The sequence below is a fragment of the Collinsella sp. genome, from assembly GCF_052346665.1.
Lineage (GTDB): Bacteria > Actinomycetota > Coriobacteriia > Coriobacteriales > Coriobacteriaceae > Collinsella.
In genome coordinates, this window is the sequence record NZ_DAWDUX010000003.1 from 1 (window position 1) to 57,671 (window position 57,671).

Here is a 57,671-nt window from a genome sequence, read left to right on the forward strand (position 1 = left end):
GCGGCGCAGGCGCGCACGCGCGGCGTCCGTGGCGCGCGCTTCGCTCCGGCATCGGTTCGCATCGAGCCCACCTCCCGGCGCACGCGTTTGTGTCGTACCATAGGGGAACGTGAACCAAGGAGGCCCCATGCCCATTCGCATTCCTGACGCTCTGCCCGCCACCGCGGCATTGGAGAGCGAGAACATCTTCGTCATGACCGAGTTCCGTGCCCTCCACCAGGACATTCGTCCGCTTCGTGTGTTGATCTTGAACCTCATGCCCACCAAGATCGCCACCGAGACGCAAATCATGCGCAAGCTCTCCAATACGCCTCTGCAGATCGAAGTCGAGCTGCTGCGCACGCGTAGTCACGAGGCGAAAAACGTCTCCCCCGAGCACCTGGAGACCTTCTACCGCACGTTCGACGAGGTGCGCCATGAGCACTTCGACGGCCTCATCATCACAGGAGCGCCGGTTGAGAAGCTTGACTTCGCGGATGTCGACTACTGGGACGAGCTGGTAGACATTATGGATTGGTCTACCACAAATGTGCACTCCACGTTGCACATCTGTTGGGGCGCGCAGGCGGGGCTCTTTCATCATTACGGCATCGACAAACACGCGCTGCCCGCCAAGCTCTCTGGCGTGTACGAGCATCGTATTGAGAAGCCGAGTTCGCCTTTGGTGCGTGGCTTGGACGACCGCTTTTTCGCGGTGCATTCGCGCTACACCGGGGTCGATGAGGCCGCGGTGCGCGCGCATCCGGAGCTCGAGGTCATCGCGAGTTCGTCCGAGGCAGGGCTCTACCTGGTAAAAAGCGTGGATAGTCGGCGGTTCTTCGTGTTTGGGCATCCCGAGTACGACGCCGATACGTTGCAGCTCGAGTACGAGCGCGACGTGCGTGCAGGCATTAATCCAGACGTGCCGGTGAACTACTTCCCCGGCGACGATCCGGCGCGCGAGCCCTTATGTACATGGCGCGCCCAGGCGCAGCTCATCTACACGAACTGGCTCAATTATTATGTGTACCAGACCACGCCTTACGATGTGACTCGCGTTGGTGTCGGGAAATAACTCATAGCTCTGAGCGCCGCCCTCCCTCCGGGAGGGCTCCTTTATGTAGCGAAGTGACCTCGGGCCTTGGTGCACCTTCGCTACTTGGAAGCGTCTTCAACCTGCCCCATTCGTCGGTGTTGCACAGCTTTCGGTTACGCAAATTCGCAAATGCGGGGATAAAAATGAGGAGCGTCGCATAGAGGGGATGAGGGCATCGTTCTGACCTGCGGGTTTATTAAGTGGGATGGCGTGTCTATCGAAGGGTTGGGAAATTAACCCCGCATTTGCGTATTTATGCGTTCATGACGCCCTTTTTGTCGGCCGAGATTCCACCGTGGCTGTTTTGGATCACGCCGGGGCAGCACTGGATCACACCGGGGCCGTTTTGGATTCCCCCGAGGCTGTTTTGCCCCGGTTGCGCGCTTCCGAGTGTGGGGGCTTTGCGGTTGGCTCGGTTTGTCTGGGCGTCTCGTTATACTGGATAGGCTCAAAAGACGACGGCCCGCAGCCTCGTCGACGATGTGTTTTGGAGAGATGGCATGACCAATCAGCCTAATTTGTGGGATGCACAGCCCTCTGCGCCCGACCCCGACGTTGTCCCGCTTGATGCGTATGGGGCAGAGCCCGAGCATGCCGAGGCCCCCGCAGACTATGTTCCCGCGGATTATGAGCCTTCTGCGGTGGATGTCGCTCCAGTGCATGTTTCGGTTCCCGGGGTCTCGACCTATGTTGCTCCGACGGTGGCGCTCGCGCCCGCCCGCCCGCTTGTAGATATCGACTCGCTCAATCCCGCCCAGCGCGAGGCGGTCCTCACCACCGAGGGCCCGCTGCTCGTGCTCGCGGGTGCCGGCTCCGGCAAGACACGTGTCCTGACCTTCCGCATCGCCCGCATGATTGGCGACCTCGGCATCCGTCCGTGGCAGATCCTCGCCATTACCTTTACCAACAAGGCGGCTGCCGAGATGCGCGAGCGTCTCTCCGCCATGCTGCCCGATGGCGGCATGCGCGGCATGTGGGTGTGCACCTTCCACGCCATGTGCGTGCGCATCCTGCGGGAGGATGCCGACCTGCTGGGCTACACCGGCCAGTTCACCATCTATGACGACGATGACTCCCGCCGTATGGTGCGCGAGATCATGACGCAGATCGGTATCGAGCAAAAGCAATACCCCGTCAACATGATCCGCTCCAAGATCTCCACGGCCAAAAACGCCATGATCGGCCCGGAGGAGTTCATCGAGAAGGCGAGCTCCCCGCAGGAGCAGAAGGCGGGTCAGGTGTATCTGGAGCTCGAGCGCCGTCTGCGCGCCGCGAACGCCATGGACTTCGACGACCTGCTCGTCCGCACGCTCGAACTGCTGCGTACGCGCCCCGAGGTGCTGGAGAAGTACCAGGAGCGCTTCCGTTACATCAGCGTCGACGAGTACCAGGACACCAACCACGTCCAGTACGAGATCGCCAACCTGCTCGCCGCCAAGTACCAGAACCTCATGGTCGTGGGCGACGACGATCAGTCCATCTATTCCTGGCGCGGCGCCGACATCTCGAACATCCTCGACTTCGAGAAGGACTTCAAGCAGGCTAAGGTTGTCAAGCTCGAGCAGAACTACCGTTCGACCGGCCATATCCTCGCCGCCGCCAACGCCGTGGTGCGCAACAACTCGCAGCGCAAGGACAAGCGCCTGTTCACCGATTTGGGCGACGGCGAGAAGATCCAGTCTTACCAGGCGAGCGACGAGCGCGATGAGGGCCGTTGGATCGCCTCGGAGATCGAGAAGCTGCACGTTGGTGGCATGAGCTACGACGACATGGCGGTCTTTTACCGCACCAACGCGCAGTCCCGCATCTTGGAAGATATGTTCCTGCGCGCGGGCGTGCCGTACAAGATCGTGGGAGGCACGCGATTCTTCGATCGCGCCGAGATCCGCGACGTCATGGCGTACCTCAAGATGATCGTGAACCCCGCCGACGAGATGAGCGTCAAGCGCGTTATCAACACCCCGCGCCGCGGCATCGGATCCACCTCCATTTCCAAGATCGAGGACCTTGCACGCACCAACCGCTGCTCGTTCTTCCAGGCGTGCGAGATCGCCACGGCGGAGACGGGCATGTTCTCCGCCAAGGTCCGTAATGCCCTGGGCGACTTCGTCTCGCTTGTGCGCGAGGGGCGCCGCGTGGACGGCGAGCTCAAGGATGTCGTCGAGATGATCGTCGACAAGAGCGGCCTGATTCAAGCGTTCCGTGCCGAGGCGACGATGGAGGCGGAGAGCCGCGCCGAGAACATCCAGGAATTCCTGGGCGTCGCCGCCGAATTCGAGGAGACGCACGAGGACATCGAGGGCACGCTCGAGAGCCTCGAGGAGCTGCGCGCCGCTGGCGTCGCGGGAGTGCCGGAGGCGGGCTCTGCCACGCCAGGTGCCGCCGGCACCGATGCGATGGTGGCCAAGGGAGCCGACATGCGCGATGCCTCGGCGCTTGGCAATCCGCTCGATGCGCTTGCGGCAGCCGTTACCTCGCCTCAGGGCGCGTTGGCGTCGATGGTTGCTGCGCCCGCCCCCGCTCTGAACGCCGCCGCCATCGCCGCGGCGGAGGTCGAGCGCACGTACGGACAGCTCGCCTGCAAGGCCCTGCCCGCCCTCCTCGAGTGGCTCGCCCTGCGCAGCGACCTCGATGCGCTGGCGGGGGAGACCCACGCCATCACGATGATGACCGTCCATTCCGCGAAGGGCTTGGAGTTCCCGGCGGTGTTCGTCGCCGGTATGGAGGAGGGCATCTTCCCGCATGTCGCCGGCTGGACCGATGACGACCCGGCCAAGCTCGAGGAGGAGCGCCGTCTCGCGTACGTGGCCATCACGCGCGCCCGCAAGCGCCTGTTCCTCACCTACGCTGCCACGCGCCGTACCTACGGCTCCACCCAGGCAAATCCCCGTTCTCGCTTCGTGAACGAGATCCCGTCGGAGCACATCGAATTCTCTGGCATCGGATCGTCCGGTTTCGAGGGGACGGGCTGGGAGAAGCGCGGCGACCGTCGCGGCACGTTCGGTTCCGGCAAGGGCTCCGATATGTACGGCGGTCGCGTGTTCGGCTCTTACACCCGCTCGACGCCCGGCACGCAACGTCGCACCGCGATCAGCCCCGACGCCGGGCGCGTGGGTGCTGTGGGTGCAGGCGCGGGAGCGAGCTCGGCGCCCCGCAAGCCGTCGACCTTCGGCTCCGGTGCGCCCCGACCCAAGAAGGCCAGCGTGTCCGCCACGGTCGAGCGCGAGCGCGACGCAACTGCTGCTGCCACGAGTTTCGCGGCGGGCGATCGCGTGAGCCACAAGACGTTCGGCCCGGGCACGGTTATCTCCGCCGCTGGCGATATGATCGAAGTCCAGTTCGAGCGCTCCGGTCAGACCAAGAAGCTCATGAAGGGCTTCGCTCCCATCGTCAAGCTGAGTTGACGCTTTCCGCGGCGCCCGACCTACCGTTCAAACGTCGGCTGCCGTGCACAACGCGTTCGGCTCGCCTTCAATCGTCGGGCGCCACGAACAAACGCGCGCTCTTCGTTCGCGCTAACCTCGGGCTCTACGGATTCCATTTTAGGGCGGGGCGCTCCCCAAGTGAATTGCGCCCCGCCCTCTGCTTTGCATAGATAATTGGATGTGTTGCATCGCGCAACGTACCGCTTGCCGAGAAAAAGCGACCGTTGCTGGGGTGCGAATTGCCCATTGAATCTATATGTTTATGTGCATGCGACAATCATGCGGCTATGCATGCAGAGTGATTGAGCAGGATAACGAGGGGAGGCGGATCGGCGCAGGCCGGCCAATGGGACTCCTGTGGGTTCTGTCACTCGGCATGCCGGAGGCTCGCAGAAAGGAGCATGTATGGTTCGAATGCATCTCAATATGTATAAGGGAGGTGTAAGCCGGAGACTTGCTGCCATCGCGCTGCTTGCATGGGCGCTTTGTTGCGCTTTGGGACCCATGCGTGCGTTTGCTGTTGACGGTGTGGTCGATACTGTGAACGTCAACCACCTGCTTGGTGGGACGGCGACCGCGAGTGCCTACGAGGACAACAACGATAAGCTCAAACCCGACCATGCCATCGACGGCAAGACCGATACGCGTTGGTCGAGCAGCTCGGCAAAGCCCAACAAGGACGATACAACCTGGCTTGCCGTCGACCTCAAGCAAGACGCCAAGCTGCAGTTCTTCGACATCCAGTTCGAGGAGCGCAAGGTTGCGGTCAAGCCCAGCAACGTAAAGGGCTTTGATATTCAGTATCAGACCCCAGGCAGCGACGAGTGGAAACTGGCCAAGACCGTCGAGAGCGTCAAGAGTGGCGATGGTTACGAGACTCACGTTCGCGTGATGCTTGACGAGCCCATCGTGGCCTCCAAGATCCGCCTGACCAACTTCGACATCGTTGCGGGCGACACGCAGTGGAACGGCGCATCCGTGGTTGAGCTCGCCGCCTATACGAACGAGCAGGCTGTGACCCAGTCGCTCAGCAGCGTGGTGAAGAGTCTTGAGCAGATGGGGGAGCAGACTGTCGCGCTCGACGCCGCGTCCATCTCCCTTCCCGAGGTCCCCGAGGGCTTCACCGTCCAGTTGAATGGAGCGGACTTCGAGCAGGTCATCGGTGATGACCTGAGCGTGGTTCACCCTCTGGTCGATAAGGTCGTGCAGGTATCGTGGAAGGTGACCAAGGACGGTAGCGATGAGACCGCCGAGACCAAGGACATCCCCTATGTGGTGAAGGGCGCCAAAACGCAGGAGCAGGGCAAAAACGCCAAGCCCTCCGTTGTGCCCGAAATCCAGGAGTGGTTCTCCGACTCGACGGCCAAGCTCTCCCTCGACACCGTGACCGCGATTACCTATTCCGATGCCTCGCTCAAGGCAATTGCCGAGGAATTCGCAGACGACTACAAGACCTTTACCGGTCGCGATCTGACGATCGAGCAGGTCGGCGCAAAGGCCGGCGCGTTCAACTTCACGCTGGCGTCCCCCGAGGGCGATGCGCTTCTTGGGGATGAGGGCTATGCCATGACCATCGATGCCGACAGCATCGACGTGGTGGCACCCGCCGTGACCGGCAACATGTACGCTATGCAGACCATCCTGCAGATGTACAAGCTCGACACGGACGGGTTCCCCATTGGCCAGATGCGCGACTATCCGCGCTTCGAAGTGCGCGGCTTCATGTGGGACGTGGCGCGTAAGCCCGTGTCCCTCGACATGATGAAGAACGTGGCGCGCACCATGCGTTACTACAAGATGAACGACTTCCAGGTCCATCTTTCCGACAACCTGATCTTCCTCGAGGATTACGGCGCGGAGGAAAACCAGTGGCAGGCCTATAGTGCCTTCCGTTTGCAGACGGATGTGGCCAATGCCGAGGGCGAGACCCCCACGGCAAAGGACTACTCCATTACCAAGGACCAGATGCGTGACTTCATTCAGTCCGAACGCGCCCTTGGCATGAACATCGTCCCCGAGATCGACATGCCCGCGCATGCTGTGGCCTTTACCAAGGTGTGGCCTGAGCTCGGCGTGCACAACACCAGGGTCACGACGGCTGGGAACACGACGCGTTCCGCTATCGACCATCTCGATGTGACCAAGCCCGAGACCATGGAACTCATCAAGGATATCTTCGATGATTACACTACGGGCGAAAACGAGGTTTTCGACGACGAGACCGTCGTGCACATCGGCGCAGACGAGTTCATCATCCCCAACGGTCGCCCGGCATATTGCAACTTCTATAACGACCTCGTGCCGCACCTCAAGGCAAACGGCAATACCGTACGCGTATGGGGCAGCTTTGACAGCAGCTACCTGCAGGGTGGTGGCACCGAGCCCGGTCCTGAGGGCATCGAGAACGTTCAGATGAACATCTGGTCTCTTGGTTGGGCGAACCCTCGGCGCATGCACGATAAGGGCTTCGATCTTATCAACATCCTCGATTCCTATGGCTACATGGTCCCCAATGGTGGCGGCAATCGCGGTGCATACGGCGACTACCTCAACTCCGAGGGGCTGTACAACTCGTTCGATCCCAACAACTTTGGCGGTACCGTGCTGCCATCTGGCGATAAGCAGGTGCTGGGATCCGCATTCGCCATCTGGAACGACAATATCGACACACGCGCATCCGGTCTATCTGAGGCCGACGAGTTCACGCGCTTCTTCGATGCGATGCCTGTGTACGCAGAGAACAACTGGGCTGCTACCGGCAAGGAAAAGGGCGAGGGAAGCAAGGGGTATCAGAACCTTCGCTCTCTCGTGGAGACGGCCGGCTACGGTCCGGGCGTGAATCCGTACGGCGAGGCTTCCCTCAAGGGCGATTCCTACGAGGAGTTCGACTTCGAGCAGGGCCTCGACGATGTGAGTGAGAACGGCCGCGACCTTACGGAGGGCAAGAACGCGGAGGTGGAGAACGGCAAGCTCACATTGAGCGGTGGCGAGTCCTATGTTGACGGTGCGATCGACAAGATTTCGACCGGCACCTCGCTCTCCTTTGACATCGAGCTCACCGAGCCTGCCTGTCCCGGCGATATCCTCTTTGAGGCCGATGCGCCGTACGGCACGTTGGATATTCGCGTGATGGACGACGGACGGCTTGGCTTTACGCGCGAGCTGTACAACTACTACTTCGACTATAAGCTGCCAGTGGGCAAGTCGGTTCACGTTGAGATTGTCACCAGCGTGCAGGAGGCAACGCTCAAGATCGACGGCGAGGCCATCGGGACGGCACGTGGCAGCTTTTACAACGCCGATGCGGGCAAGGTGACCAAGGAGGGCATTACCAATGCCACCTTTACCCTGCCTCTGCAGCGCATAGGGTCCAAGACGCAGGCGATCGCCGCGACTATGGACAACGTGGTGGTCAAACCTGCCGTCGAGGAACCCGAGATCGATGAGTTCAACAAGAAGGCCTGGACGGCAACGACCAATAGCCAGACCCTTCAAGGCGAAACCGCCGGCGGCCACATCGAGCAGGCCTGTGACAACGACGATGCCACCATCTGGCATTCCAATTGGAAGGACGTAACGGAAGGTAACGCCGACGGGCACCTGTCCGTGACGAACCCCATATACGCCGAGATCGATTTCGGTAAGGGCTATGCCATCAATCAGTTCTCCTTTACGCCGCGTAAGGGGCAGAACAGCGGCCAGGTGACCGAGGCGAACCTGTTCATTCGCACGGAGAAGGATGGAGAATGGAAGCAGGTCGCCAAAGGTGCCACGTTCAAGGCGGATGATTCCAAGAAGATCATCTCGTTCGACGAGCAGACAGTGTACGGCGTGCGCTTTGAGGCGACCAAGTCCAATGACGAGTGGGTTGCCGTTTCCGAGTTCGACATCGCCAACAAGCCCGCACCCGCAAGCACGGTGTTCGCGCGCGGCATGAGCTATGTCGCCGCGCAGGACGGGTCGCTCGACATGTCCACGGGTGAGTTGGGTGGTATCGTGACGGGATCGGTCGAGGACGCGGATGCCTCCGACGCCGTGTTCCGTGCGGACGTCAAGCCCGGCTCCAAGGTGACTCTCACGGCAACGGCCAGTGACGACATGGAGTTCGTGGGCTGGTTTGCCCCCTGGTCAAGTGAGCCTCTGAGCGAAGAGACTTCCTATGAGGTTGCAGCCGACTACAGCGTTGCGCTTGAGGCGCGCTTTAAGCGCTCCAATGAGACGCCTGCTCCCCCTGTGCCTACGACTCATACGGTGACCTTCATGGTTGACGGCGAGCAGTATCACAAGGCTGAGGTGGCCGATGGCGAGACGGCCGCGGCGCCGCAGAATGATCCGGTTAAGGACGGCTACACCTTCAAGGGCTGGTATCTCAACGGCGAGCTGTATTCGTTTGAGGCGCCCGTGACGAGCGACTTGACGCTCGTTGCGAAGTTCTCGAAGAAGGACGCGCCGTCTGAGAAGCCGGGCGAGAAGCCCGGGCAGGGCTCGACGCAGAAGCCCGATTCTGGGTTGCCCCAGACGGGTGATAGCTCGATGCTCGTGATTGGTGGCGTTGCGGTGGCTGCTGTGGCTGTAATCTCCGCTGGCGTTATTGTGAGGCGTCGCAAGCAGTGACTGCTGCACGCGCGTAACGTTACCTGATCGCCGATGATAGGGCGGGGCACCCTGAGGGTGCTCCGCCTTTTCATGTTGTGCGTCGCCGTGCCTCGTCGCAATGTGAGCGCCTTCCGCTCATGTCAAATGTTGACGCTGTGTTAATCCGTTGCATTGTGGGGTGCTGAACGCATAATCTCGCACGCCTCGTGCATATTGTGAGAACTACTCCCCTCTGGTAAAGTACGAGCACTACGGCGGAATCGCGGGAACGGGGAGACTATGACTACTGGTAAGTTGACATCGAGGCAGTCCCTATTCGTGGGCGTTACCCTCTTTTCCATGTTCTTCGGCGCAGGCAACCTGATTATCCCGCCCTTACTGGGTTTGCAGGCGGGTGAGGCCGTGGTTCCCGCCATGGTCGGTTTCCTCGTTACGGGTATCGGTCTGCCCATGCTCGGCATTATCGCGGTTGGCCTCGCGGGCACTATCCGCGACCTCGCCTCGCGCGTGCACCCGCTGTTCGCGCACGTCTTCGTTGCGGCGAATTACCTGGCAATCGGTCCGTGCCTCGCCATTCCGCGCACCTCTTCCACCTCGTTTGAGATGTTTGAGCCGCTGCTCCCCGCGGGGCTTTCGCTCGAGGTGGCGCGCCTCGTGTTCTCGGTCGTGTTCTTCGCCGTTGCCTACCTGCTCGCCATGCATCCGAGCGCTCTCACGCGCCTGCTCGGTCGCATCACCGGCCCCGCCCTCATCGCGCTGCTGGTCTTCGTGATCGGTGCCGCGCTCTTCGACCCCGCATCCAGTCTCGAGGCCGCCCATGCCGCGTACGCCTCTGCCCCCGCTATGTCTGGCTTCCTCACGGGTTACCAGACCATGGATCTGCTGGCGTCGCTCACGTTCGGCATCGTCATCGCCACGAATATCCGCGAGCTCGGCGTGACGGACGATGCCGGCCTCACGCGCGAGGTTTCCCGTGCGGGCATATTCGCGGGCGTGCTCATGGGCATCATCTACTGCGGCTTGGCGCTGGTGGGCGTCAACATCGCCGCTGTTCTGCCCGGCGCTACCAACGGTGCCGAGATCCTTGCTGCCTCCGCCGGTCAGCACTTCGGTACGGTGGGCACGGTGGTCGTTGCGGCAATCTTCCTGCTTGCCTGCCTCAATGTGTGCATCGGTCTCATCAGCTGTTGCGGCACGTACTTCTCCGACGAGTTCCCGCGCATTCCATATCGCGTGTGGGCACTGGGTTTTGCCGTGTTCTCCTGCGTGGTGTCGAACTTCGGGCTCGATGCCATCCTCACGTTCTCCGTCCCACTGCTCAACGCGATGTACCCCATGGCGATCGTCCTGGTTGTGATGGGCATGCTGCATAAGGTGTGCGATGGCATGCCCGCCGTGTGGCCATGCGCCGTGGGCTTAACCGCCGTCGTGAGCATTGCCACCTCTTTGCGCGACGCGTTTTTCACCGGCGCTTGGCTGCCGTTCGACGTCCTGCCCTTTGCCGATTTGGGCATGAATTGGGTTGTGCCCGCACTGCTCGGAGCGTTAATCGGCGTTGTGGTGTCGTTTGCCGGCAAAAAGCCCCAAAGCGCGTCCTAAGTGAGTGCTTTTCCTGCGTTTGTACCCTCCGAATCGTATGAAAAGCGCCTGCTCGGTGAATTGGGTGATGGTGTCGGGCCTCTTGGGCTCCGGGGCCTCCGGGCGATATGCTGCCCATTCGTTTGGCATGATGGCGGCAGGTAGCGGTATAGTTGGAGCCAGCGATTGAGGCGGGCACATGGACCTGCCACACGAAGGGAGCTCCAATGACCGAAAGCAAGCAGTACTACATTGGCATCGACGTGGGAGGCACCTCCGTCAAGGAGGGCCTGTTCGACGAGGACGGCAACCTACTCGGCAAGGTGAGCGTGCCAACCCCCTCTTTGGCCAATGAGGAGGGCTACGCGGCGGTCGTGGGCGGCATCGAGGAGCTCATGGCGTCCGTGCAGCAGCCCATGCTGTTCGTGCGCGGCGTCGGTCTGGCGCTGCCGTGCCCCGTTCCCGCGAGCGGCAACATCACGCTTGCCGCCAACATCAAGATCAACGCCCCCGAGCTCAAGGAGGCACTCGAGTCTCGCTGTCCCCATGCCGCCGTGCGCTACGTGAACGATGCGAACGCGGCTGCCATGGGGGAGCTGTGGCGTGGTAGCGCCAAGGGTCATCGCAGCATGGTCATGGTGACGATCGGCACCGGTTTGGGCGGTGGCGTCGTGGTGAACGGCGATGTGATCGACGGCGCGTTCGGTGCGGGCGGCGAGATCGGCCACATGTGCGTGAACCCCGACGAGACCCGTGTGTGCGGCTGCGGCAACAAGGGCTGCCTCGAACAATACGCCTCCGCCACCGGCGTGGTGAGCAACTACCTGCATGAGTGCAAGGTCCGTGGCGTCGACCCCATCGAACTTTCCGGCACGAGCGACTCCCGCGCCGTGTTCCAGGCGTGCCGTGAGGGCGACGAGGTCGCCTGGGCTGCCGTTGAAACGATGACCGACTATCTCGCCCGCGGCCTGCAGATCATCTCTGCTGTGGTCGATCCCGAGGTGTATGTCTTGGGCGGCGGCGCTTCTGCTTCTGCGGACGTATATTTGGACAAGCTGCGCGAGAAGTATGCCGCTTGCGCTCTCTCTGTGAGTACCAAGACTCCCATTGAGGTCGCCGAGCTCGGCAACGATGCGGGTATCATCGGTGCTGCGTACGTGGCGCTGCGCGCCGCTGCGTGCGAGGTGTAGACGAGCGTCGTGCACTCGCCGCATGACTGTCCGCTGTCCTACTCGACGGCGTGTGCGGATCGCTGTAGATGAAGAGGCCGGTTCCAAATGGAGCCGGCCTCTTGTTTTGCATGCGGTGTTTGTCCTCGAACTGCCACATTGGGAGGTTCGAGGGGGGCTTTCTTCCTGTCAGCGCGTCGCGTTGCCCGGGGCGGCGTTGGCCTTGCGCACGGCAAGCTCGGCAAGGACGGTATTGGTAACGAGGAGCGCCGCAATCATATAGGGAATGAGCACCGCTCCACCCGCACCGGCGACGAGCCCAAAGACGGGCGGCACGAGCATGGAGCCCGCATACGCGCATGCCATTTGCAGGCTGACCAGCCCCTGGGACGCCTTGGCGCTAAAGCGCTTGGGCGTGAGGGCGACGATGCTGGGGTAGATGGGAGCACACCCAAGACCCATAAGCAGAATGGAGATACCGGCGGCAACAGGCCCGTCAAACACCAGGAGCGAGAAGATGCCGAGGGTGATGAGCGCTTGGCCAATGCGGATCTGGTTCTCGCTTGTGAGCCATTGGGCAACAAAGCCCGACACGAGGCGTCCGATGGTGATGCCCATAAAGAATTGTGCAACGATGGAAGCCGCCGTTGCCGTGTCGATGGAGCGCGCCATGACGAGGTAGCTGGCAATCCACAGGCCAATGGAGCCCTCGAGCGCGCAGTAGGAGCCAAAGGAACCGATGGAGGCGATGGCACCCGGGAATCTAAGTAGCTCTCGGTTCGTGAGGGGGCGTTCGCCAGAGGGCTGCTTACGGGGAGCACCGGTGTCAAAGGCAGGTTCGATCGCCGTGCCCTCATTTGCATCGGTCGCCTCCGCGTCGGTTGATTTCCACAGAGGAAGTGAGAGGAACAGGGCCGCCGTGATTGCGGCCTGGATAAGGCCGATACCGAGGTATCCGCCATGCCAACTCAAGGGGCTGGCGAGGGCCCAGCCCATAACGAGCGGGCCCACGCTCGCGCCGACACCCCAGCAGCAGTGTAGCCAGCTCATGTGGCGTGCGCCGTAATGCAGAGCAACGTAGTTGTTGAGGGCGGAATCGATGGCACCCGCGCCTAGACCGTAGGGAATGGCGATGAGGCAGAGCTGCCAGAACGCGTTCGTTGTAGAGAAGCCGAGGATCGCCGCAGCGGTGAGGCCAACCGAAAGTGCGGTGAGCTTGCCGGTGCCGAGCTTGTGGACCAGGCGCGCGGTGAGCAGTGACGAGGTGATCGTACAGCAGCTGATGATGATGGAGATGAGGCTTTGTGCGGCAACGGGCGCGGCGAGGTCGACGTGCATGACGGGCCATGCGGTGCCGAGCAACGAGTCGGGAAGGCCGAGCGAGATAAACGTGAGATAGATGACGGCGAGAAGGAGAGAGGCCATTGATGCTCCGGGGTTGATGGGACGAGGTGGACGGCAAGACGTGCTTCGGCGCTATGCCGACAGGGAGAGCCTACAGCCTATGGAAGATCGGCTCCATGTGGTCGAAGGTGCAGAACTCGGTAAAGCCGATTTCCTGCAGGCGCTCGCGCATCATGGGGATGTGCGCGCCAAGGTGTTCGGGCTTGTGCGAGTCGCTGCCGATGGTGAGGATACGGCCGCCGAGGTCGTGGTAGAGGCTCAGGATCTCAACGCTGGGGGTGAGATCGGACAGGCCGTATCGGACGGAGGAGGTATTGAGCTCGATGCCCTTGTCGCGGCGAATCGCCTCTTCAAGAATTTCCGCCACGATGTCGCGAACGTTCACGTCGGGCCAGGGTCCGAGCGGGTCGTAGCGCTTGATGTGGTCGAGGTGTCCGATAACCGACCAATGGTCGAAGTTCTGGACAACGCGCAGCATCTCCTCGTAGTGCTGCATGTTGTACTGCTCCTGCGTCCTGCCCTCCTGGAACGTTCCATCCCAAAACTCCTGGTCACCAACCTGGTGGATGGACAGGATGATGAAGTCCCATGCATTGGCGTGCTGGTCGAACAGCGTCTGGTACTTGTCGAGCGTGTGCGATTGCACGCCGAATTCCATACCCGTTTTCACCGTGAGCTCCGGTGCAAATCGCTCGCGCGCCCGCTCGATGGCGGGGAAGTAGCGCTCGTAGTCGACGTTGATGGAGGGCTTGCCCTCAACGATCTTGGCGCAGGAGGGGTCGCGGCGGTATTCGTCCCAGTCGGGGCGCACGCCGTAGTCCACGTGGTCGGTGATGCAGATCTCGTCGAAGCCGCGTTCAACGGCGAGCGCGCAGACGTCTTCGAGCGGGAAGACGGAGTCGTCGGAGAAATCGGTGTGCACATGGTAATCGGCAAGCATGCTGGCTCCAATCAAGAAAGAGAATTCCCCTCGTCGATGGCGAAAGCCAATCGAATTGGCCGTGGACGTGCCGCCTGCAAGGATGCCCGACGCAAAAGCCGATCTCTGCGGCGCAGCGTGCGCGCGATGCCGTGCCGCGCATGGATCGACGAAGGGGGTGTTGCTATTCCGCACGTATGATACCGCGCCGATAACAGGGCTTCGTCAAAGAGACGGGTGTTTATCGTTAATACAGAGGCTTGCGAGGCGGGGTGACGTCTGCGCGTTACAATGGGAACATCCATGCATTCGCTACAAGGGAGGAGCCCTCATGGCAAACGTCCTCGTCTTCGGACACCAGAACCCCGACAACGACGCCATCATGTCGTCCGTCGTCCTGTCCCAGCTGCTCAACCAGGTCGAGTACCAGGGCAACAGCTACACCGCCTGCTGCTTGGGTCCGCTTCCCGCCGAGTCCGCCAAGCTCCTCGAGGACGCTGGCGTGGCTGCCCCGACGCTCATCGACGCCATCGAGCCCGCTGCCGAGGGCGACGATGCCCAGCTCGTTATCCTGACCGACCACAACGAGCCCGGCCAGTCCGTCACCGGCCTCGAGAACGCCACCATCTTCGGCGTTGTGGATCACCATCGCTTCGGCGACTTCACCACCGCCGCTCCGCTGCACATCGTGGCGTTGCCTTGGGGCTCCTCCTGCTCCATCGTGGCCAAGCTGTTCGAGGTTCTGGGCGTTGAGCCCACGGACACGCAGGCCAAGCTGCTGCTGTCCGCCATGATGACCGACACCCTCATGCTCAAGAGCCCCACCGCCACCGATGTGGATGCCGCTATTGCCGCAAAGCTCGGCGAGCAGCTCGGCGTCGACCCGGTCAAGTTCGGCATGGAGGTCTTCCTCACCCGCCCGTCCGGCTCCTTCACCGCCGCCGAGATGGTCGGCAACGACATCAAGATGTTCGAGGTTGCTGGCAAGAAGCTCCTCATTGGCCAGTACGAGACCGTGGACAAGTCCCGCGCGCTCGGTATGATCCCCGAGATCCGCGAGGCCATGCGCGTTTACCAGGCCGAGAAGGCCGCTGATGGCATTGTGCTCTGTCTCACCGACATCATGGAGGAGGGCTCCCAGGTCCTGCTCGAGGGCGACACCGCCGCCGCGCAGAAGGGTCTCGGTATCGAGGACGTGGCCGAGGGCGTGTGGATGCCCGGCGTGCTTTCTCGCAAGAAGCAGGTCGCTGCCCCCATTCTCGCCGCGAACTAACGCTTCTCCAACAAGCGTGAGGCGCCCTGCAACGCATGTGCGGTGCAGGGCGCCTTTCTATGCCAGAGGTTGAGTTTTGCAATATGGATGCCCGGCAATTATGGATTCGCTCTAGAACCAATAATGGACATATGTCGCTCATATGTGCCCGCTGGGTAGGATAGTTCTCGATGTGAAAAGAGACGGGGAGTGGTATGGACGCACGCGAGCAGCTTTTCAACGAGACGCAGCGCAAGCGCATCGAGCGGCGCGATATTTGGGAACGCATCTCGGAAAATGGAACTATCGCCGCTGCCGTGATGGTTGTGGCGGCGATTGCCGCGGTTATCTGTGCCAACAGTGACGCTTATGAGGCGATTCACCATATCTTGATGGAGCCCATCCACGTGGGCATTGGTTCGCATACGATGGCGATCTCCATCGAGGTGTTCGTAAACGATTTCCTCATGGCGATCTTCTTCCTGCTCGTGGGCATCGAGCTCAAATACGAGATGACGGTGGGCGAGTTGAGGCGCCCGCGTCAGGCGCTGCTCCCCATGCTTGCCGCCGTGGGCGGCGTGGTGGTGCCAGCGACGATCTACATGCTGCTCAATCGCGGAAGCGGTTCGGCACAGGGCTGGGCTATTCCCATGGCAACGGACATCGCGTTCGCTCTTGGCGTGCTCTCGCTGTTGGGCAACCGCGTGCCCGCCGGCGTGCGCGTGTTCTTCTCGACCCTCGCTATTGCCGACGATCTCATCTCCATCGCGGCGATCGCCCTGTTCTACGGTCAGGCTCCCGATCTCATGTGGCTCCTAGCCGCCGCTGTGGTGACCGTATCCCTGTTCATGCTCAACAAGACGCAGCATTACCGCTTGGCGCCTTATATGGTGGGTGGATTCGTCCTCTGGGTGTGCCTGTTCAAGTCGGGCGTGCATGCCACGCTCGCGGGCGTCATTGTGGCGTTCGCGATTCCCGCGCGCTCGGGCATCCGCTTGGACAACCTGACTGACTGGCTGCGCGGTTATATGCCCGACCTGGTCGATTCTTACGATGAGGATGCGCATATCCTGGGACAGCACGACTTCACGCACGCCACCTTGGGTGCCGAGCGCGTTATGCATCGCGTCTCGCCCCCGCTCGTCCGCCTCGAGCGTAAGATCTCGACGCCGGTTAACTTTATCATCTTGCCGCTGTTTGCTTTCGTGAACGCTCAAGTGCGCCTGGTGGGCGTCGATGTGGTGCAGTTGGCATTCGACCCCGTGTCCATGGGTACGTACTTTGGCATGCTGCTGGGCAAGCCCATCGGCATTGTGGGGGTAACATTTCTGCTGGTGAAGCTTGGCATTGCCGAACTGCCAAGCAGGGTGACGTGGCGGCACATCGTGGGCGTTGGTATCTTGGGCGGCATCGGGTTCACCATGTCGATTTTGATCTCGGGCCTTGCGTTCCCCGCCGAGCCCTTCGAGATGCTCGCTGCCAAGGCCGCCATCCTCGCAGGATCCGTGAGCGCCGCGGTAATCGGCATGATTTACATGACGGTCGCCTGCAAGAAGGCGAAGCGCCCCTGACCTTACCGCGCGCATGGAGGCGCGCCTAGCCTTACCGCGCATGGAGGCGCGGCTAGCCTTACCGCGCGCGTGTAATGTCGAAAAAAATGAGATTGAAGCCCTTCACTTTCGACATTACACGCGCACAGCGCCTGCATTTGCTCGCGCGCGTTCGCACCACGCCTGATTGCGTTCGTACTGCGCTTGCGTTTGCCTGTGCCCGCATCGCGCCTGTGTCCGTCCGCATTCGCCCGTATTCGCCCACGTCCGTCCGCATCGCGCGCACGCACGCGCATGCACCTCAATTTGGAGCCCATCTCCAATTCGAGGTCCGGCGGGGTGCCCCTGCTGCCTACTCGACCGTGCCGTAGGTGGCGCCCCAGCCGTGCGCGGCGAGGGCGGAGTTGATTTGATCGCACAGCCTCGTGCGGTCGTACGTTCCCGGGGGCACGAGGTTCACGATTTCGAGCAAATCGGGCGCGAGGTCCAAAATCTCCGCCTGCACGATGAGGTCGAGACGCTCGATTGTCTCGCGCCCGGTGAACAGGCCGTCCACAAGGCGCTGCAGGTCGCCGAACTCCTCGGCTTGAAACATTCCCAGGTGCATGATGGGCTCCTTACTTGGTGGGCGAGGGGTCGTGGATTGGGGCGTCTGTCAAAATCGAGGCGGCATCCGGCGTTGGCGAGGCGTTCGGTTCGGCAGGGGCGTTTGAGGCGATTGGGGCGGTTTGCGACTCAGCCGCTGCCTTGTCCGTGCTCGCACCGGTGCTTGCCGCGCGCACGCGCTCAATCACGCGCTCCATTGTCTCATCGATGCGGTCGCGCTTGAGCTCGCATTCCCAAATGGTGATGGCGGTCCAGCCCAGTGCCTTGAGCTCGTCGAGCGCGCGTTGGTCACGCTCGACGTTACGGCGGAACTTCGCTTCCCAGAACTCGACGTTCTTCTTGGGGACGCTTGGATTGCAGTTGGGGCAGCGGTGCCAGTAACAGCCATTGACGAAGATGGCGATCTTGCGTCCGGGGAAGGCGATGTCTGGACGTCCGGGGGCCTTTGCCCAGTCGAGGCGGTAGCCGGTGAGCCCGGCGGCACGCAACCGTTGGCGCACAAGAAGCTCGGGCTTGGTGTCGCGCCGCTTGTTGCCCTGCATGGATTTGCGCACAGCGGCGCGGCGACGGACCAGGGCGGTTTGGCCGGCGGTCAGCTGCGAGGTGTCGATGCCGTCGAGGAGGTCGGGCTTCTTCGGGGCGCGCTTCTTTCGAGCGCGTTTTTTGCTGGCGCGCGTCCTGCCCTCATGCTCCTTGCCGACCTCGTCGCTCGTCTTAGGCTGACGGGCCCCTTCGCCGTTCGATTTCCGCGCGAGCTGTTCGAGGAGTTCCACAAGCTCGATATCGGCCGGCATCCATTCCAGCGTCGCGAGCGAGACCTGCGGTACCCAGCGCAGTTCGCGTTGACGGTCGTTGCCCTGAGGCTCCCCTTCATCTTCGGCAATTTGGCAAAAGAAGCAGTTCATCGAAAGATGGAAGTCGGGGTAGTCGTACTCGAGGGTGTAAAAATCTTGCAAGTTAGTGACGCGCACCTGCAGCTCCTCGAGCAGCTCTCGCCTGCACGCTTCCTCCGGCGTCTCGCCGTTCTCAATTTTGCCGCCGGGGAACTCCCACATGCCTGCCATGCTGCCATATCCGCGTTGAACGGCCAAAACTTCGCCACCCTCGCGCTGGATAATGCCCGCCGCCACGCGAACGTTCTTCATGCACGTCACCTCGCTTTGCGATGCTTCCAATCGCTGCTTCCGTTTTCCACAAGCAACCTTACACGAATGCAACCCTTCTGTAAGCCAAATCGATGGTTGTGCACGGGGGTTGCTGCGAGTATAGGGGTCGAAGAAAAAGACCAGCGCGCCAGTGTGCGCGAGCAGATGGGAAAGGACGTTTACGATGAAGGACATGATGATGAAGATGGACGCCGCGATTGTTCAGGGTGAGCCCACGCTCGTTCAGGCGAGCATGAGCCAGGTTGAGATGACGGTGTGGCTGTGCGTGATGGCGCTCATGGCATCGGGCATGCTCGCATTGCTTGCGCTGGTAAGCCGCTAGTCAGCTATTTGGCCGCGCTCTGGCAAGATTGTTAAAGAGAGAGGAATGATTCACATGGCATTTGAGGCACAGGCCGCTCCCGTCCTTGAGGTACGCCACGTCGAGAAGGTATACGGCAGTCGCAACAACGTCACGCGCGCGCTCGCCGACGTGTCGTTCACGGTGAATAAGGGCGAGTTCGTGGGCATCATGGGCGCATCGGGATCCGGCAAATCGACACTGCTCAACTGCGTGTCTACCATCGACACCGTGACAAGCGGCAGCGTCATCATCAACGGGGCGGACGTAACGCGTCTCAAGCAGGCCAAGCTCACGCGCTTCCGTCGCGAGCAGCTGGGCTTTATTTTCCAGGATTCGAACCTGCTCGACACGCTCACCGCGCGCGAGAACATCGCCCTGCCGCTCACCATCGCCCGCACGCCCGCCAAGGAGACCCTTGCGCGCGTTGAGCAAGTGGCACAGCGTCTGGACATCGCGGGCGTGCTCGATAAGTATCCCTACCAGATGTCCGGCGGACAGCAGCAGCGCGTGGCGGCTGCCCGCGCCCTGGTGACCGACCCCGCCGTCATCCTGGCCGACGAGCCCACGGGCGCCCTCGACTCCAAGAACGCCCGCCTGCTGCTCGAAAGCCTCGAAAACATGAACCATGCGTACCAGGCGACCGTCCTCATGGTCACGCACGATAGCTTTGCCGCGAGCTACACCAACCGTGTGCTGTTCATCCGCGACGGGCGCATTTTTACCGAGCTCCGCCGCGGAGGCAGCCCGCGCCGCGAGTTCTTCGACCGCATCATGGAGGTCGTGGCCATGATGGGCGGGGAGGGCTCCGATGCTCTGTAAACTCGCTTGGGGCAACGTGCGCCGTGCGGGTAAGGACTACTTGGTCTACCTGCTCACGCTCACGCTTGCCGTCACGGTGTTCTACGCGTTCAACACCATTTCCGTTCAGGCGGATCTGGTGCTTGAGGAAGAGGGCATGCCCGAACTCCTAAGCACCATCATGTCCGGACTCACCATGTTCCTCGCTACGCTTATGGGTTTTCTCATGGTGTACGCGAACAACTTCATCATGAAACGACGCAAGAAGGAATTCGGCCTGTATCAGGTCCTTGGCATGAGTCGTGGCCAGGTGTCGCGCGTGATGGCCCTCGAGACGGCCATCGTCTCCGGTGCGGCCCTTGTGCTCGGCATCGCGCTGGGTGTGGGATTCTCCCAGCTCATGACCTTCTTCACGGCGTCACTGTTCAAAACGCAGATCCGTGACTTCCATTTCTTTTTCTCGGTGCCGGCATTTTTGATCACGGTGGGTTGCTTGGTTGCGATTTTCCTGGTGACGCTCGTGTTCAACCTGCGCGTGGTGCGTCGTGCCAAGGTGATCGACCTCATGAGCGCCGGTCGCAAGAATGAGGCCATCAAGACGCGCAACCCGATCGTGTCCGCGGCGATATTCATCCTGGGCGCCGCGCTCATCGGCATTGCGTACTTCCGGCTGCTGCGTGACGGCCTGCCCATTGATTGCGCGCCAAGCGAGGTCGAAGCCGCCATGAATCAGTTCATGCTCACCACGGGCATTGTGGTTGTGGGCACGATTCTGTTCTTCTTTGGTCTGTCCGGGTTCTTGCTCAAGGTGCTCCAGGCCGCGCGCGGTCTGTATTGGAGGGGCCTTAACATGTTCACCGTGCGCCAGCTGTCCGCAAAGGTGAACACGGTGAGCTTTTCCATGGCCATCATCTCGATGATTTTGTTCCTAGCCATCACGAGCGTGACGGGCGGCATGTCCATTGCCAGCGTGATGAACACGAGCGTGGAGCGCAGCACGATCGCCGATTATTCGCGCGTGGTTATGTACCTTGGCGAGAACGTGGTGAACGACCCGACATATACGGGCGACATACCCATGAAGCTTGCGACCGAGCCCGTGGACATCCTGGAGCTGAGCCGGAGCAACGTCATCGATAAGGGCACATCCGAGGAGCGCCCCTTCGACCTTGCGGGCATCTTGGGTAGCCACGTCCAGGTGGAAATCTACGACTCGCGACCGATAGGCACCAAGTTACCGTTGGTGAGCCTGAATGATCTTGCCGCTGCGGTGGACATGCCCATGCCCAAGGGCACGAACTCGAGTAACGCGAGCATGATGGGCCTGACGGTCATGAAGGAGAGCGACTACAATCGCTATCTCGACTTCCGTGGTAAGGAGCACGTCGACCTGGGTGATGATGGCTACCTCATCACGAGCGACATGGGCGAGTCGGTGAACAAGATCTACAACGCCGACATGCGCGAGGGCGTGGAGATCGAGCTTGGCGGACGCGTGCTTCGTCCCGTCGCCGCGAGTGTGGACGAGGCCGCGAGCTCCTTCTTCAACTCCTCGATGAGCAGCAATTCGGGCACAATCGTCGTGCCGGACGAGCTGGTGGATGCAAGTGGCCTGCCGCTGTACGCGAGCTACTTCTTGGGCGACTACCGCGAGGGCCTCACGTACGACGAGACGGAGGGCTACGTACGTCAGGACCGCTCGTGGGATCAGATCCTGAACGCAGACGGGTCCGAAAGCGCGATTTGGGGCACGGAGGCCACGCGTGCCCAGAGCTACGAGTCCACGAACTCCATGAACGGTCTCATCAGCTACCTGGCCATCTATATCGGCTTCGTGCTTGTGGTGGCATGCGCGGCGATTCTCACGATCCAGCAGCTCTCGGGCGTGGCAGACTCCGGCAAGAACTGCCGCATCCTATCCGAGCTGGGCACGTCCAACCGCGAGATCATGCGCTCCGTTTTGGTGCAGCAGGCGATCTTCTTTGTGTTCCCGCTGCTGATGGGTGTTGCGCACTCCTTCGTGGCGCTGCAGGTGGTCATCGAGATCGTGGCGCTGTTCGGCGGCATGTCGATTGGCGGGACCGTGGGTGTGACGTGCGGCATCTTCCTGCTGTGCTACGGCGGCTACTTTGTGGTCACGTATTTCATGAGCAAGGGCATTGTCCAAGATTCGATTCGCCTACGCCATGCGCAATAGGCACTCGGGCGGCGCCTGCGAGGGGTTCCCGTGCGCAGGCGCAACGTCCTGTTCGCTCTGGAGGCGTTAACGCTTCACGGAGAGGTTGTATTTGTACCGATGTGGGAGGTGCTTGCAGGTGTTCGAGGCGATTGCCGTTTTGGTAGACACAGCTATGTTGGTCGTAGGCGTGGCGGCAGTTATCAGCTCGCGCACGTCGGAACCTTCGGCGTGTGAGCGGCGGCAGGGCGGCATTGGTGCCAGCGGCATGAAATAGAAAAGTGGGTCTGGCGCAATAGGATGCCGGACCCATTTTTATGCCGTAATGAACTGCGGGACCTTGCGGTCGTGTTCATCACAGGGAACCCGATCGACCTCCTGCTCGACGAACGCGACGCCCAAAAGCTGACAATCCTCGCGCAGTTGCGGCAGGTAGCGGTCGTAGGTGCCCCGTCCGTAGCCCAAGCGGTTGCCTTGAGCGTCAAATGCGACGGCGGGCACAATGACCAAATCGATTTCCGATGGGGGTACAACCGGGAAGCGCGTGTCGTCCTTGGGGGGAACGCTGCCCTTGATGCGCGAGGGGATGAAGCGGCGCGTCGCGCCCGCACGCGTGCTGGTGTACGTCTGGTGCTCTTCGGTCACAGCGGGTCCCCAGGGCTTGCGCGGGTCAACGATGAACGGCACGTTTCCGCCCAAGTAGTTGTTGCACGAGACGGAGCGCATGCACATGGCTCCCTGTGCGGCGTTGGGGATCATGCACGGGAACACAATGCGGTACCCGTATGCGTATGCCCCGCGAATGAAGCGATCGAGATCGACTTCATAGCGCAGTGCCGCGTACACTGCGAGCGTTGGGGGCTGTCCGTTTTTGCCCTTGATACCGCTGGCGCGTAACTGGTCGAGCAGCTTGTTGCATATCTCGCGTGATTTCGTCGAGCGGGCGCTCGGGCGCAGCTCCTGGCGGCACTCGATGATTGCGCGGCGCACGTCGCTCTTTTGTTCGAGAATCTCCTGTTCAGCAGCACTGGGCTTTTCGCGGGGAGCGCTTTCCGTTGTGGCCGGCGTCTTCGTATGTTTTGCAGTTGCCATTGCACGGTCCTCTCGTCTTCGTCTGTCCATTCTACCGCTTGCCACGTGCGGCCGCGCGGGAGAGGGGGCTGCTTTACGCCTCCTCCCCGCATGTGTCGCATGTGTCGCTCAGCAGATCAACGACGTTCCAGTTCGCATTGCTCGCCTCGATCACATCGCGCCCGGCAAATACGCAGGCGGGGGCATCGTTCGCGATGCGCTTGACGTCGTCGCTCAACGCCCGAAGCGCCTCGGGGGTCGCCTCGAGCATCTGGCGCCGACGCTCGCCGCGCTGCTCGGGCGGCGTCTTGCAGAAGTATTCGGCGTTGCGACGCTTGGTAAGCGCGTAGGGCTTGATCGGCGCGTCAACACCCGAAACACAGCTCACGATGAAGCCCTCGAAGGTCTGAGTGTCGGGCGCAAACGACGTGAGCCAGTCGCCGGAGGCCGCGATGCGCGCGAGCGACGGGTCGATGGCGGGGTCGCGGTACGTGTAGAAGCTCGCGTGGCGCGGGCTCGGCGAGCGGAAACCGCAGCCGTAGGCACCGCCCTTCACGCGGATCTCGTTCCATAGGTAATCGTAGGATAGGGCGTTGGAGGCGACGCTCCATACGCCGTCGGTCTCGATGCCCAGCACGCGTGGGTCGCAGGCGCGCGCGAGGTAGCTCACATCGCTGGGGATGATGAACGCCTCATGCTTGTCCTCGGGCCACGGCACGTAGAGTTCCTTGGCGGGCGCGGTGCGGGGGGCGAGGCCCAGGTCACCCGCGGCCGCCCAATAGCGCCGGAAGTCCTCATCGGAGCCGGTGAAACTTGCGATGCCGCCGGTCGACGTGAAGATGCGCTCGCGCAGGTCGCGTAGGGTGTCGCACAGCGCGTCTTTGCGCTCGTCGAAATGTTCGAGCAGGTCGCGTAGGAAGCGGTAGAAGTCGATGCCGGAAAGCTGCTGCGTGAGCACGGCAGCCGGCGAGACGTAGGACATGGCGCGCGCGAGCGCGGCGCTGTGTCCGTTCATGAGGAAGCCCTGCTCCATGCCGATGCGCATCTGCGTGAGCACGTCGCGCATGCGGTCGGTGTCCTCGAAGATCGTGGTCGCCCAGACCTCGCGCGGGATGCTCGCCAGGGCGTCCATCTTCTCGGACAGGGCTCCCGCGGAGACCAGCAGGCGCGGGCGCGCGAGCTTCCAGTTGGGCTGTGTGGCGACCTCGGTGGTGAAGGAGAGGAAGCCGAGGTTCGCGCCGATGTAGCTGTCGAGCTCGCCTGCGCTCATGCGCTCGGTCGCGAGCTGCTGCATGAGACGGGCGAGGACCGTGACGTAGGGGAGTTCGGAGAATGCGAGGTGCGACAGGTCGAAGTAGGTGAGGGCGTACGCGAGCTGATGCGTGGGCAGGTCGTGGCGCAGGCAGGGGATGGGGGTCTGCTTGTTCAGGACGAGCTGGGGCTCGGGGCGCGCGGGCCCGATGTCGCTCACGCGCAGGCGCGGCAGCGTCGCCTTGGCCTCGGGCGCGTCCTCGGCCTCCTGGCGCTCGCGCAGCTCGGCAACGTCCTCCACGATGCGCTGGAGCCCCGCCTCGTCGAGGGCTGCCTTTGCCGCGGCGAGTTCGTCTGCCTCCTCGCGCGCGGCGCGCGCGTCATCGGCGACGGGGACGAGCTCCACCAGCGCATGGTGGCCGCTTTCGAGCACGATCTCGCGCAGCAGGTCCTCGAAGTACGTGGTGCTCAGTGCCTGCTTGAGCTCGGCGTAGACCTTGCCGTACTCGAGCGCCCGTGTGGCTGCGGCGTCGGTGTCTTCATAGAGCCACGTGCCGAGCGCGTCGCACGCGATGGCGACGCCGTCAGCGATGCCAAAGTCGCGCTGGCGCAGGTCGAATTCCTCACTGGCGAGGACGGCGGCGAGGCGATCGCGCGGGATGCCGTTTTCCACCAGGTCGCGGCAGGCGTCCTCGATCACGCGGCGGAACTCGCGCGCGACACCCGGCTTGGCGTTCTGCAGGATGATGAGTGTGTGGGGCTGCAGCTGGTCGCCCGAGGTGTAGCTCACCACGTTGCCGCCCAAGCCCGCAGCGAGGATCGCCTTCTTGACGGGGGCTTCGTTGGTTCCGAGCAGGGCGTCGAACATGATGTCCGCGGCTATGAGGCGCTTGCGGTCGGCGACGTCGCCGAGCACGTACGCCATACCCACCAGTGCGTTCTCGGGAGTGGTGGGCATGTCGACGCGCTCGTAATCGCAGGTGACGGGCTCTTGCCGCGTGAGGGGGTTGGGCTCCCCGATGGTGACGGGTGCGCACGCGGCGGTTGCGGTCCCGTCGGCCCCAACGACCCCGGTGGGCTCAGCTGCGTCAGACGCCTTGCGCGCTTCTGCCAGCGCCCGGGCGCGGGCGCGCTCATCGCGGATGCGCGGCTCGTCGCCCAGGTAGCGCTCGTCCAAAAACGCGAGCTCGCGTTCGACCGCCATGTCGCCGTACAGCACGATGTAGCTGTTCGCCAGGTTGTAATGGCGCGCATGCGTGTCGAGGAAGTGCTCGTAGGTGAGCTGCGGGATGGCGCGCGGGTCGCCGCCCGACTCGCAGGCATACGCCGTGGTGGGGAACAGCGCCCGGTTGACGGCGTCGTCGAGGACGCTCATCGGGTCGGACAGTGCGCCTTTCATCTCGTTGAACACCACGCCGTTGTAGCGCAGGGTGCCTTGCTCGAGCGGAGCGCCTTCGGGGACGTCGAGCTCGTAGTGCCAACCCTCCTGCTCGAAGATGGCGCGTTTAGTGTAGATCGCGGGGTTGAGCACGGCGTCCATGTAGACGTCCATGAGGTTCAGCAGATCCTGCTCATTGGTCGTTGCCACGGGGTAGACCGTCTTGTCCGGGTACGTCATGGCGTTGAGGAACGTCTGCATGGAGCTCTTGATGAGGTCCACGAAGGGCTCCTTGACGGGGAATTTGGCCGACCCGCACAGGACCGAGTGCTCGAGAATGTGGAACACGCCGGTGTCGTCGGTGGGCGGGGTCTTGAAGCCGATGGCGAACGCCTTGTTCTCGTCTTCGCAGGCGAGGTAGAGCAGACGGGCGCCGGATGCCTCGTGGTGCAGCACGTAGGCGTTGGCGTCGAATTCGGCGAGGGGTTTGGCCGTGGTGACGGTGAAGCCGGACACGGTTGCGCCGGGTGTGAGCAGCTGGGAGGCGCGGTCGCGGACAGAGGCACGCGGGCGCGTGGGGGCTTCATCGCAGGGGGAGGTTTGTTTGCAGGTGGAGACCGGCTGGTTCATGTGAAGCTCCTTTATGGAGAGTGTTTGCTACGTTGGTCGCTTCGCCCAGTATACCCGCTCGGCGGTCTGGCGCTCCGCGCTTGCGATCCGTCCCTGCCACGGAACATGCTCACCTCGTGCCCACATCGACTCTTTCAAATGCTGCTAGGTATACAGAACACGCCTCCGCTGCGGCACGCGTCTCCTATGCAGCATGCGCTTCCGGCGGGCACTGCCCCCTAGAGATGGGCGTCTCCGAGCAATTCGGCTCTCGTTATCTCAGGCAAAGGGTCCATATCTTTCGCTAGAGGCGATGGTTTGCTCAATGGGCGCGCTTGGCTTGAGGTATCGTTGTCCCGCAAGACGACGAGATGGGGGATGCATGACGAATGGAAAGATGGAATCGCGCGGCTGCGGCGACGACATCGAAGACGCAGGCAAGGCTGCTGAGGTTGCTGCTTTCGAGAAGCGTGAGCGCATGGGTCTGGCATCGTCCATCAAGCCGGGGGCCGATGCGGATGCTGCCTCACGCGCGGCACGGCGCTCGATGCGCGAGCGTCTGAACGACCGGGATTCACGCCGTCTGCTCGTTGGGGTGCTCGCCACGCTGTTCGGCGGTATCTTTTGGGGCTTTTCCGGCACGTCTGCAAGCTACCTGTTCGCGCACTACCAGATCGACACCATTTGGCTGCTCAGCATACGCCAGCTTCTCGCTGGTGCTATGTTCATGGTCGTCATTCTGCTGTTCGACCGCGTTCGCTTTGTGCAGCTGCTCAAGAACCCGCGCCACCTGGCGGTCATGGCAGTGTTCACCCTGTTCGGTGTGTTTGGCAACTCGTTTTCCTATCTGCTTGCGGTTCGCTTGACCAACGCCGGCACTGCGACCGTCATGCAGTGCCTTCAGCTCGTGCTCATCATGGTATATACCTGCATTGTCACGCGCCGGCTCCCACGCCGCCGCGAGCTCGCGGGCGTGGTCTTGGCATTTGCGGGCGCGTTCCTCATCGCCACGGGTGGCGACCCCAGCACGCTCGTGATTCCGCCCGAGGGGCTGGCCGTGGGCTTGATCTCGGCGGTGGGCGCCGCCTGCATGTCGATTGTGCCTGCGAAGATTCTGCCGGTCTATGGCTCATCCATTGTCACAGGCACCGCGATGTTCGCATCGGGGATTGTGCTCTCGGCGTTTGTGCAGCCGTGGCAGAGTATTCCGGCGTTCGATCCGGAGGGCTGGCTCGCGCTTGCCGTGCTTATCGTGGTTGGATCTTTCCTGGCGTACAACCTGTATATGCAGGGCGTTAAGGATATTGGAAGCGTGCGGGCGAGCCTCATCGGTACGATTGAGCCGGTGTCCGCCACGGTCACGAGCGCGCTTGTTTTGGGCACCGTGTTCGCGCCCACGGATCTGGTTGGTTTTGCCCTCATCATCGTGATGGTGTTCTTAACGGTGTAGCCCTGGCCGCGCTGCGCGGCAGCGTTCTCTCTCATGCTGATACTGGGTTCGTGGGTGTTTTCTGATGCGTGGATGCCTCTTGCGCCAGCAAAATACGCAAATGCGGGGATAAAAAAGGGAGGGCCGAGTAGCTGGCGTTATGCCCGCAGAAAACCAGCAGGTAGATTGAGCGCGCATTGTGTGGCTACTTCAAGGGACCGATTATTATCCCCGCATTTGCGTATTTTCGTCTGATGGGGGCGCACGGAGGCGCCGCTCGGTCACTAAAAGACCGAGCGGCGCCTCCTTTGGTGCTCACGGTTCCTACTGGAAAGGCGTGGCACGGTCATTAATCGGTATGAGGGCTCATGTGAGTCGCTATGCCCAACGCAGACCGTTGAGGTTGTGGGCTCGCACGGGTGCTACAGCCGGCAGAGCTCGCCGAACTTCTTTGCCAGGTAGTCGCAGTAGAAGGCGGCGTTGAACGGCGCGCCGCACGCATCCTCGACCAGCTCGCCCGCGTCCTTGCCGCGACCCCACTGCCAGATGTTTTCGCGCAGCCACGCGCGCACGGGGGCGAGGTCCCCGGCCGCGCAGGCGCCTTCCAGGTCAACGCCCGCGCGCTCCATGGCGGGCACGTACTGGGCGTCGTATGCCGAGCCCAGGGCATAGGTTGGGAAGTAGCCAAAGCTGCCGCCGCTCCAATGAGTGTCCTGCAGCGCGCCAAGGGTGTCATTCGGGACATCGAGGCCCAGGTACTGCTTGGTGAGCTTGGCCCACAGCGCCGGCACGTCCTTGGCGGTCGCCTCGCCCGCGAACAGCATACGCTCGATGTCGTAGCGGATCATGATGTGGAGCGGGTACGTGAGCTCGTCGGCTTCGGTGCGGATGAGCGACGGTGTGGCGATGTTGACCGCACGGTACAGCTCATCCTCGCTCACGCTGCCATAGACCTCGGGTACATGCTTGCGCAACAGGGCGAGCAGCGGCGTCATAAACGCACGGCTGCGGCCCGCAGTGTTCTCGAAGAAGCGGCTCTGGCTCTCGTGAATGCCAAGCGAGGTGCCGCCCTCCAGGCACGTGCGCGCGTACGCGGGGTTGACGCCCAGCTCATAGGACGCGTGCCCCGCTTCGTGGATGACGGAGTACACGTTGGAGAGCAGGTTGTCCTCGTAGATGTGGGTGGCAACGCGCGCGTCGCCCACGGCGAAGCCCTCAGAGAAGGGGTGTTCGGTGAAGGCGAGGCAGGTGTCCGCGAGATCGAGGCCCACGAGCTTCATGAGGTCGAAGGACATCGCGCGCTGGACGGCGTCGGGGACGTGTGCGGTGAGGAACGGCGCGTTGGGCTGCTCGCCGCGTTCACCGATGGCATGTACGAGCGGTACGACGGTTTGGCGCACGGCCTCGAAGAATCGGTCGTAGGCGGCAGCGTCCATGCCGCGTTCGTACTGGTCGAGCCACACGTCGTAGGGGTCGCGCGTGGGGTCCATGTAGCCGGCGTGGCGCTTGAGGGTCTCGACGATGCGGTCCACGTAGGGCTCAAAGCTCGCCCAGTCGTTGGCACCCTTCGCCTTGTGCCAGACGGCGTCGGCCTCGCAGGTGAGGCGGCTCCAGGCTTCGACCTCCTCGGTGGGCAGGGCGACGGCCTCGCGCTGGTCGCGGGCGAGTGCGCGCACCTCGGCGACGACCTGCGGATCGGTGAGCTCGCCGGCGGCCACGGCGGTCTCGAGCTCGGCGATGAGCGCGCGGGCGTCCTCACTGGTAAGGAGCTCGTGATGCTCGCCGGCGAGCGCGCCCATCGCGTCGCCGCGTGCGGCCGCTCCGTTCTCGGGCGCGATGGTTGCGCCGTCGAACTCGGCGATCTTCATGAGGTACTCGCGGGTCCAGAGCTTGGACTCGAGCGCGCGAAGGCGGCCGGTCAGTTCTTCTGCAGTTGCCATGGGGCCTCCTTGAGATAGGTTAAGTACGGTTGCTTCCTTTGAGTGTACCCGTTTGTCTTCCGAACGTAGTGACGGGCGGCACTGACCCTCCCCATTTCATCTCGCCTGTCTTTCAATTTAGTAGGGCTGGTGCAATATATTCAGTTGTGAAGTGTTATCATAATATATAAATATTAATGTCTAATGTAATTGTCCCAGATAGGGGACAACGAGAGGATATTAGGCTGTCGGGAAAAGTAGAGCATTGAATCAGATGAGATAGAGATAGGGATGGGGTGAGCAAGCTTCTGGGCCTTTGTGAAGCATAAGCAATTGGTCGCACACCAATGCTAAGGAGTTCATTATGAAAATGATTGTGTCAGCGTTCGTTCTGTTCGTTTTATTTCTATCGTCTTCTGTCTTTAATCCGTGTCCTATTGGTGCGCAAGAAACAGTTGAATTTCAAGCAATTGAGAAGCCGGTCGCGAATGCGCAGATCGATTTACCGCGGGAATTCGGAACCGTTTCTTCGAAAATTGAAGCTGGGATAGATGGGGCATTCGTTCCTTTGTATCCTACCTTTGACTTCCCATCAGAGGCTTTGTCTTCGATAAGGAGGAACGAAGCTCTCCAGGCGGTGATGAAAGCGTATGCGTTGGACCCAATCGATGGCAATAATTGGGCACGCTATGCGGAGCTCTCTATGGCGCTCCTCGATTCTCCTGACAGGCCGGCTTGGTATTGCGAATCTGATGAGCGCGTTTCTGAGCTGCGATTGTTTTTTGATATTTTTGAAAATGATGAGAGAAATATCGAAGCAATCACTAGGCTTGAGTCTGCCGATCCAGGCGAAGAAGCACGTGAGTTGATGCTAACGTTGCCTAGCGCATCATTTGAAGAGCTTTCCGGGTGGACTGAAATTGCATCTGCCAGACACTCGACTGCGGTTCGGAGTTTCGATTCTAATGCAGCTTTCGAGTACGCGCTCACCTACTCGACGAAGCGCAATCCGAAGTATCCAAGTTTTGACTCGGATTGCACCAACTTTGCATCTCAGATTCTTGAAAGCGGGGGAGAACCTCAGGTTTCCGGCGGCGATTACAACAGCGTCCATGTCGGTTGGTGGCATAGAAATGATTGGGGTCAGCATCTACAAGCAAGGACCTGGACGCTTGCTGATGAATTCATGAAGTATTTTGGGGTCAAAAATTGCGGCTCAGACCACCTCGACTTTTCTTTCACGATTCAAGAAGGGGACTTCATCGCATTGGATTTCGGAAAAGATGGGGACTGGGATCATGTTGGCTATGTAATGGTTCCGGGGAACGGTACAGGTCCAGGTGGCTATAGGGACTATCATGTCGCTCAGCACACTCAAGATTATCATGCTGATGTGAGCGATAAGATCAATGGCTGGGAGACCCATGATGGAAAGTCGAACTACGGCTATGTTCGGAGGTAGGCGAAAAGTATTAGCGGGATTGCTGGCGGTTGCCGCCACGGTACTTTTGGCTTCTAGCTACTACCTTCGAGTTACTGAGCAGTTTTACGGATTGCCTGGCTTTTCATACAAAGGATTAGAGTATCCAACAAAAGTAGACTGGCTGTTAATAGCCACGTCCCTTGCGCTCTTTTTTGCGGGGCTATGGGGGGGCAAGTATGTACGATACCCTTGTACCACATTGGTGATGAGCTTTGCCCTTCTAACGTTTTACGACTTGCAGACGATGTGGGGATGGGGCTCTCATGATGCGAATTCTTTCCTGTCAGATTTTATCTGGTACCTTGAAAATGTGACCTTTCCAGCATTCTGGACTGCAAAAACGCTCGATATTGCTGGATTGTTGGCTGGACTTGTCGCCACGCTGCTGGCTGGGAATGGCAGAATGTTTAGCGATAGAGCGCAAGGCATCGACCGGGTTGAACGGCTGTGATAAATAGCCCGGGAGCGCATCACATCTATAGTGCGGCTGCATTTGCCGTTGTGCTATTATCTTGGCCACTGCGTTGACGGAGAGGTCGGGCCTCACCGCCTCGCCGCACAGAGAGGGAGGGTCACCGGCTGCAAGCCCACCCGCGGCGACGAGACCTGAGTTCACTCCCGAGCTGCGACCTGAACGGCCGCCTTCCGGCGAGGGGCTTCCCGCGCCGCGATGGCACCGGGGCGACGTGCGATCTGCACCCGACCCCAATTGCGCGCTGAGTAGGGAAGCCGCGCGCCCGCGCGACATCGGGCAAAAGAGGGTTCGCCGGGTGGACAGCCGGCGGCCAATCAAGGTGGTACCGCGGAAATCAGATCCGTCCTTGGGAGTGCGAGCGGTCGCACGATCCCGAGGGCGGATTTTTCTATGGAACACATCGGCGCCGCGCTGCGGCGACGATCGGAAGGAGAGGGGACAGATGAGTCTGATCGACGAACTTGAGGAGCTCGAGCAGCGGGCCCGCGAGATGATCGAGAGCGCCGAGACGGCGGAGAAACTCGAGGCCGCGCGCGTGGCGCTCATGGGCCGCAAAGGCGAGATCACGGGCCTCATGCGCATGATGGGCAAGATCGAGCCCGAGGAGCGCCCGGTGCTCGGCAAGCGCGCCAACGAGATGCGCCGCATGGCCGAGACGCTGCTTGAGGGCCGCATGAAGCAGCTCAAGCGCGCCGCCATCACCGAGCTCATGGCGACCGAGGCCGTGGACATCACGTTGCCCGGCGCCCGTCCGCAGATCGGTCACGCGCACCTCATCAACCAGATCATCGAGGAAGTTGAGGACGTGTTCTGTGGCATCGGCTACACCGTCGAGACCGGCCCGCAGGTCGAGTCCAGCTGGTACAACTTCACCGCCCTCAACGCGCCGCTCGATCACCCGAGCCGCTCTGCGCGCGACACCTTCTACGTAAAGGACAACGCCCCCGGCACCGCGGCGCACCCCGAGGAGCACGCTCACGGCGAGTCCGACGTGCTGCTGCGCACCCAGACTTCCGGCGTGCAGATCCACACCATGGAGACGCAGGAGCCTCCCATTTACATGATCGCCCCGGGCCGCGTGTACCGTCCGGATACGGCCGACGCCTGCCACCTGCCCCAGTTCCACCAGATTGAGGGCCTCGTGGTCGATCGCGGCATTACCTTCGGCGACCTTAAGGGCACGCTCGACTATTTCGTCAAGTGCATGTTCGGCGAGGACCGCGCCACGCGTTACCGCCCGCACTTCTTCCCGTTCACCGAGCCCTCCTGCGAGGTCGACGTAAGCTGCGGCGTGTGCGGTGGCGAGGGCTGCCCCTTCTGCAAGCACTCTGGATGGATCGAGATCCTCGGTTGCGGCATGGTCGACCCCAACGTCCTACGCAACTGCGGCATCGACCCGGACGTCTACTCCGGCTTCGCGTTCGGCGCCGGCGTCGAACGCATCGCGGCGCTCCGCTACGACCTGCCCGACCTGCGCACGCTTGTCACCGGTGACATGCGCTTCCTGAATCAGTTCTAAGAAGAGGTTTGAGATGAAAGTTTCTTACGACTGGCTGTCCAGCATGGTCGAGCTGCCGGAGGATCCCTCGGAGCTCGCCCGCGAGTTCATCCGCACCGGCACCGAGGTCGAGTCCATCGACACGGTGGGCGAGGCATATCACAAGATCGTCACGGCGAAGGTCGTCTCCAAGGAGGCGCACCCCGATTCCGACCATCTGTGGGTCACCCTGGTCGACGTGGGCGCCAACAACGTCGACGCCGACGGCAACCCCGAGCCCCTGCAGATCGTGTGCGGTGCGCAGAACTTCAACGAGGGCGACCACATCGTGACCGCCATGGTCGGCGCGGAACTGCCGGGCGACGTGCACATCAAGAAGGGCAAGCTGCGCGGCGTCGTATCCTGCGGCATGAACTGCTCGCAGCGCGAGCTCGGCCTCTCCGGCGACCACGAGGGCATCTGGATCCTTCCCGAGGATGCGCCCGTGGGCATGCCGCTCGCCCAGTATCTGGGTAGCTCCGATACGGTCCTCGATTGCGAGATCACGCCCAACCGCCCCGACTGCCTGTCCATGATCGGCATCGCCCGCGAAGTCGGCGCCATCTACGACCGCGATTTCCACGTGGAGCTTCCCCAGGTCAAGGCCGAGGCCGGCGCGTCCGCGGCTGAGACCGTCTCCGTCGAGCTCATCGACGAGGGCCTGTGCGACCGCTACGTCGCCCGCGTGGTGCGCGGCGTCAAGGTGGGCCCCTCGCCCGACTGGCTCGTCCAGCGTCTAAACGCGGCAGGCGTCCGCACCCACAACAACGTGGTCGACGTCACCAACTACGTCATGATGCTCACCGGCCAGCCCCTGCACGCGTTCGACCTCTCCGCCTTCGAGGAGCGCGACGGCAAGCGCGCCGTGGCCGTGCGCGCCGCGCGCGAGGGCGAGCGGTTCCGTACCCTCGACGACGTGGAGCGCACGCTTTCGGCGGGCATGGGCCTTATCGCCACGGGCGAGCGCGGTGCCACGCCGGTGGCGCTCGCCGGCGTCATGGGCGGCATGGACTCTGAGGTCACCGACGCCACCGTCGACGTCCTGGTGGAGAGCGCTTGCTTCAACGCGGGCCGCACCTCCCACACGAGTCGCGACCTGTCGCTCATTTCGGACGCCTCCATCCGCTTCGAGCGCCAGGTCGATGAGACCGGATGCGTCGACGTGGCGAACCTGGCGTGCTCCCTGATCGAGGAGCTCGCCGGCGGCGAGGTCGCGCCCGGATGTGTCGACGTCTATCCGGCTCCGCGCGAGGTCGCCCCTGTCGAGCTCAGGCTCGCGCGCGTGCACGCCATCTGCGGCGCCGATATCGCCCCCGACTTCATCGAGCGCTCCCTCACCCGTCTGGGCTGCAAGGTGTCCGTCTCCGGTGAGGGCGACGGCCTCGTCTACAGCGTCGTGCCCCCCACCTTCCGCCCCGACCTCCCGCGCGAGATCGACCTGATCGAGGAGGTCTTGCGCCTGTGGGGCATGGGGCGCGTCGAGGCGACCATCCCCGCCGCCAAGAACCACATTGGCGGCCTCACCCGCGAGCAGCGCCTCACCCGTAAGGTCGGCCGGATCCTGCGCTCCTGCGGCCTCAACGAGACCATGAACTTCTCCTTCGCCGCGCCGGGCGACCTCGAGCGCATCGGCATGACGGAGGAGGGCCGCGGCTGCGCCGTCGAGCTCATGAACCCGCTCGTCGCTGAGCAGACCGAGATGCGCCGCTCGCTCATCCCCGGCCTACTGCAGTCCGTCGAGTTCAACATCAAGCACAGCACGGCGAACGTGCAGCTCTATGAGATCGGCACCCTCTTCTTCGGCCGCGAGAACGCGAGCGCCCCTAAGGAGCGCGAGGCCGTCGCGGGCGTCATGTCCGGCTCCATGGGCGAGGTGACGTGGATTCGCAAACCCATGCCGCTGCGCTTCTTCGACGGCAAGGGCGTCGTCGAGGAACTGCTGGAGCAGATGCGCATCCCCAAGGTCCGCTTCCGCGCCGCCGAGGGCGAGGGCTACGCCTTCCTGCAGCCTGGGCGCTGTGCCGAGGTTCTCTCCGGCGGTACCGTGCTCGGCTGGGTCGGCGAGATCCACCCCGACGCGCGCGACGTCTATGGCATCGACATCCCTGTGGTCGCGTTCGAGCTCAACCTCGAGGCGCTGCTCAAGCTCTCCGGGGCCCAGGAGGCCTATCGCAAGTTCTCGCAGTTCCCGAGCGTCGAGCACGACCTCGCCATCGTGGTCGACGACTCCGTCACCTGCGAGGACCTGGAGCGCCGTCTGCGCTCCGCCGGCGGTAAACTCCTGGTGGGCGTGCGCCTGTTCGACGTGTACCGCGATGCCGAGCGCGTGGGCGAGGGAAAGAAGTCCATGGCGTTCGCGCTCACCTATCGCGCCGACGACCACACGCTCACGAGTGAGGAAGTGGAGAAGGCTCACTCCAAGCTCGTGACCAAGGTGTGTAAGGCCACTGGCGGCGAGGTCCGTAGTTAAAGCTTTCCCAGACACCCCACCTCCGGGCGAACCTAAAGGCTTATGTACCTCAGTACACCGCGCCTTTACGTTCGCTCGGATCTGGGGCACCTGGGAACCTTTTACCGCCTGGGCGGGCCGGCCCCACCTCCGAGCGAACCTGTGATGGTTTTCGCTGCGGTTGGAGCGCACGACGACGTGAGAGAAGATTGAGGTATGCCAAGCTGGAACATACATATCGCGCATGCGGAGGGGCTGCTTGAGGATGGCGGCCCCTTCGCGGGCGTCGTGCGGGACCGCAACGCGTTCCTGTTTGGCAACTTTGTGCCCGACATTTACGTGGGCTACATGGTGCCGAGTGTGGCCGAGCCCATCCCGTATCGTGTGACGCATTTCGCCGCTCCCGAGCATATCCCTAAACCCCGCGAGGCGGAGTTTTGGCATACCTACGTGGCGCCTATGGCTCATGAACTGGGCATCGCCGGCGTGCCTGTCGATGATGCCAGTGTTGCACCCGGTGCTTCCGATGGCCGCACGATCGTCCTTGCGCTCGACGATGACGTGGCAAGGGGGCGCACGAGCGACGCGGCGGGAAAGCCCACCGACTCCGCGGCAAGGAAAGCCCCCGTCATCGAGGCGGGTTCGCTTGCGCGCGAGGTGGCACATGTGTCACCCGCGCACACCCCGAACTATGAGCTGAAGGTCGATCCCGCCCTCACCGCCTCGCTTCAGGTACAGGCCTTCGAGGTCGTCCGCGAGGCGGACAAGGCTGTGGATGCGCGCCGCTCCCAGTTCGACATGGTGTTGGGCACCTGGACGCATCTGCTTGCCGACACCATCTGGAACCAACGCGTCAGCGATTTCCTTGACGAGCTGGGGCAAAAGCCCAGCCGTGACTTCCGCATTAAGAAGCAGGGGGACTTCGATCAGTTTGGCAAGTCGTTGCGCATCGACGCCTTCCCCGTTGCAACTCCGCGCCTGCTCGATGCGGCCGCGGCATTTCCGCAGTATGCGATTGATGGGTGTTCGGTGCTGTACACAGTGGCGATCGCTCATGAGATTGTGCGGACCAACAGCTTGGTTGGTGAACCGGAATACCGCTTGCTCACCAGCGAGTTTTTCGCTCAGACCTTCAACGAGGTCCAGCGCACCGCCGCGAGCCTCATTCGCGAGCGGCTTTAGGGGTATCGCTCGATGTGCGGCTTCTCTGGGCTTGATGGGATAGTCGTGAGGCGCGGCGTGGCCGGGGGCGGAGATGCGGCGAGGCCGGTGACAAAGAAGGGGCTCGCTGGACAAACCAGCGAGCCCCTCTGCAGCGATGATATCGCTTGAAAGGATGCGTGTAGCGCGAGCCTTAGCGAACCTGAGCCACGTAGGCGAGGTTGGTCGAGGAGACCTTGCCCTCGAGCTCGACGGAGAGACGGGCATCGCCGGCGGTCGCGACGGTGAGATCGCCCTTCTCGACGAAGCCGAGCTCCTTGGCCGTCTCGACAGCCTTCACGATGGTGCCGTTGACGGTGCCCTGGGTGATTTCGGCCTGGCGCGGGATGACGCCCCAATACATGATCATCTGCTGAACGGCCCACTCGTGGCGGGAGAACGCGCAGATGGGCATGTTCGGACGGAAGTGGGAGATCAGGCGAGCGGTGCGGCCGGTGGTGGTGGGCACCGTGATGCACTTGGCGCCCACGGCGGTCGCCATCTGGACGGCGGACATGCCCACGACGTTGTTGACGACACGGGTGCCGGACGCGTTCTCGGGCATGGCGAGCTCGGCGTGAGCGGGCATGTACTTCTCGGTCTCGATGGCGATACGTGCCTGCATGGCAACGGCCTCGACCGGGTACTGGCCGGCTGCGGTCTCGCCGGAGAGCATCACGGCGTCGGTGCCATCGAGGATGGCGTTGGCAACGTCAGTGACCTCGGCACGCGTCGGGCGCGGGTTGTGCTGCATGGAGTCGAGCATCTGCGTGGCGGTGATAACGGGCTTGTAAGCCGCGTTGCACTTGGCGATGATCTCCTTCTGGATGTGGGGAACGAGCTCGGGCGCGATCTCGATACCCAGGTCGCCACGAGCGACCATGATGCCGTCGGAAGCCTCGAGGATCTCGTCGAACTTCTCGACGCCCAGGGCGCACTCGATCTTGGGGAAGATCGTAACGTGCTCGCCGCCGTTGGCAAGGCAGAGCTCGCGGATCTCCTCGACGGCCTTGCCGTTACGGATGAAGGACGCCGCAATGTAATCGATGTTCTGGGTGAGGCCGAACAGGATGTCCTGGCGATCGCGCTCGGTGACGGCGGGCAGGGAGATGTCGACGTTGGGGATGTTGACGCCCTTGCGCTCGCCGATCAGGCCGTTGTTCAGGACGACGCAGTGCATGTCCTGGCCGTCGACGGACTCGACCTCGAGGCCGACCAGGCCGTCGTCGATCAGGATGATGGAGCCCTTCTCAGCCTCGGAAGGAAGCTTGAGGTAGTCGAGGGAAATGTGGGAGGCGTTGCCGAGCCAGTCCTCGGTCGTGGGCTGCGCGGTGACGATGATCTTGTCGCCGGCGTGGACCTCGACCTTGGCGTGGCCCTCGAGCAGACCGGTGCGGACCTCGGGGCCCTTGGTGTCGAGCAGGATGCCGACGGGCTTGCCAACCTCGGCGGCGCAGCGACGGACGCGCTCGATGCGACCCTGGTGCTCCTCATAGGAACCGTGGGAGAAGTTGAAACGGGCGACGTTCATGCCCGCCTTGATCATCTCGCGAATAGTCTCGTCGTTGTCACAGGCGGGACCCATGGTGCAAACAATCTTGGTGCGTTTAAGTTTCTGCTGCATTCAGACCTCCATCTGATGTCATTAATAGGCGTCGTGGGTAAGCAGATACATGGGCACATTATAGAAAAAGAAAAGCCGTACATCGTTGTAAAACGACCGCATGCCGATTCATTCCACATGGCCCTTGATTTATAAACGCCCCATAGTAGAAGGATGTGGACATTGCCTTCTATCGCGGGGTTCTCAGGTATACCTGGGAATGGCTTGGGTACCATATTGCCCTATGACAAGCCCTTGCCCAGGTTCCGGGAATTATAATCGGGTGTCAGACTGTTGGATTGGGGCGCAGCGCGCCTGTGTCCCGCTTGGCATACTCCGGGAGGGGTCAGATTGAAAGAGTACTTGGCTTCGGCTGAGGAGGTTCTCGAGGAGCAGTCCACGAGCGCCGCTCAGGGCCTGACTGCCGCCGAGGCGCAGACGCGTCTGGCGAACGTGGGTCCGAACAAATTGGACGAAGAAGAGAAAACACCGCTGTGGAAGCGCTTCTTTGAGCAGATGGCGGACCCGATGGTCATCATGCTGCTCGTTGCGGCGGCTATCTCCGTCATCACCGGCTTCATTCAGGGCGAGCCCGAGTGGGCAGATGCCGCCATCATCCTGTCCGTCGTCATCCTGAACTCCGTCCTCGGCGTGGTTCAGGAGGCCAAGTCCGAGCAGGCGCTCGAGGCGCTGCAGGAGATGTCCGCGGCGCAGTCCAAAGTCATCCGCGACGGCAAGATGGTTCACATGGCAAGCTCCGAGCTCGTCCCCGGCGACGTCGTGCTGCTCGAGGCGGGCGACTCCGTCCCCGCCGACTGCCGCGTGCTCGAGAGCGCTTCCATGAAGATCGAGGAGGCCGCCCTCACCGGCGAGTCCGTCCCGGTCGAGAAGCACGCCAACACCATCGAGCTCGGCGAGGGCATGGACGACGTGCCGCTTGGCGACCGCAAGAACATGTGCTATATGGGCTCCACCGTCGTGTACGGCCGCGGCCGCGCCGTCGTGGTGGGCACCGGCATGAACACCGAGATGGGCAAGATCGCCACGGCCCTCACCCAGGCAAAGAAGGAGCTCACCCCGCTCCAGATGAAGCTCAACGAGCTCTCCGGCATCCTGACCAAGCTCGTGCTCGCCATCTGCGTGATCATCTTCGCGGTGGACATCGTCCGCCACTTCGGTGAGCTTGGCACCAACCCGGGTATGCTGCTCGACACCTTCATGGTCGCCGTGTCCCTGGCGGTCGCCGCCATCCCCGAGGGCCTGGTCGCTGTCGTCACCATCGTCCTGTCCATGGGTGTCACCAAGATGTCCAAGCGTCAGGCCATTATTCGCAAGATGACCGCCGTCGAGACTCTCGGATGCACCCAGATCATCTGCTCCGACAAGACCGGCACCCTCACCCAGAACAAGATGACCGTTGTCAAGCACGAGCTCGCCTGCGCCGAGGAGAAGTTCCTCGCCGGCATGGCGTTGTGCTCCGACGCCAAGTGGGATGAGGAGAAGGGCGAGGCGGTTGGCGAGCCCACCGAGTGCGCTCTCGTCAACGACGCTGCCAAGGCCGGCATGCAGGGGCTCGACGTCGAGCACCCGCGCGTGGGCGAGGCGCCGTTCGACTCCGGCCGCAAGATGATGTCCGTCGTGGTCGAGGAAGCCGACGGCACCTTCGAGCAGTACACCAAGGGCGGCCCCGACGTCGTCCTCTCCCGTTGCACCCATGTGTATGACAACGGCGAGCTCGTCCCCATGACCGATGAGCGCCGCGAGCAGATCCTCGCCGCGAACAAGGCCATGGCCGACCAGGCGCTGCGCGTGCTGGCGCTCTCCAGCCGCACCTACACCGAGAAGCCCTCTGACTTCTCCCCTGAGGCCCTCGAGCACGACCTCGTGTTCTGCGGCCTCTCCGGCATGATCGACCCCGTCCGCCCCGAGGTCACCGCCGCCATCGCGGAGGCCAAGGAGGCCGGCATCCGCGCCGTCATGATCACCGGTGACCACATCGACACCGCCGTCGCCATCGCCAAGGACCTCGGCATCGTCGAGGACGCTTCCCAGGCCATCACCGGCGCTGAGCTCGACAAGATCTCCGACGAGGAATTCAAGACCCGCGTCACCGAGATCTCCGTGTATGCCCGCGTCCAGCCCGAGCACAAGGCCCGCATCGTCGATGCCTGGAAGAGCCTGGGCAACATCGTCGCCATGACCGGCGACGGCGTGAACGACGCTCCGTCCATCAAGCGCGCCGACATCGGCGTGGGCATGGGCATCACCGGCACCGACGTCACCAAGAACGTCGCCGACATGGTTCTCGCCGACGACAACTTCGCCACCATCATCAACGCGGTGGAGGAAGGCCGTCGTATCTACGACAACATCCGCAAGGTCATCCAGTTCCTGCTGTCCGCCAACATCGCCGAGGTCCTCTCGGTGTTCGTGGCGACCCTCATCGGCTTCACCATCTTCCAGCCGGTCCAGTTGCTGTGGATCAACCTCATCACCGACTCCCTGCCGGCGCTCGCGCTTGGCATGGAGGAGGCCGAGGGTGATGTCATGAAGCGCAAGCCACGCAAGGCCTCCGATGGCGTGTTCGCCGATGGCATGGGCCTCGACATCGCCTTCCAGGGCGTCATCATCACTCTGCTGGTGCTCGCCTCCTTCTTCGCGGGCATGTTCCTGCACAACGGCTCCATCGACATGGGCATGCTGCTCGATGGCGTGCCGGATGCCGAGGGCGTGACCATGGCCTTCATCACTCTTTCGATGGTCGAGATCTTCCACTCCTTCAACATGCGCAGCCGCCGCGCCTCCATCTTCGCCATGAAGACACAGAACAAGTGGCTGTGGGGTGCCGCCGTTCTCGCCCTCGTGCTGACGGTCATCCCGGTCGAGGTCGACTTCCTCGCCGAGGTCTTCGGCTTCATGACCCTCGATCCGATGGCGCTGCTCGCTGCTCTTGGCCTCGCCTTCCTGATCATCCCGATCATGGAGGTCTACAAGGCCGTTATGCGCAACATCGAGAAAAACAAGGCGTAAGGGAAGGGACCGAGGCGTAAGCGTGGCTGACGTTTTGGAACATATTCCGAGCTTTGGAGACCTGCGTGCATCCAGCGCGCAGGTCTCTGCGTTTGAGCAGGCGCGCTCGGAGCTCGATGCAGCGGGGGATGTGCCCGCCGCAGAGATTGAGCTGGGTGCCGTGGTGCGCTTGGATCGTGGTTTTCCCATGATTGCGACGGCTTCGGGCGCGTTGCTGCGCGCCGAGCATGCCGTTGATTTTGCCAAAGGAAAGCGCGGCAAGCGTGGTAAGCACGGCCGGGGCGGCACAGGTAGGACCGCGGGGGCAGATGAGGCTGCCGAGCGCGTTCTGCCCAGCGTGGGCGATTTCGTGGCGGTCCGTGTCTCGCCAAACCACGACATGGGCGTAATTCTGCGCGTTCTGCCCCGACGTACGGCATTTGAGCGCTGGCGCGGCAAGAACCGCGGCGAGCGCCAGGTGCTGGCAGCGAACGTCGACGTGATCTTTATCGTGCAGCCTTTGGGTGCCGAGCGCGATACGTTGTCGCTTATGCGTGACCGTATCGCCCGCTCACTCGTACTCGCGCGCGACTGCGGTGCCGAGCCGGTTGTGATCCTCACGAAAATCGACCGGTGTGAGGCGGGCGAGGTTCAAGCGGTTGTTGAGGATATTCGGCGGCTGGTTGGCGAGGGTGTGTCCGTGATTGCGACCTCCTCGCGTACGGGGGTGGGTCTCGATGAGGTCCGGTCTTGCATTCCCCACGGCGCGGTCGGCATGATCTTGGGCGAGTCCGGTGCAGGCAAATCGACGCTGCTCAACACGCTGCTCGGTGCCGAGGCGCTCGAGACGAGCGAGGTGCGTGAACGTGATGATGCTGGGCGGCATACCACCGTCGCGCGCATCATGGTCGCGCTGCCTGAACCTTGCGGTGTCATAGCCGATTGCCCGGGATTGCGCTCGTTGCCGCTCGTTGGGCATGAACGAGGGCTCGCACGAGCATTTCACGAGGTCATCGATGCTGCGCATACCTGTCGATTCAATGACTGCTCTCATGTGCACGAGCCGGGATGTGGTGTGTTGCAGGGCGTAGAAGATGGGGAGATCGAGCGCGTGCGCGTGGATGCGTTTTTGGCACTCGCCTCCGAGATGCGCGTGAGTGCGCAGAGCTTGGACCCCGATATTCATCTCTAATCAGGGGTTTTCTCGCGCGTGAGCGAAAGACAACGATATAGCTCAATCGCAGGGTCGCTCGATGTACGGGCGGCCCTGTTTTCTACGCGCGTCGACCGTGGGCCTTCGTGCGCTCGGGCACGGGTCTGGCCCGAGTCTGGCACAGGTCTGTCAACGAGTGTCAGCTGGTGGTATGAGCCCTCAACAGGTCGCTGCGGAGTTTCTCATTTTGCCGCCTCCGCGAGCTCCGTGGGGCTCGAGAATCGAGTCACGGGACGCATGCGATGGAGGGAAGCGGTAGATGAATCGAAGCAGAAGGCTTGCAATCAGCGCTTTTGCCGGATTGGCGGCCGCACTCGTGTGCTTTATGGCGATATCCGCTGCGCACCGTGATGCGGAGCGTGCGGAGCAGGAGATGCTGGCGCAATACGGTGGCGAGTTGACGAGCGTTTGCGTGGCCAGCCGGGAGATCGAGCCTGGCGAGAAGATCGACGAGGGCAACGTCGTGGTGACGGAATGGGTTTCCGCCTTATTGCCCGAAGGCGCGATAACCGGTCTTTCGAGCGTGCTGGGTCGAACGGCGACGGCGCAGATCCCCGCGCATGCGCCCCTTGCGGAGGCATATTTCGAGCAGCGTGAGGGCGCGGTGGACATTCCGCGCGGGATGGTCGCGGTCTCGGTCGCGAGCGATCCGGAGCATGCGGTTGGAGGCATGCTCACGCGGGGTCAGACGGTTGACGTCTATACCTTGGGCGACGCGCTTGCAGACAAGTTGACGAGCGCGCGGGTGATCGACTCAAGCAACCTGGCTTTAGGCGGTGGAGATGTGCAATGGGTGACGCTCGCGGTGCGTCCCTCGGCGGTGCGCGAGTTACTGGCGGCGACGTCGAGTGGCATGGTCACCTTAGTCGTGCCGGGGGTGCAGTCGGAGCAGCCGGAAGAAGGGGAGCCCGATGGCGAGGACGAGCCGGAGGCGGATACATCTGCGGACGATTCGCCATTAAGGAAAGAAGGCGAGTGACGGATGGAATCGATTTGGCTGGCGTATTGCGCAGAGGGCGTATACGGACGTGTTCGCGCGGAAGTGCGCAAGCGTGATGCACGTGCGCGGATCGCCCGCGTGAATTCGGTGGAGGGCGCCGTGCAACTGGGAAGGGCGTGTGCCGCGGCAGATGTTCATGTGGTGTTGGGCTGCGATTCCCAAGCGGTCGCCAAGACAGTGGCGGGGATGACGTTTGTACGGCAGTCGCTTGATGGGGCGGAAGTGCTCGTAATCGCCGATGGTTGCGATGCGCCGTCTATCGCGCATTTGCTGCACACCGGTGCAAGTGAGGTTATCGCGACGAGGGCGAGTGAGGACGCGCAGGTTCGCTCCGAAGACTCAACCACGTTAGAGGCATGCATGGAACCCGACAAATTCCCGCAGCAAACGGGTGAGATAGCCCTCGCTCGCGATGACATGGTTCCTCTTGAGGAGCTGTGGCCTCCGCTTGACGAACCGGATGACGCGAGTTGGCCTGAGGGCGTGTCAATCGTGTCACCGCCCATGGCCGAGCGGTGTGATGGCACGCCGGTGGGTGGAGAGGGGACAGTGAGCGATTTGCGTGAGGTTGCGGCGCGCGCGAGCTCGCGCTCGGTTGCGCACACGGCGACAGGGGCGCATCGTGCGCCACTCGTCACAGTCGTTTCGGGCAGGGGAGGCGTTGGAAAGACGACCCTTGTGGCCTCTTTGGCTGCATCTTCCGCCCGTGCCGGCTTGCGCGCTGCCGTTCTTGATCTCGACTTGATGTTTGGGGACCTGCCCGCCGTGTTGGGGACAGAAACTCGCAAGGGTCTCGAGGGCCTTGTTGCCCATGAGCGCGATGGAGTCATTGCGGAGTGTGACGTCGAGGCGACGGCGATGCGCGTGGGCCCCGGCTTGACATTGTGGGGTCCGTTGGCGGAGGGCGAGAAGGCCGAGTTGTTTGGCGCACCGATTGAGCAGCTTATCGAGGTGCTTCGGGGTGCGGCGGATGTGATTTACGCCGATACCTCGAACAGCTGGGGAGATGCGACGGCAGTTGCCGTTGGCGCGTGTGACCGTTGTTTGATTGTGGGTGGCAGTGGAGAGACCTCGGGGTCATCGGCGGCGGCAGTCGTCGCGCTTGCGTCGCGGTTGGGCGTCCCGGCAACACGTATGACCAGCGTGTTCAATCGGATAGGTGCCCGTGGGTGCGGAGAGGAGGAGGCTTTACGATTCGAGATGGGTGCCTCGCTGCGTTCGCGCGTTCGGATAGCGGATGGTGGCGAGGACGTGAGCGGCATGCTCTCATTTGGCAAGCTCGACGCTTTGGTTGCGGGAAACAGCGCATTTGCCGAGAGCGTGCGGACCTTTGCGGCGCAACTGCTCGGGGAGTTGGGCTGTTCAGTCGATAAACGCCTCATGGCGGCGCAGCCGCAGGGCCAGGCGCAAGGGACGAAGTTTCGGTTGCCGTGGCGAAAAAGATTCGGTGGTGCACGATGAGCTTGATGCATCGAATAGCCCGCGTCCAGGCAGGCGGCGACAACGTCCGCGCGGAAAGATCGCAGTGCGGGTACACATCGCGCGCAGCGGATGCGTCTGCCTCCGCCCCACGGGCCATGAGGGTGCACATCATGCGCCTGATGATGGACCGGGTTGGATTTGCCGAGGTGGCTCGCATCGTCAAGGTATCCGACGTCGAACAAGCGCGCATGGAGCTGCGACCGGCTCTCGAGGCGGTCATCAATGCGGATGCGACAATCGACCTAGGCGTGCGCGAGCGTGAGCGTGTTATTTCCGATGTGCTTGATGATGTGGTGGGGCTTGGCCCCTTGCAGTCGTTGTTGGAAGACGATGAGGTGACCGAGATCATGGTCAACGGCTGCGCATCGACCTTCATCGAGCGCGGCGGCGTGTTGAGTCCAATAGGCAGGCCATTTGAATCGGATGAGCAGATACGCATCCTCATCGACCGGATCATATCGCCGCTGGGTCGCCGTGTCGATGAGCGAAGCCCCATGGTGAACGCGCGCTTGCCGAACGGTTATCGCGTGAATGCGGTGATCCCGCCGGTCGCCATCGACGGCCCCACGCTCACCATCCGAAAGTTCTCGGATCGGATCAGCTCATTGGAGCACCTGGTGCGCTTGGGGTCTCTTCCGGCATGGTACGCGCAGATGCTCTCGTTCGCCGTGCGCCTTCGTGAGGACCTTGCGGTGGTAGGTGGCACGGGATCGGGAAAGACGACCCTGCTCAATGCCCTGTCGTGCGAGATTCCGCATGGCGAGCGGATTGTGACCATAGAAGACTCGGCCGAGCTCAAGTTCACGCACCATCCGCATGTCGTCCGACTCGAGGCACGCGAGGCGTCGATTGAGGGGGAGGGCGCTGTCACGATCCACGATCTGCTGGTGAACGCGTTGCGCATGCGTCCCGACCGCATCGTGGTGGGCGAGGTGCGCAACTGTGAGGCCATCGACATGCTCGAGGCCATGAGTACCGGTCACGATGGCTCGCTCACGACGCTGCATGCGGGCAGCGCCGAGGAGGCGGTGGTCCGCCTGACCCTGCTCGCCCGCTACGGCGTCGATCTCGCGAGTTCCCTCATCGAGGAGCAAATCGCGATGGCGCTCGACGGGATCGTAATGTCGGTGCGCACCCCGTCGGGTAAGCGATACGTCTCGTCGTACACGGGCGTGTCGCGTGCACCGGGAGGCGGGGTCGAACTGACTGAGTACGTGCGAGGGGACGCCGTTGCCCACACGTGGGAACTGATTCGGGAGCCACCGTTCATTGGCGAGGCGCTGCGAACGGGCGCGCTTGAGCAAGAGGAGGTCGATAGATGGAGGTCATCGTGTCAGCGTGCGTCGGAGCGCTCACGGCTATCAGCCTAGCGGCCCTGTCGACACCCGGCTTATCTGGCGAGTTGACGATTGCACGCAGGCGGCTCGCGCTCATTTTGAAGGGCGTGGAACGTGCGCTGCTCCATGCGCGCGAAGAGATTGAGGGGAAGTTTGCCGCGTACGGCGTCCTCACCCCACGCAAGCGGGTGGAGCGTAACCGGGTTGAGCGTGCGATGCCCGAGGCGTTCGGCTCGTTGGCGGTTTCTCTTGGTTCGGGTTTGTCTCTTTCCCAAGCGATGCAGTATGTGGGCAGCCGTGCGGAGGAACCGGTGCGCACCGAGTTCCTACACGCCTCTGCGCTCATGACCTGCGGTGTCTCGTCGGTTGATGCACTTGATGAGTTGGTGGAGCGCCTCGATGCGCCCGCTTTGGATTTGGTGGTGCTCGCCCTCAAGGTTTCCCGCAGGACAGGAGCGGCATTGGGCGGGTTACTCTCAGAAGCCGCCGGGTTGGTTGGGGAGCGCATAGCCCTGATGCGCCAGCTCGAGGTGAAGACGGCGCAAGTGCGCATGTCGGCTCGATTGGTAGCCGGAATGCCCGTCTTTATGGTGGGGTTCCTCTCGTTGGCGTCGAGTGATTTCCGGGCGGGAGTGTTCACACCTTCCGGCCTTGGGTCTCTGGCCGTCGCGTTGTTCCTGAACATGTTCGCTTGGTCGATCATCCGCAAGATCATGCGAGTTGATGTGTGATGGGAGGGGTGTATATCGCCATACCGGTCGTGGCATCTGGTTCGTTGGCGACGATATCTGTCTTTCTCTTTTTGGGATGGGAACGTTACGACCGTCGGCGTACCTGCGCCCGTTGGGCGCAGACGTTGCGCAGGGAGGGCATGCGGCTCGTCGCATCACTTGAAGCGGGGGTGCGCAGGGTTCTGAGGGTGGAAGCCCCCTCGAAGACTTCTGTGACGTTGAGCGAGGTTTCCGAGATGATCGATATCGTTCGGCTGGGTCTGTCCGCGGGTTTGTCGTTCGATGCCGCCTTGGGCATGTACTGCGATGGCAGATCTGGTGGGCTTTCCGCGCGTCTGGCGCAGGCGCGCGTGTCGTGGCAATCGGGTCTGACGACGCGGGAAGAGGAGCTTCAGGCTGTCGCGCATGAGACGGGACTAAGGGCGCTCGAAGTATTCGCAGTCGCCGTTTCGCAGGCACTCGAGCTCGGTGCGCCGCTGTCCGAGACGCTTGAGGGGCAAAGCCGGGAGATCCGCGCCGCCCATCGCGCCGAGGTTGAGCGCCAAATCGAGCGGGCTCCGGTCAAGCTCCTCATACCTACGGGGACGCTCATCTTGCCCGCCTTGTTGTTATCCATTTTGGGCCCGCTGCTTGCTGCCGGCGGGATGATGTAGGGAGGTACCCATGATCGCATTAGTTGAGTATCTGGCCGAGGTCTGTGAAGAAGCGCGCGCTCGCGTTGCGGTTGCCTGTCAACGAGCGGGCAATGCATGCATCGAGGCCGCCCATGAGGAGGATGCGCAGGGGACGACTGAGTACGCGATTTTGGTTGGTGTGCTGGTGGTGATAGCGATCATCGCGATCATCGCGTTTCGAGACAAGGTGAGCGAGCTGTGGAACGCCATCTCGAACGGAATCAACGGCCTGTGAGCGGGCGTGCGCCGCGTGCGCTGGTGTACGGCCTTCCCCTTGTCTGCATCGGCGTCGCGATTGTTGCGGCGCTTATGGGACAGGCGGCGACGCAAGTTGATGGCGATGCCTCCACTCAGGATGAGGCTGAGGCGGGAGGGCAGGCTGGCGTATTGGAGCGTGCGCGAGCGTTATTGGGCGCGAAGACGCGCGAGAGCTCGACCGAGACGTTTTTACGCGATTTGGCTCTCAACTCGCGTGCTCAAGACGCTGGTGCGGCGGCTTCGGATGGCGAGGGGGCAACCGATGCCCTGTGTTGGGTCGAGGAGGGTGATCTTCCCGTTGTTGCCGAGAACGTGCTGCGTGCCTATGCGGATACCGGAGAGGCAAGGCTTGCCGCCAGCGGCTACCTCGATATGCAGGGAAATGTTTGGGGCGCCATCGTGCAGGGAGGGGATGCTTGGTGCGACGTGGTCCTGGTGAATACGGAAGGCGGGCGGGAGAGCACGGTCAGGGTGACTCGACTGCTTCCAGGCGAGGTCTAGCGCGCTCCCGCCGTGCAGGGAGGTGCCATGGAAGGCTGGATAAGGCGATGGTTGGGGCATGGCACCAGCATGGACGGCTGGTGCACGTGCTTGGTGAGCGGGCGGCGCAGGGGACGGTCGAATACGCCCTCACCGTCGTTGCGCTTCTGGCGATGGTGGCGGGAATGGCGGCGTTGTGGCGTGCTGCCGTTGACGGGACGCTTGCGGAGCTCGTGCGCGCCGCGGCATCGCATGCGTTCAGCGCGGGAGGAGCCATCGACATATCCCTGTATTGAGATGTTGGCAGAGGACCGCGCCCAGGCGACCGTCGAGGCGGCCTTGCTGATTCCATCGTTTCTGCTGCTGTTGCTGCTCATGCTCCAGCCCGTCTGCCTGCTCTACACGCGCGCGATCATGGAATCCGCGGCTGCCGAGACGGCTAGGTTGATGACGACGGCCACGCTGGAGGACGACGAGGCATATCGGGCGTTCGCGCTTCGCAGGCTCTCCGCCATACCTGATCTGGCGATCTTTCATGCGGGAGGTTCCCAATCATGGGAGATCGAGTGTGGGCGCGCGGCAGATACGGGTGGAACCGTCCGCGTATCCATCGAGGGGCATGTTCGGCCGCTTCCCATCTTGGGGGCGTTTGCGGGCGCGATGGGCGAGGTGAACGGATACGGCGATGTGCGGTTGCGGGTCGATGTCTCGTATGAGGGCAGGTCAGAGTGGCTGGAGGGTGAGTATGCGGAATGGGTTGAGATGTGGGATACATGAGTTGAGGGCTGACCTTCTTGGAAGCCGGTGGCCCCGCACGCGCAACGCGCGACACAGAGTGCGATGGGGCATCGATATGTTTCTCGAGGACGGTGCCTATACGACGGTGGCATCAGCCGTTGCGATGTTGATGGTGCTGGCGCTGCTGTTCTCGGCATCGTTGGCGGTATGGTCGGCGGGCAGGTCGGGCGATGTGCAGGCCCGTGCGGATGCCACCGCGCTTGCGGGGGCGAATGTGGTCTCTTCGTACCATACAGTGGCGACGGTACTCGACGCCTGCTCGCTGAGCTTGGGGCTTGCCGGTTTTGCCATGACGGGCGTGGGGTTGATTGGGGCGTTCGTGCCGGGCGCACAGGGTGCTGCGGCAAAGACGCTGGACGCCGGCCTCGATATGCTCGAGACCAGGAACACCTTCGTGACATCGGCTTCGCGGGGCCTTAAGACCCTCGAGGACTCGTTGCCGTATCTGGTTGCCGCCAACGCCACCCGCGCCTGCACGGCGCAGAATGGCGAATCGACCACGTATGCCGGCAGCGCATTGGCGGCTCCCTCAACATCTGCATCGGAGTTCCCGGCGCTCGAGGGCGACCAGATATCACTCGGGGAACTTGAGCGAGAATCCGGTGAATTGGAGCAGACAGCGGCAGATCTGGCACGCGCGGCGGAGCATACGGCGGCAAAGAAGGAGGCGGCGTGGCTAGCGGATTGTGGGCGCGATGGCATGAACATGCAGGAGCGGGCGGGGCGGCTCTCGGGCATTGCGGATCATGACAACCCCGATTTCGCATCGAGCATGGTGTGGGAGCCGAATGTCGCTCTCGATCGCGCACGGGCGTATTATCGCTGGCGCTATGACCACGATGCTCCCGAAGGGCAAGGGGCCGAAGCCCGTGCCGACGCCGCTGCACGCCATGCATTTTACGGCTTTGCGATTAAGACGCTCGCGGGCGCTGAAGTCGTTGAACGGGACGGCACGATCACCTCGACGGTCAAGTTGCTGCCCAGAAATACCGAGGAAGTGCGGAAGACAAGTCTGTATACCGATGCCGCGTGGCCCTCGAGCAACGAGGACGATGGTCTCACTCTGCATTTCTCTTCTTCGTGCCCCGGTGCTCAGGGGGCGGCGGGCCCCTCGCTTTCGCTTGAGTCGCTTGATCAAGGTGCCGCGCGGGAGTGCGAGGTGTGCCGGTTCAGTATTGGCGACGTGGGAAAGGCCCCCGCCGCATCGACGAGCATAGACAACGGCTTTGAGTACCATCTGCGAGCCTTCACGTTGGCGCTTGACGACTACGTGGCCGCGCGTCAACAGGAGCTCGACGAGCAGGCACGTTCACGTGGAGAGGCGGAACAGGTGAGTAGTGCATTTGAGGAGGCGATATTGGGCCTTTCGAGCAAACGGCCGCGTATCGCCCCTCCCGGTAGGGACGGGTGCATCGCGCTCGTCGTCGCATCCGCCACGCAAACGCCCGAAGACCTGCAATCGCCGTTTGCCACGACGGAGCACGTGGCAGAGCGCGGTGCCGTTTCGGCTTCGGTCCTCGCGCCCGACGAGGCGACGCGTCAAAACAACGTCCTCTCAGGGTTTTTCAGCTCCCTGGAAGGGCGCGTTGGGTCGGGAGGAGCGGTCGGTCTCGTTGATTCGGTGATGGATTTGTGGGGTGATCTACTCACTTCCTACGGTGAGTCGAGCGCCGGGATAGACCGCGCCTTTTCCGACCTTGCAGAGGGCCTGGGAAGGATCGGCATCGGCTCGGTGGGCACTTGGCTCAAGGATCGATTGCAGGGAATCGTGCGAACCCTTGGCATAGAGCCGGTCGACTTGAGACAGCGAAAGCCTGTGCTCACCGATAGCTCGCTCGTGGCATCGCGCGCGGGTATGCAGGATTATGCCCATATCCAAGGTGCATTGCGGAGCATTCCCGCCGGCGCAACGGATCCAGAGGCGATTTTGCAGGCCGTCGGCTATGCAGTGGGGGAACGCATCATGTCCATGGAATTCACCATTGCCGAAATCCCGCTGCCCGGCGGCGGCTCCCTGCCACTTACGGTGCGCGTGAGCGACATCGCGTCAATTGGGGGAGGCGGTTCGTGATGGGTGAGACATGCCGTGCGGAGGATCGCGCTCAGGCGACGGTCGAAATGGCCGTCGTCGCTCCCGTCATGCTGGTGCTTGCTCTGATTGTCTACAACGTGATGATGTTCGTGTCAGCTACAGCGCGGTTTGACCGGGTGGCGCCCGATGTCGTGCTCGCGCACGGTTTGGCGCCAGCGGGAGATGCGACGGGGGTGCTCTCGGGGGCATCTGCCGCGGCGCAGGTTGAGAAGCAGCTCGCACAAGCCATGGATGGTCATGAGGTACGCGTCGAAGTAGTGGTTGAGGGTGGTGAAGGGAGCGACGGCTCGGATCGTGGATCCCTGCTCAGCCTTGTGGGGAGTTTGCGGACCTATCGGTGCACCTTGCGATATCGTCCGTGGCCCCAGGGTCTTTCCATTGCAGGAGTGGACCTGGGGGCGCCGCTCGAGCTTGTCCACACCAAGGCCGTGACGGTCGATCCGTGGAAGTCGGGGGTGATTGTGTGACTTCCTGTCATGGGGCAGCTGCTAGTGTTGCAGTCTTCCGCGCGCTGCACGACCTTGGCTGGGAGGGGCAGGTCGAAGAGGCGAAGACGTTCGCGCGCCGTCTTGCGGGCTTCGTGGCTCTTCCCGCGACGGTCGGCGCAGGGCGTGTTCGCATCCTCGTGTTTCCCCGCTGCCGGTCGGTTCACACCTGGTTCATGCGGATTCCGCTGGATATCGCCTTCGTCGACGCATCCGGTCGTGTACTCGCACGCCACGATGGCGTTATGCCCTGGCGCATGCTTTCGTGCTCGGGGGCGGCGTTCGTTATCGAGCGCCCCTCGGCGCTATTGGCACTATCGGCGCGTGGCGGTGCGGGGACTATTTTTGGCAAAAACAAAAAACTTGCTTGACCGCTTGGAAAACTATGGGTATATTAATCACTGCTGTCAACGACAGCGCATATAGTGGCTGGGTAGCTCAGTTGGTAGAGCAGAGGACTGAAAATCCTCGTGTCAGGGGTTCGATTCCCTTCCCCGCCACCCTTTGAATTTGAAAGACCTCCCAAAAATGGGAGGTCTTTTGGTTTAGGTCTTCGATGTCTCATCGCGCTCGATGGGGGTATCCTAAGAACTTAGATAGGAATTGTGCACAGGGAGAGGTGTCCATGTTCGACAGGGTTCGCGGTGTCAATCTGTCTGGTTGGTTCATCTTGGAACCATGGGTCACGCCCTCATTGTTCGCCGCTACTGGTGCTTCCAACGACGGCGAGCTTCAGCAGGTGCTAGGACCCGCCGCCTATAACGAGCGCGTTCGCGAGCACTACGAGACGTTCGTCACCGAGCTCGACTTTAAGAGAATGTCGGCGATGGGGCTCAACGCCGTGCGCATTCCGCTTCCCTGGTATGCGTTTGGCGCGCAAAACGAGCATGAATCCTATATTTCCTGCATCGACTATATCGATCGCGCCATGGAATGGGCCAATAAATACGAGATGAAAGTTTTGCTTGATCTCGCGACGGTTCCTGGTGGCCAGGGGGATTCCAACAGCTCTCCCACCATACCCGATATCGTGGCCGACTGGCACTCTTCTGCAAATGGCCGTGCTACCGCGCTCGAAACCCTCGAGCGCCTTGCCGAGCGGTACGGCGAGCAAGAGCCCCTGCTTGGCATCGAGTTGCTCGATTCTCCCGTTATGAGCGTGCGCACGGGGCTTTTTTCCACCAGCGTGGGAATTCCCAGGCACTATCTGCGCAATTTCTATCGCGATGCGTATGAGGTCGTGCGCCGTCATATGCCAACGCGCAAGATGGTCGTCTTCTCCGATTCGGGCCATCCGGACGCCTGGAAGCGCTTCATGGCAGGTGAGCAGTACCAGAATGTGGTCATGGACCTGCACCTCTATCATTTCAGGGACGAGACCGCCCAGGACATCACGTCCCCCAAAGGACTCACTGCCGCGCTCAATCGCAACAAGACGTTGATCCGCGAGGCAAAGAGCCTCAAATTCCCCGTCATCGTTGGTGAGTGGTCGGGTGCCGCCGTGCTCTCGGGGTCTTCGGTCACGCCGGAGGGCCGTCGTGCCTACGAGCGCGTATTCGTTTCGAACCAGCTCGCGACGTTCGATGCGGCGGACGGTTGGTTCTTCCAAACCTGGAAGACCGAACGCCGTCTTCCCGCATGGGATGCGCGCGTGGCGCTTGCCCCGCTCGAGCGCGCCATGATGGAGTAGCACATGCCGAACACCCTCTGCCTTGGCGATCGTGCGAAACGTCCGGATAGCTCAGGGCTTCTTTCCCTGGTGGGCACGCCCATCGGCAATCTGGGAGACCTGTCCCCGCGTGCCGCCGAGACCTTTCGCACTGCGGACCTCATCTGCTGCGAGGACACGCGCGTCACCTCCAAGCTCCTGGCTCACTTGGGCATTTCAAAACCCCTTATGCGCTGCGATGACAACGTGATTGTCCAACGTGCTCCCGAGCTCGTGGAGCGCGTACTTGCCGGTGAGCGCATCGCGTTCGCCTCGGACGCGGGCATGCCGAGCGTGTCCGATCCCGGTCAGGTGCTTGTTGAGCTCGCGCGCCGCGAAGGAGCCCCCGTTGAGGTCATTCCCGGCCCCTCGGCGTGCGTGACCGCCCTGGTCCTGTCGGGCATCCCGAGCGACCAGTTCTTCTTTGAGGGGTTTCTCCCGCGCAAGCACGGCGAGCGCGTGCGCAGGCTTCAGCGCCTCGCGTCCATTCCGGGCGCGCTCATCTTTTATGAGTCCCCGTATCGTGCGGAGGCATCGCTCAAGGCGATCGCCGAGGTGTTCCCGCAGCGTATGGTCGCGCTCTGCCGCGAGCTCACCAAGCTGCACGAGGAGGTCTTGCGCGCACCTGCCCCAGAGCTGCATGAGCAGGTTGTGGCGCGTGGCGAGCTCAAGGGCGAGATGGTGATCGTGGTGGCGCCTCCGAGCGAGGATGAGCTCGATCGGCTCGAGGCGGCGCTGGCCGCCGGCGTCCGTGCCGACGGCGCCGTCGACCCGGATGAGCTGCTGCACTCCGACATCGCCGAAGCCCTGGCCGCCGGGGAGCCCGCCAACGCGCTCGCCAAGCGCCTAGCCCAAAAGTATTCGCGCAAGAAGCGTGACGTCTACGCCAAGGTGCTCGAGCTGCAGCAGCAGTGACGTGCGTCCGGTGTGCCGATGGCACATCCAACCCCAGCGCCCCCTTGTGCCAAAGGGGTCCGTCCCCCAATGGCACACCGGGCATTCCTGCTAGAATGAAGAATTGTATGAACAACCAGCGAGAAGGAAGCCGCGCATCATGAGCACGAAGCCGTCCTACTACATCACCACGCCCATCTATTACGTGAACGCCGACCCGCATTTGGGAACCGCGTACTCGACCATCATCGCCGACGTCCAGGCGCGCTATCGCCGCGCCGCCGGCTACAGCGTCAAGTTCCTCACCGGCATGGACGAGCACGGCCAGAAGGTGGCAGAAGCCGCCGAGAAGCACGGCATGACCCCGCAGGAGTGGTGCGACTCCCAGGCACCGCATTTCCACGATCTGTGGCGTGAGCTGGAGATCTCCAACGACGACTTCATCCGCACCACCGAGCCGCGCCAAAAGCGCGCCGTCCAGTATCTGTGGGAGCGCATGCAGGAGGCCGGCTACATTTACAAGGGCAGCTACGATGGCTGGTATTGCGTGCCGGACGAGACCTTCTTTACCGAGACCCAGGTCGAGAAGGCCGACGAGGCTCGCGGAACGGAAGGACAGCATCTCTGCCCCGACTGCGACCGCCCGCTCGAGCGCGTCAAGGAGGAGAGCTGGTTCTTCAAGCTCTCCGCGTTCCAGGACAAGCTGCTCGCCCTGTATGACGAGCACCCGGATTTTGTCCAGCCCGACTTCCGCATGAACGAAGTCCGTTCCTTCGTGGAGGGCGGCCTGAACGACCTCTCCGTCTCCCGCACCTCCTTCGACTGGGGCATCGAGGTGCCCTTCGATGCCGACCACGTCACCTACGTGTGGTTCGACGCGCTCACCAACTACATGACCGCTGTGGGCTACGGCGCCGAGGGCGACGAGGCCGCTGCGGACTTCGCCTACCGCTGGCCTGCGCAGACCCACATTGTGGGCAAGGACATCATCCGCTTCCATTGCGTGATTTGGCCCGCGATGCTCATGGCGCTGGGCGAAGCCCTGCCCGAGCACGTCTTCGCGCACGGCTTCCTCACCGTCAAGAACGAGGAGACTGGCAAGGCCGAGAAGATGTCCAAGTCCCGCGGCAACGCCATCGCCCCGCGCGAGGTCATCGAGAAGCTCGGCGTGGAGGGCTACCGTTATTACTTCATGACCGACGTTACCCCGGGCACCGACGGCGCCATCAGCTTTGGCCGCATGGAGCAGGTCTACAACGCCGATCTGGCTAACAGCTGGGGCAACCTGATTTCGCGCTCCACCAACATGTGCATCAAGTACTTCGACGGCGCAACGCCCGAGCGCGACGCCGCGGCCGCCGGTTACGCCGAGAATCCGCTGGCCGCAACCGCCGAGGGCATCTTCGAGCGCTATGCCGCCAAGATGGAGGCCTTCGCCTATGGCGACGCCGCCAAGGAGGTCATGGACCTCATCCACGCCGCCAACCACTACATCGAGGACTCCGAGCCCTGGACGCTCGCCAAGGATCCCGCGAAGGCGGGCGAGCTCGCCAACGTGATCTGGAACCTGCTCGAGGCCATCCGCATCTCTGCGCACCTGCTCATGCCGCTCATGCCGAGCACGAGCGCAGAGGCCCTGCGCCGCATCGGCTGCGAGGGCGAGGCGGACACCGACGACATGGCCGCCGCCTGCGCGTGGGGCCAGCTCGCTGCGGGGCTGCCGGTCGAGAAGGGCGACGCCCTGTTCCCGCGTCTGGGCTAACGATGACGACTTCCCCTCTGGCGAACCCGACTGCGACACGCGAGATGCTCGAGGCCTTTGGATTGGCGACCAAGCATCGCCTGGGCCAGAACTTCCTCGTCGACAACCATGTGATCGAGCGCATCATGGCGCTCGCCGACCTCTCCGGCTCCGAGCGCGTGCTTGAGGTGGGTCCCGGCATCGGCACGCTCACACTTGCGCTCCTTCAGGAAGCCGCTCATGTCACCTCCATCGAGATGGATTCCGAGCTTGAGCAGGTGCTGGCCGCGCATGCCATGGACCATGACAACTTCAACTTCATCATGGGCGATGCGCTCGCTGTCCCGCCGGCGGCCATCGCCGAGGCGAGCGGCGGCGAGCCCACCATGCTCGTGGCGAACCTGCCCTATAACGTTGCCGCCACCATCATCTTGCAGTTCTTCCAGACCATGCCGAGCCTCACGCGTGCGGTCGTCATGGTGCAAAAAGAGGTGGCCGATCGCATCGCCGCCGTGGCGGGCACCAAAGCGTATGGAGCCTACACGGTCAAGCTCTCCCTGTATGGCGAGGTGACGGGGCGTTTTGAGGTCCCGCCCCGGTGCTTCATGCCCGCCCCGCATGTGGACTCCGCCGTCGTGCGCATCGACCGCGTCGACGCCCTCGCGTGCGCCGAGCTGGCGTGCGCCGAATCGGATCATGCCCCGATCGATGCTGCGTGCGTGTCGCGCGTGGTCGACGCCGCATTCGCCCAGCGTCGGAAGACCATCCGCAACTCCATGAGCTCAAACGGTTTTGACAAGGCGGCACTCGACGTGGCGTTCGAGGCATGTGGCATTGCGCCCACCGCGCGCGCCGAGGCGCTCACCACGGATGAGTTCATCAAGATCGCAGCCGTTCTTTCGGAATCGTTTGACTAGGACCTTTCGCACATGCCGATTGTCTACACCAAAAAGAACAAGACGTTCACGCTTCCTGCGCCTCAGGCACCGCTTTACGACACGCATGCCCATCTGCGGTCGTTTTGGGGGAAGGACAAAGGCATGGCGGACGTTTTCGCCCGCGCATACGAGGCTGGCGTTCGCTCGCTGGTTACCCTGTACGATCCCGTAGCCGATCGCAGTGAAGAGACTCCGGACGCACGCGCGTTTTCCGCGTGGCTTAAGGCGGCGGTCAATTGCGCGGCGGAGAACGGTTTGCCGCTTGCCGTGAGGTACCTCGTGGGCGTGCATCCATATGGTGCCCCCGAGTACACTGATGCGCTGCATGCGCAGGTTGAGTCCGCGTTGGAAGATCCGCTCTGCGTGGGCG

At 62.4% G+C, this 57,671-nt stretch carries 43 protein-coding genes and 1 tRNA gene (1 of these 44 running past the window's edge); 36 read left to right on the forward strand and 8 right to left on the reverse strand.

What is annotated here, in order from left to right; all coding sequences use genetic code 11:
• Positions 1 to 127: 127 nt before the first annotated feature.
• The 5 genes from metA to ACT8II_RS00970 all read left to right on the forward strand — a co-directional run bounded on the left by metA (position 128) and on the right by ACT8II_RS00970 (position 11,864).
• On the forward strand, positions 128 to 1,054 hold the full coding sequence (metA, locus tag ACT8II_RS00950; protein WP_443812805.1) for a homoserine O-acetyltransferase MetA: 927 nt from the start codon (positions 128 to 130) through the stop codon (positions 1,052 to 1,054).
• Between the two features lie 521 nt (positions 1,055 to 1,575).
• Entirely contained in the window at positions 1,576 to 4,479 is a 2,904-nt protein-coding gene (locus ACT8II_RS00955) for an ATP-dependent helicase (RefSeq protein WP_443812806.1), read from the forward strand.
• A gap of 426 nt (positions 4,480 to 4,905) precedes the next feature.
• The gene (locus tag ACT8II_RS00960) at positions 4,906 to 9,114 is read left to right on the forward strand and encodes a family 20 glycosylhydrolase (RefSeq protein ID WP_443812807.1); all 4,209 of its coding nucleotides are present in this window, start codon (positions 4,906 to 4,908) and stop codon (positions 9,112 to 9,114) included.
• A 261-nt stretch (positions 9,115 to 9,375) separates the two neighbouring features.
• On the forward strand, positions 9,376 to 10,695 hold the full coding sequence (brnQ, locus tag ACT8II_RS00965; protein WP_443812808.1) for a branched-chain amino acid transport system II carrier protein: 1,320 nt from the start codon (positions 9,376 to 9,378) through the stop codon (positions 10,693 to 10,695).
• A 206-nt stretch (positions 10,696 to 10,901) separates the two neighbouring features.
• The gene (locus tag ACT8II_RS00970; RefSeq protein WP_118652926.1) at positions 10,902 to 11,864 is read left to right on the forward strand and encodes an ROK family protein; all 963 of its coding nucleotides are present in this window, start codon (positions 10,902 to 10,904) and stop codon (positions 11,862 to 11,864) included.
• Between the two features lie 168 nt (positions 11,865 to 12,032).
• On the opposite strand, the gene ACT8II_RS00975 is transcribed toward ACT8II_RS00970, so the two are convergent.
• Both ACT8II_RS00975 and ACT8II_RS00980 read right to left on the reverse strand, forming a co-directional pair.
• Positions 12,033 to 13,268: an MFS transporter gene (locus ACT8II_RS00975; RefSeq protein WP_443812809.1), complete on the reverse strand. Its 1,236-nt coding sequence runs from the start codon at positions 13,266 to 13,268 to the stop codon at positions 12,033 to 12,035.
• Between the two features lie 70 nt (positions 13,269 to 13,338).
• Positions 13,339 to 14,187, reverse strand: coding sequence for a histidinol-phosphatase HisJ family protein (locus ACT8II_RS00980; protein WP_294158315.1), 849 nt, complete (start codon positions 14,185 to 14,187; stop codon positions 13,339 to 13,341).
• A 310-nt stretch (positions 14,188 to 14,497) separates the two neighbouring features.
• Between ACT8II_RS00980 and ACT8II_RS00985 the strand changes: the two genes are divergently transcribed.
• A complete protein-coding gene (locus tag ACT8II_RS00985; RefSeq protein WP_443812810.1) occupies positions 14,498 to 15,439 on the forward strand; it encodes a DHH family phosphoesterase in 942 nt (313 codons plus the stop codon).
• Between the two features lie 194 nt (positions 15,440 to 15,633).
• Positions 15,634 to 16,989 (forward strand): Na+/H+ antiporter NhaA, encoded by a 1,356-nt coding sequence (gene nhaA / locus ACT8II_RS00990; protein ID WP_302742481.1) that lies wholly within the window; start codon positions 15,634 to 15,636, stop codon positions 16,987 to 16,989.
• A gap of 331 nt (positions 16,990 to 17,320) precedes the next feature.
• Here nhaA and ACT8II_RS00995 read toward each other — a convergent pair whose 3' ends face one another.
• Together ACT8II_RS00995 and mutT are read right to left on the reverse strand one after the other, a co-directional pair.
• The gene (locus ACT8II_RS00995; protein WP_118652936.1) at positions 17,321 to 17,575 is read right to left on the reverse strand and encodes a hypothetical protein; all 255 of its coding nucleotides are present in this window, start codon (positions 17,573 to 17,575) and stop codon (positions 17,321 to 17,323) included.
• A gap of 10 nt (positions 17,576 to 17,585) precedes the next feature.
• A complete protein-coding gene (gene mutT, locus ACT8II_RS01000) occupies positions 17,586 to 18,719 on the reverse strand; it encodes an 8-oxo-dGTP diphosphatase MutT (protein WP_443812811.1) in 1,134 nt (377 codons plus the stop codon).
• A gap of 184 nt (positions 18,720 to 18,903) precedes the next feature.
• Here mutT and ACT8II_RS01005 point away from each other — a divergent pair, with 184 nt between their 5' ends.
• Genes ACT8II_RS01005 through ACT8II_RS01015 form a run of 3 tightly spaced genes read left to right on the forward strand, consistent with a single transcriptional unit; the run spans position 18,904 to position 22,078 of the window.
• Positions 18,904 to 19,062, forward strand: coding sequence for a hypothetical protein (locus ACT8II_RS01005; protein ID WP_330005830.1), 159 nt, complete (start codon positions 18,904 to 18,906; stop codon positions 19,060 to 19,062).
• A 45-nt stretch (positions 19,063 to 19,107) separates the two neighbouring features.
• On the forward strand, positions 19,108 to 19,902 hold the full coding sequence (locus ACT8II_RS01010) for an ABC transporter ATP-binding protein (protein ID WP_443812812.1): 795 nt from the start codon (positions 19,108 to 19,110) through the stop codon (positions 19,900 to 19,902).
• Positions 19,892 to 22,078 carry an FtsX-like permease family protein gene (locus ACT8II_RS01015; RefSeq protein WP_443812813.1) on the forward strand — a complete coding sequence of 729 codons (2,187 nt, stop codon included), beginning with the start codon at positions 19,892 to 19,894 and terminating at the stop codon, positions 22,076 to 22,078. The genes ACT8II_RS01010 and ACT8II_RS01015 overlap by 11 nt, the downstream gene beginning before the upstream one ends.
• A gap of 294 nt (positions 22,079 to 22,372) precedes the next feature.
• Here the strand turns inward: ACT8II_RS01015 and ACT8II_RS01020 are convergent, their stop codons facing one another.
• Positions 22,373 to 23,149 (reverse strand): 5-formyltetrahydrofolate cyclo-ligase, encoded by a 777-nt coding sequence (locus ACT8II_RS01020; protein WP_118652940.1) that lies wholly within the window; start codon positions 23,147 to 23,149, stop codon positions 22,373 to 22,375.
• A 73-nt stretch (positions 23,150 to 23,222) separates the two neighbouring features.
• The gene (locus ACT8II_RS01025) at positions 23,223 to 26,387 is read right to left on the reverse strand and encodes an insulinase family protein (RefSeq protein ID WP_443812814.1); all 3,165 of its coding nucleotides are present in this window, start codon (positions 26,385 to 26,387) and stop codon (positions 23,223 to 23,225) included.
• 361 nt (positions 26,388 to 26,748) lie between these two features.
• On the opposite strand from ACT8II_RS01025, the gene ACT8II_RS01030 reads away from it, so the two are divergent.
• Positions 26,749 to 27,816 (forward strand): DMT family transporter, encoded by a 1,068-nt coding sequence (locus tag ACT8II_RS01030; protein ID WP_233546056.1) that lies wholly within the window; start codon positions 26,749 to 26,751, stop codon positions 27,814 to 27,816.
• A gap of 401 nt (positions 27,817 to 28,217) precedes the next feature.
• On the opposite strand, the gene ACT8II_RS01035 is transcribed toward ACT8II_RS01030, so the two are convergent.
• Entirely contained in the window at positions 28,218 to 29,735 is a 1,518-nt protein-coding gene (locus ACT8II_RS01035) for a carboxypeptidase M32 (RefSeq protein ID WP_443812815.1), read from the reverse strand.
• Between the two features lie 343 nt (positions 29,736 to 30,078).
• Here ACT8II_RS01035 and ACT8II_RS01040 point away from each other — a divergent pair, with 343 nt between their 5' ends.
• The 5 genes from ACT8II_RS01040 (at position 30,079) to ACT8II_RS01060 (ending at position 36,840) form a co-directional block, all read left to right on the forward strand.
• Positions 30,079 to 31,176, forward strand: a complete 1,098-nt coding sequence (locus ACT8II_RS01040; RefSeq protein WP_443812816.1) for an amidase domain-containing protein — start codon at positions 30,079 to 30,081, stop codon at positions 31,174 to 31,176.
• A complete protein-coding gene (locus tag ACT8II_RS01045) occupies positions 31,139 to 31,648 on the forward strand; it encodes a hypothetical protein (RefSeq protein WP_304291215.1) in 510 nt (169 codons plus the stop codon). Before ACT8II_RS01040 ends, ACT8II_RS01045 begins: the two co-directional genes overlap by 38 nt.
• A gap of 466 nt (positions 31,649 to 32,114) precedes the next feature.
• Positions 32,115 to 33,191, forward strand: a complete 1,077-nt coding sequence (gene pheS / locus ACT8II_RS01050; protein WP_294123018.1) for a phenylalanine--tRNA ligase subunit alpha — start codon at positions 32,115 to 32,117, stop codon at positions 33,189 to 33,191.
• Positions 33,192 to 33,204: 13 nt separating this feature from the next.
• Positions 33,205 to 35,679 (forward strand): phenylalanine--tRNA ligase subunit beta, encoded by a 2,475-nt coding sequence (pheT, locus tag ACT8II_RS01055; protein ID WP_443812817.1) that lies wholly within the window; start codon positions 33,205 to 33,207, stop codon positions 35,677 to 35,679.
• Between the two features lie 195 nt (positions 35,680 to 35,874).
• Positions 35,875 to 36,840: a hypothetical protein gene (locus tag ACT8II_RS01060; RefSeq protein WP_443812818.1), complete on the forward strand. Its 966-nt coding sequence runs from the start codon at positions 35,875 to 35,877 to the stop codon at positions 36,838 to 36,840.
• Positions 36,841 to 37,012: 172 nt separating this feature from the next.
• Here the strand turns inward: ACT8II_RS01060 and pyk are convergent, their stop codons facing one another.
• The gene (pyk, locus tag ACT8II_RS01065) at positions 37,013 to 38,482 is read right to left on the reverse strand and encodes a pyruvate kinase (RefSeq protein WP_294123026.1); all 1,470 of its coding nucleotides are present in this window, start codon (positions 38,480 to 38,482) and stop codon (positions 37,013 to 37,015) included.
• A 330-nt stretch (positions 38,483 to 38,812) separates the two neighbouring features.
• Between pyk and ACT8II_RS01070 the strand changes: the two genes are divergently transcribed.
• The 20 genes from ACT8II_RS01070 to ACT8II_RS01165 form a co-directional block, all read left to right on the forward strand.
• The gene (locus ACT8II_RS01070) at positions 38,813 to 41,491 is read left to right on the forward strand and encodes a cation-translocating P-type ATPase (protein ID WP_118652964.1); all 2,679 of its coding nucleotides are present in this window, start codon (positions 38,813 to 38,815) and stop codon (positions 41,489 to 41,491) included.
• 22 nt (positions 41,492 to 41,513) lie between these two features.
• A complete protein-coding gene (gene rsgA, locus ACT8II_RS01075) occupies positions 41,514 to 42,662 on the forward strand; it encodes a ribosome small subunit-dependent GTPase A (RefSeq protein ID WP_443812819.1) in 1,149 nt (382 codons plus the stop codon).
• Positions 42,663 to 42,942: 280 nt separating this feature from the next.
• Positions 42,943 to 43,662, forward strand: a complete 720-nt coding sequence (gene cpaB, locus ACT8II_RS01080) for a Flp pilus assembly protein CpaB (protein WP_317440091.1) — start codon at positions 42,943 to 42,945, stop codon at positions 43,660 to 43,662.
• A 3-nt stretch (positions 43,663 to 43,665) separates the two neighbouring features.
• Positions 43,666 to 45,144, forward strand: coding sequence for an AAA family ATPase (locus ACT8II_RS01085; protein ID WP_317440092.1), 1,479 nt, complete (start codon positions 43,666 to 43,668; stop codon positions 45,142 to 45,144).
• Between the two features lie 116 nt (positions 45,145 to 45,260).
• Complete coding sequence (locus ACT8II_RS01090) at positions 45,261 to 46,535, forward strand: CpaF family protein (RefSeq protein WP_443812838.1); 1,275 nt, start codon at positions 45,261 to 45,263, stop codon at positions 46,533 to 46,535.
• Entirely contained in the window at positions 46,484 to 47,233 is a 750-nt protein-coding gene (locus ACT8II_RS01095; protein WP_302742451.1) for a type II secretion system F family protein, read from the forward strand. The genes ACT8II_RS01090 and ACT8II_RS01095 overlap by 52 nt, the downstream gene beginning before the upstream one ends.
• A 236-nt stretch (positions 47,234 to 47,469) precedes the next feature.
• Positions 47,470 to 47,886 carry a type II secretion system F family protein gene (locus ACT8II_RS01100; RefSeq protein ID WP_294158277.1) on the forward strand — a complete coding sequence of 139 codons (417 nt, stop codon included), beginning with the start codon at positions 47,470 to 47,472 and terminating at the stop codon, positions 47,884 to 47,886.
• A gap of 10 nt (positions 47,887 to 47,896) precedes the next feature.
• Positions 47,897 to 48,142 (forward strand): hypothetical protein, encoded by a 246-nt coding sequence (locus ACT8II_RS01105; protein WP_294158275.1) that lies wholly within the window; start codon positions 47,897 to 47,899, stop codon positions 48,140 to 48,142.
• Positions 48,139 to 48,666: a hypothetical protein gene (locus ACT8II_RS01110; RefSeq protein ID WP_294123044.1), complete on the forward strand. Its 528-nt coding sequence runs from the start codon at positions 48,139 to 48,141 to the stop codon at positions 48,664 to 48,666. The genes ACT8II_RS01105 and ACT8II_RS01110 overlap by 4 nt, the downstream gene beginning before the upstream one ends.
• Before the next feature lie 47 nt (positions 48,667 to 48,713).
• Entirely contained in the window at positions 48,714 to 48,941 is a 228-nt protein-coding gene (locus tag ACT8II_RS01115; RefSeq protein ID WP_407496907.1) for a hypothetical protein, read from the forward strand.
• Between the two features lies 1 nt (position 48,942).
• On the forward strand, positions 48,943 to 49,422 hold the full coding sequence (locus tag ACT8II_RS01120; RefSeq protein ID WP_443812820.1) for a TadE/TadG family type IV pilus assembly protein: 480 nt from the start codon (positions 48,943 to 48,945) through the stop codon (positions 49,420 to 49,422).
• A 76-nt stretch (positions 49,423 to 49,498) separates the two neighbouring features.
• Positions 49,499 to 51,514 carry a hypothetical protein gene (locus tag ACT8II_RS01125; RefSeq protein ID WP_443812821.1) on the forward strand — a complete coding sequence of 672 codons (2,016 nt, stop codon included), beginning with the start codon at positions 49,499 to 49,501 and terminating at the stop codon, positions 51,512 to 51,514.
• Positions 51,514 to 52,002, forward strand: coding sequence for a hypothetical protein (locus ACT8II_RS01130; RefSeq protein ID WP_294123050.1), 489 nt, complete (start codon positions 51,514 to 51,516; stop codon positions 52,000 to 52,002). Before ACT8II_RS01125 ends, ACT8II_RS01130 begins: the two co-directional genes overlap by 1 nt.
• Positions 51,999 to 52,391 (forward strand): DUF192 domain-containing protein, encoded by a 393-nt coding sequence (locus tag ACT8II_RS01135; protein ID WP_294123052.1) that lies wholly within the window; start codon positions 51,999 to 52,001, stop codon positions 52,389 to 52,391. Before ACT8II_RS01130 ends, ACT8II_RS01135 begins: the two co-directional genes overlap by 4 nt.
• Positions 52,392 to 52,447: 56 nt before the next feature.
• Positions 52,448 to 52,520 (forward strand) — tRNA-Phe (locus tag ACT8II_RS01140).
• Between the two features lie 125 nt (positions 52,521 to 52,645).
• Positions 52,646 to 53,710 (forward strand): glycoside hydrolase family 5 protein, encoded by a 1,065-nt coding sequence (locus ACT8II_RS01145; RefSeq protein WP_294123054.1) that lies wholly within the window; start codon positions 52,646 to 52,648, stop codon positions 53,708 to 53,710.
• A gap of 3 nt (positions 53,711 to 53,713) precedes the next feature.
• Positions 53,714 to 54,643, forward strand: coding sequence for a 16S rRNA (cytidine(1402)-2'-O)-methyltransferase (rsmI, locus tag ACT8II_RS01150; RefSeq protein ID WP_443812822.1), 930 nt, complete (start codon positions 53,714 to 53,716; stop codon positions 54,641 to 54,643).
• A 139-nt stretch (positions 54,644 to 54,782) separates the two neighbouring features.
• Positions 54,783 to 56,384 carry a methionine--tRNA ligase gene (gene metG / locus ACT8II_RS01155; RefSeq protein ID WP_443812823.1) on the forward strand — a complete coding sequence of 534 codons (1,602 nt, stop codon included), beginning with the start codon at positions 54,783 to 54,785 and terminating at the stop codon, positions 56,382 to 56,384.
• 2 nt (positions 56,385 to 56,386) lie between these two features.
• Positions 56,387 to 57,280, forward strand: coding sequence for a 16S rRNA (adenine(1518)-N(6)/adenine(1519)-N(6))-dimethyltransferase RsmA (gene rsmA, locus ACT8II_RS01160; RefSeq protein WP_443812824.1), 894 nt, complete (start codon positions 56,387 to 56,389; stop codon positions 57,278 to 57,280).
• 12 nt (positions 57,281 to 57,292) lie between these two features.
• Positions 57,293 to 57,671: the beginning of a TatD family hydrolase gene (locus ACT8II_RS01165; RefSeq protein WP_443812825.1), read on the forward strand. It continues 548 nt past the right edge of the window; the window shows 379 of its 927 coding nt (coding positions 1-379); its start codon is at positions 57,293 to 57,295; its stop codon lies off the right edge, out of view.

Coding starts and splice junctions, on each gene's coding strand:
- metA (WP_443812805.1), top strand. CDS start 128: ATGCCCATTCGCATTCCTGACGCTCTGCCCGCCACCGCGGCATTGGAG.
- ACT8II_RS00955 (WP_443812806.1), top strand. CDS start 1,576: ATGACCAATCAGCCTAATTTGTGGGATGCACAGCCCTCTGCGCCCGAC.
- ACT8II_RS00960 (WP_443812807.1), top strand. CDS start 4,906: ATGGTTCGAATGCATCTCAATATGTATAAGGGAGGTGTAAGCCGGAGA.
- brnQ (WP_443812808.1), top strand. CDS start 9,376: ATGACTACTGGTAAGTTGACATCGAGGCAGTCCCTATTCGTGGGCGTT.
- ACT8II_RS00970 (WP_118652926.1), top strand. CDS start 10,902: ATGACCGAAAGCAAGCAGTACTACATTGGCATCGACGTGGGAGGCACC.
- ACT8II_RS00975 (WP_443812809.1), bottom strand. CDS start 13,268: ATGGCCTCTCTCCTTCTCGCCGTCATCTATCTCACGTTTATCTCGCTC.
- ACT8II_RS00980 (WP_294158315.1), bottom strand. CDS start 14,187: ATGCTTGCCGATTACCATGTGCACACCGATTTCTCCGACGACTCCGTC.
- ACT8II_RS00985 (WP_443812810.1), top strand. CDS start 14,498: ATGGCAAACGTCCTCGTCTTCGGACACCAGAACCCCGACAACGACGCC.
- nhaA (WP_302742481.1), top strand. CDS start 15,634: ATGGACGCACGCGAGCAGCTTTTCAACGAGACGCAGCGCAAGCGCATC.
- ACT8II_RS00995 (WP_118652936.1), bottom strand. CDS start 17,575: ATGCACCTGGGAATGTTTCAAGCCGAGGAGTTCGGCGACCTGCAGCGC.
- mutT (WP_443812811.1), bottom strand. CDS start 18,719: ATGAAGAACGTTCGCGTGGCGGCGGGCATTATCCAGCGCGAGGGTGGC.
- ACT8II_RS01005 (WP_330005830.1), top strand. CDS start 18,904: ATGAAGGACATGATGATGAAGATGGACGCCGCGATTGTTCAGGGTGAG.
- ACT8II_RS01010 (WP_443812812.1), top strand. CDS start 19,108: ATGATTCACATGGCATTTGAGGCACAGGCCGCTCCCGTCCTTGAGGTA.
- ACT8II_RS01015 (WP_443812813.1), top strand. CDS start 19,892: ATGCTCTGTAAACTCGCTTGGGGCAACGTGCGCCGTGCGGGTAAGGAC.
- ACT8II_RS01020 (WP_118652940.1), bottom strand. CDS start 23,149: ATGGCAACTGCAAAACATACGAAGACGCCGGCCACAACGGAAAGCGCT.
- ACT8II_RS01025 (WP_443812814.1), bottom strand. CDS start 26,387: ATGAACCAGCCGGTCTCCACCTGCAAACAAACCTCCCCCTGCGATGAA.
- ACT8II_RS01030 (WP_233546056.1), top strand. CDS start 26,749: ATGACGAATGGAAAGATGGAATCGCGCGGCTGCGGCGACGACATCGAA.
- ACT8II_RS01035 (WP_443812815.1), bottom strand. CDS start 29,735: ATGGCAACTGCAGAAGAACTGACCGGCCGCCTTCGCGCGCTCGAGTCC.
- ACT8II_RS01040 (WP_443812816.1), top strand. CDS start 30,079: ATGAAAATGATTGTGTCAGCGTTCGTTCTGTTCGTTTTATTTCTATCG.
- ACT8II_RS01045 (WP_304291215.1), top strand. CDS start 31,139: ATGATGGAAAGTCGAACTACGGCTATGTTCGGAGGTAGGCGAAAAGTA.
- pheS (WP_294123018.1), top strand. CDS start 32,115: ATGAGTCTGATCGACGAACTTGAGGAGCTCGAGCAGCGGGCCCGCGAG.
- pheT (WP_443812817.1), top strand. CDS start 33,205: ATGAAAGTTTCTTACGACTGGCTGTCCAGCATGGTCGAGCTGCCGGAG.
- ACT8II_RS01060 (WP_443812818.1), top strand. CDS start 35,875: ATGCCAAGCTGGAACATACATATCGCGCATGCGGAGGGGCTGCTTGAG.
- pyk (WP_294123026.1), bottom strand. CDS start 38,482: ATGCAGCAGAAACTTAAACGCACCAAGATTGTTTGCACCATGGGTCCC.
- cpaB (WP_317440091.1), top strand. CDS start 42,943: ATGAATCGAAGCAGAAGGCTTGCAATCAGCGCTTTTGCCGGATTGGCG.
- ACT8II_RS01085 (WP_317440092.1), top strand. CDS start 43,666: ATGGAATCGATTTGGCTGGCGTATTGCGCAGAGGGCGTATACGGACGT.
- ACT8II_RS01090 (WP_443812838.1), top strand. CDS start 45,261: ATGAGGGTGCACATCATGCGCCTGATGATGGACCGGGTTGGATTTGCC.
- ACT8II_RS01095 (WP_302742451.1), top strand. CDS start 46,484: ATGGAGGTCATCGTGTCAGCGTGCGTCGGAGCGCTCACGGCTATCAGC.
- ACT8II_RS01100 (WP_294158277.1), top strand. CDS start 47,470: ATGATCGATATCGTTCGGCTGGGTCTGTCCGCGGGTTTGTCGTTCGAT.
- ACT8II_RS01105 (WP_294158275.1), top strand. CDS start 47,897: ATGATCGCATTAGTTGAGTATCTGGCCGAGGTCTGTGAAGAAGCGCGC.
- ACT8II_RS01115 (WP_407496907.1), top strand. CDS start 48,714: ATGGTTGGGGCATGGCACCAGCATGGACGGCTGGTGCACGTGCTTGGT.
- ACT8II_RS01120 (WP_443812820.1), top strand. CDS start 48,943: ATGTTGGCAGAGGACCGCGCCCAGGCGACCGTCGAGGCGGCCTTGCTG.
- ACT8II_RS01125 (WP_443812821.1), top strand. CDS start 49,499: ATGTTTCTCGAGGACGGTGCCTATACGACGGTGGCATCAGCCGTTGCG.
- ACT8II_RS01130 (WP_294123050.1), top strand. CDS start 51,514: ATGGGTGAGACATGCCGTGCGGAGGATCGCGCTCAGGCGACGGTCGAA.
- ACT8II_RS01145 (WP_294123054.1), top strand. CDS start 52,646: ATGTTCGACAGGGTTCGCGGTGTCAATCTGTCTGGTTGGTTCATCTTG.
- rsmI (WP_443812822.1), top strand. CDS start 53,714: ATGCCGAACACCCTCTGCCTTGGCGATCGTGCGAAACGTCCGGATAGC.
- metG (WP_443812823.1), top strand. CDS start 54,783: ATGAGCACGAAGCCGTCCTACTACATCACCACGCCCATCTATTACGTG.
- rsmA (WP_443812824.1), top strand. CDS start 56,387: ATGACGACTTCCCCTCTGGCGAACCCGACTGCGACACGCGAGATGCTC.